Source organism: Rhodococcus mengyinensis, from assembly GCF_048381435.1.
In the GTDB taxonomy this organism is placed as follows: Bacteria; Actinomycetota; Actinomycetes; order Mycobacteriales; family Mycobacteriaceae; genus Rhodococcus_F; species Rhodococcus_F opacus_D.
In genome coordinates this window covers 93,192-149,574 of the sequence record NZ_JBLWIT010000148.1, presented here as the reverse complement: position 1 = coordinate 149,574, position 56,383 = coordinate 93,192, and the positions used below count along the sequence as shown (strand labels likewise).

Sequence of the window (56,383 nt, the reverse complement as noted above, 5' to 3'; positions counted from 1 at the left end):
AGCGTGCGGTGGTTGACGGGCGGAGCGTCGAAGATCCAGATGGGTTTCACCCTCAGGTACTCCGACCCGGCAGGCAGGGACGTGACCGAGGACCTGGTCCTCCGGATGGAGCCGCCGGAGTCCCTCAATGCCACCAGCAGGATGCGTGAATTCGAGGTGATCAACGCCCTCGCTGGAACAGTGCCGGTGCCGACGGTCCGGTGGGTCGACGAGGACGGACGGTGGTTCCCGGAGCCGGCGCTCGTCTATACCTGGGTGCACGGATCCGCGAAGCCCAGCCGCGCCCAGAGTCGGATTGCCGGCATCGGAATCAACTTCGGTCCCGAACTCCGCGAAGTCCTCGCCCCGCAGTTCGTCGATCTGTTGGTGCGCATTCACACGTTCGACGTCGCGGCGGCCCCACTGGACCACTACGAGAGGCCCGCGGTGGGCGGCACCGAGAGCGCCCTGTGGCAGTTGAACCGGGCGAGACGGGTGTGGGAGGAGGACCGAGGAGAAGACCTTCCGCTGCTCGACGTGGCGGAAGGCTGGCTCGAGGACCATCTCCCCGTCCTCGACCGTGTCAGTCTCGTCCACGGCGACTATCGCGGGGGAAACTTCCTGTTCGACGAGGACAGCGGATCCGTCACGGCCATCCTCGACTGGGAGCGCAGCTTCCTCGGCGACCGCCACCGCGACCTCGCGTGGGCGACGCTGTACCCGTTCGGCCATCCGTCCGAAGACGGTTCGGAGTTCCTCGCGACGGGTCTGCTGCCGACCGCGGAGTTCTTCGAGCAGTACGAGCGGGCATCCGGCCTGACCGTCGATCCGGACAAGCTGACGTTCTACCGGATCCTGAACGAATACCAGTCCGTCGTCACCGCGCTGGGCTCGGCCTACCGCGTCTCGAAGCTCGGGAAGACCCACCAGGACGTCCTGCTGACGGGACTCGAGGCGACCGGATATCTGATGGCGCATCAACTCGGCAAGGATCTCGAGGAGGTTCTCTGATGGTGAACAAATCCGCGAACACGTTCGACGCAGCTGCCCGCTCACTACGTACGACGGTGACACCGGCGCTGGGGGAGTCGAATTCGCTCGCCGCCGAGCAGGTGCGGGTCATCGCCGGCGTACTCGACTTCTACCGCGACCGCGCACAGCACGAGTATCCGCGGAAGCTGTACGAGTTCCGGACGTATCTCGCTCTGGCAGAACGACTCAGCGACTACCCGGATATGGATCGCGATGCCCGGTCACTGCTCGTCGACGCACTCGAGCAGGCGCGTGCCACCGACCGGCTCGCCGTTCCGGAATACGGACAACTCGACCGGGCGACGGACGAATTGACGCGAGCGATCGGCGGAATGGTCCGATCGGCGCGATCCACGGACCCGGACACGGGCGCAGAGATCAGCCGCATCGTGCTCGACCACTCACGACCACTCGTCGAGATGCAGCGGTCGTGGTTCCTGCCCCAGGGCGTCGATCCGGACCCGGCTGCCGTCCCGCCCCTCCGCTCCCTCCTCGGCACCCCTGCCGCTCCGCCCCGCGCCCACTAGCCAACGCACCGCTGCCTCATGCATCAGGAGAAGATATGTCATCCGAGGTGATCACCACCGCACCCGACGCCACGGTCTCGACCGACATGCGTCGGCGCGCGATCTCCGCCGCCAGTTTCGGAACGTTCGTCGAGTACTACGATTTCGTCATCTACGGCTACGTCGCGACGTACATCGCGCAAGCCTTCTTTCCCACTGGGAACTCGTTCGTCAGCCTATTGCTGACCTTCGGTGCCTTTGCCGCCAGCTTCGTGGCACGCCCCCTCGGCGCGGTGATCTTCGCGCCGTTGGGCGACCGATACGGCAGGAGGGTCGTCCTCTCGGTCGTCATCACCCTGATGACCCTCGCCACGGCGGGCATCGGTGTGCTGCCCACGTACTACCAGATCGGTGTCGCGGCACCGGTTCTCCTGACGGCACTGCGTCTCGTGCAGGGACTCTCCGCGGGCGGTGAGTACGGCGGAGCGACGTCGCTCATCGCGGAGTTCGCGCCGCCTGCCCGGCGGGGCTTCTTCGTCGGATTCATCTCGCTGACCGTCGGCGGGGCGATGCTGTTCGGATCGGGAACGGCGATGGCGCTGACCCGGACCCTGTCGCCGGAGGCGATGTCGTCGTGGGGATGGCGATTGCCGCTGCTGCTGTCGCTGCCGCTGGGATTGATCGGCCTGTACATCCGCTTCCGGCTCGAGGAGACGCCGGCGTTCACGGCCCTGTCCCGGGAGGGGCGGGTGCAGAAATCGCCGCTGCTGACGACGCTGCGACGGGACTATCGATCGGTGCTCATCGGGATCGGTATCGCGGCGACCAACTCGTGCATGATGGCGTTGTACTTCATCTACATGCCGTCCGCGCTGAAGGAGTTCACGGACTTCTCCGCCGGAGACGCGCAGTTGATCACGTTCGTCGGCCTGGTCGCGTATTGCACTGCGGTGCTTCCCTTTGCGCGTCTGTCCGACCGGGTGGGACGGATCCCGCAACTGCTCGTTTCGTCGGCCACGCTGATCGTACTGATCTATCCGTCGCTCATGATGCTGTCGAGCGGCGTGCTGCCACTCGCGATCGCCGCGATGGTGGTCGTCACACCCGTCGTCGCCGCCAACATCGCGGCCGTGACACCACTGCTGTCCGAGATGTTCGAGACCGACACCCGGTACACCGGATTGTCTCTCGGATGGCAGATGTCGACGACCCTTTTCGCCGGCCCCACCCCGATCATCCTGGCGGCGCTCGCCGGACTGGGCGGAGCGACCGTCCCGGCCTTCTACGCGATGGCCGTCGTCGCACTCACCGTGATCGCGGGCATCTTCGCCGCGCGCACGGCCGCACGATCCAGAACCCACTAGACCAATCCAACAGAAGTGAGGAATGAGAGAAATGGCATTCGACGCCGAGCATTTCGAGTACCAGAATCCCCCTGAGGCCGACCATCTGTGGGTCGAAACGATCCTGTTTCCGATCGTGATTCCGGAGGCGAACCTCTACACGCTGATCTACACGAACGTGCGCCCGAGTCTCGGGGTGATGTGGAACCAGGTCATGGTGTGCGGCTCGCTCACCGACACGCGAGCGGAACTGTTGCACTACAACGAGAATCCGCATCTCCCCGCGCCGGCATCCTTCACCCGGATCGACTCGCCGATCGGACTGTCGATCGATGCGGTCGACGCGCCGCGCAAGTTCCGCATCGACTACGTCGCCGACGACGGCACCGAGATCCACGTCGACTGGGTAAACCTCATGGATCCATTCGACATTCACGATCCGCAGCACAGTCCACAGGCGGGCGGCACGGCTGCCGATATCCACGCCGACCTCGAGTCGGGTAGCCGCAAGGCCATCGGGCACGGGGATGCCACCGGGCGTGCGACCGGAACGATGATCGTTCGCGGCCGCGAGTACGTCGTCGACTCCATCGAGCGGATGGATCGGAGCTGGGGACCGCGTGACCCCATGAAGGCCGGGAAGCCGAACCACATCGTCTCGGCGACCTTCGGCGAGGACCTCGCCTTCCACATGATCTGCCCCTGGAACCCCGCGGTGGCGAATCCCGGCGCCTTCCAGCTCTCGCACGGATACGTGATGGACGACGGCGAGGTCTACGGGCTCACCGACGAGCTGGAGATGACCAGCACGCACCTCGGGATGGTGTGCACCGGAATCGACATGACGGTCACCGACGTGCGTGGGAAGAAGTTCCGCCTGCAGGCCACGCCGAACGTCGGGGCGCCCTGGATCGCGGCGCCGACCGCGATGGTGCACAACGCTCTGATGCGGTGGACATGTGCGGGGCGCGACGGGTACGGGGTGGTCATGAGTACTCGGCACCTGTCCGAATTGAACAGGAACTTCGGTCGGTTCCAGGCCGACACCCGCGGGCTCGTCTCCGTCTGAGAAGCCGGGCCGCAATCGCGGGTGCGCCGTGGCGGGTACCCATTTCGGACCCCGCGAAGTCGGACTATCATCCCGGTATGAAGACGAGGCCGATCAGTAAGCCGACTTACATGATCGAGTCCGTGCACAATGCGCTGCTACTGCTGAATGCAGTCCGCGACCACGGCAGCCTCCGGTTGAAGGATGCCGCCGAGGAGATCGGCGTGGCCGAGTCGACCGCCCACCGGTTGCTGGCCATGCTGATCTACCACGGCTTCGTCGTGCAGGACGAGTCGCGGCGGTACCTCCCGGGGCCGTCGATCGGGGTCGGTCCCACTCATTCGTCCTGGACCAAGACATTCCGCGATGCCAGCCTCGGCCCGATGCGCGAACTTGCCTCTCTGACAGGGGAGACGGTGAATCTCGTCCTACGCACGGGCGTCGAGTCTCGGGTGATCGGAGCCGTGGAGTCGGAGAAGCTGCTCAGGGTCGGAAACCGCCAGGGGCATGTTCCACCTGCCCGCACGTCGGCCGGCGGCCGAGTGCTGCTCGCGCAACTCGGCGACAGTGCGCTCACCGACCTGTATCAGTCGGACCACGCACTGCCGGCCGACCGGCTGGCACCGGCAGAGTTCGCCCAGTTGTGCAGGGAATTGCGGGCTGTGGCCGAGAAGGGTTACGCGACAGCGGTAGACACAGTTGAGGTGGGGTTGTCCTCCGTCGCGCTCTGTCTTCGCAACGGTGAAGGTGTTGCTCTCGGCGCCCTCGTCGTCGCGTTGCCGACGACCCGCCTTCAGTCGAGCCTCGAATCCGGACTCGTCGCCCAGATGCGCAGAGCAGCAGTAGGAATCGAGTCCCGTATTCGTGAACTGAGGCCGTCCGGCACCATGTGAGTCGGGGCGCGGCCACGTCCGCGACGTGGCGCTGCCCGAAACATGCTTCGGAACAACGGATCTGCCGATTCGCCGAATTTCCGGTCATCACTTTTTGGTCCGATAGTTCTATAGTATGGTCGGTATTACAGGGCGATAGACCCGAAATCAGGAGCGAGATGACCATCATCGCAGCGCTCGCACGCGAGCCGCATTCGAATTTTCAATTCCAGCAGGTATCCCTCGCCGAGCTGCGGCCGGACGAGATTCTCGTCGAGATCCGCGGTGTCGGCATATGTCACACCGACATTGCGGCGCGCGACGGCATCTACGGACTTCCGTATCCCATTGTGCTCGGGCACGAGGGCAGCGGGGTCGTGACCACGGTAGGCGCCGGGGTGACGACCGTGGCGCCCGGTGACCACGTGGTGGTGTCCTTCAACAGTTGCGGACGGTGCACCTCGTGCACGTCCGGCAACCCTGCCTACTGTCGCGACTTCGCGGTCGAGAACTACATCGGGACGCGACCCGACGGGTCCCGGGCACTCGAATCGGAGGCGGGCCCGGTGTACAGCCATTTCTTCGGCCAGTCCTCTTTCGCGACTCATGCTGTGGTCAATCAGCGGAACGTCGTCGCGGTCGATGCGGACCTGAAGCTGGCGCAACTCGGTCCGCTGGGGTGCGGGCTCCAAACCGGTGCGGGTGCGGTCATGCGATCGATGCGGTGCCACGCTGGGTCCAGTCTCATAATTCTCGGTGCCGGGCCCGTGGGCCTCGCGGCGGTCATGGCGGCGCGGATCCAGGGCTGTTCGCCGATCCTCGTCGTGGAACCGCACGAGGCGCGGCGGACGATGGCCACCGACATGGGGGCAACGCACACGATCGACCCCACAGCCGACGGTGACCTGGCCGAGGGGGTCCGCCGGATCGTCCCCGGGGGCGTGGACTACGTCTTCGATACGACCGGCCGCGTCGACGTTATACGCAGCGCGATTGCGGCAGTCGGCTGTAACGCCGTTCTCGGTCTGGTCGGCGTTCCCTCGGATTTTTCCGTCGACCTTCCGCTGAACATCGTGAGCACGATGCAGACGGGGTTGACCGTGAAGGGAATCGTCGAGGGGGACAGCGATCCGTCCGAGTTCATTCCGGAACTTATCGGGCACTACCGGGCAGGTCGGTTCCCCTTCGACAAGATGATCACCACCTTTCCGCTGTCGGCCATCAACGAGGCCGTCGCCGCACAGCACCGTGGTGACGTCGTGAAAGCGGTTCTCGTCCCGGATGCAGACCTGCAGGACGTCGTGTAGCCGCCCATCAGTGAAGGGAAAAGACAAGCCAGTGAATGACATTCGATACGACAGCTTCTACATGGACGGTGCCTGGGCGGCGCCACAGGGTGACGACCTGATCGCAGTACGGTCACCGCTGTCCGAGCAGCAGATCGGGTCGGTGCCGCGAGGTACGGAAGCGGACATCGACGCCGCCGTCGCCGCAGCTCGGCGGGCCTTCGACGCCCCCGACGGGTGGAGTACCTGGTCGGCGGAGCGGCGCGGCGAGATCCTGGACGCCTTCGCGGCCGAACTCGAGAAGCGCGGCGACGAGACAGCCCGCCGGGTGACGATCCAGAACGGCATGCCGACCACCGTGGCCCGCGGGATCGAGGCCGTCTTCCCGGCGATTCTGCTGCGCTACTACGCGGATCTGATGAGGTCCGGCGTGGCCGAGGAACTACGCCCAGGCATGGCTGGAGGCAGCACCCGCGTCGTCCACGATCCCATCGGCGTCGTCGCGGCTATCGTGCCGTGGAACGTCCCGCAGGGGATCACGTTCCTCAAGCTCGCGCCCGCTCTCGCAGCCGGGTGCACGGTCGTCCTCAAGCCGGCGGAGGAGACGGTGTTCGATGCGTATTCGGTGGCCGAGGCCGCGATCGCCGCAGGTCTCCCGGCGGGTGTGCTCAACATCGTGCCGGCCGGACGTGAAGTCGGTGCCCACCTCGTCGCGCATCCGGGCGTCGACAAGGTGTCGTTCACCGGTTCCACCGCGGCCGGACGATCGATCGCCGAAACCTGCGGGCGGCTCCTGCGTCCGGTCACCCTCGAACTCGGGGGCAAGTCCGCCGCAATCGTGCTGGACGACGCAGACCTGTTTGCGCACGCCGAGGCCTTCTTCTCGGCGACCCTCCTGAACAACGGCCAGATCTGCTGGCTCAACACCCGCATCCTGGCACCCGAGTCGAAGTATGCCGCCGTCGTCGACAGCGTGACCGACATGGTCGCGTCGTTGAAGATCGGGGACCCACTCGATTCGGGCACTCACATCGGTCCACTGGTGTCAGCACGACAACGGGACAGGGTCGAGGGGTACATCGCCAAGGGGCGAGCCGACGGCTTCGAGGTGACCACCGGTGGTGGCCGCCCGAGTGATCTTGACGGTGGCTGGTTCGTCGAACCGACCGTGTTCGTCGGCGTCGACAACTCGGCGACGATCGCTCAGGAGGAGATCTTCGGTCCGGTCCTGACCGTGATCCCGTACCGCGACGAAGGCGACGCCGTCACAATCGCGAACGACTCCGTGTACGGCCTCGGCGGTTCCGTGTGGACGTCCGATCCGGCTCGCGGTGAGGAGATCGCGCGCCGAGTCCGCACGGGGACGGTCGGGATCAACGCCTACTCGAACGATCCCTGGTCTCCGTTCGGTGGGGTCAAGGCGAGTGGCCTCGGCCGCGAACTCGGTCCCGAGGGCCTCCGCAGCTTCCAGAACGTCAAGTCGATCTACCGGGGTGTGTGAGTACCCCGATAACCGAATGTCCTGACACCGAATACCTTCAACCACGAGGCAGGAAACATGATCAAGCCCGAAGACGCCGACTTCCATCCCAACGACCCGACGCTGAAGAGGTGGGCCGAGACGATCGGATTCTGGTTCGCGATCCCGGAGGAGAGGATCTACGGGAACGTCTATGTCCTGGCGCGGCCGAACGTGGGCGCCACGATCTCGTCGATCAACGTGGTTCAAGGGCACAATTCCGACCCCTTCAGTGTCGACTTCACCGATCCGCACATGCACGTCCCGTGTCCGGACTCGATGATGAAATTTTCCTTGGAGAACGGTCTCTCCGTCGAGGTCGACGCGCCGCCAACCGGGTACCACTTCACATACGAGAGCCTGGCCGGTGTGTGCTCGATGGACATGAGGATCGACGGGTGCATGCCGGCCTGGGACCCCAACGATCCAGCCGAGAATCCGTTGCTGTCGGTGGATCCCGAGCACACCGATCTCGGGCTCGGCGATGCTTGGGCGGGCGGACACCTCGACTTCCTCGGTCGTGTCACCGGAACCCTCGAACTGCGCGGGAAGAAGTACACGATCGATTCGATGGGTGGCATGGACCGTAGCTGGGGAGAGCGAACCGAACTCGGCCAGGCCGCGATCTCATACGTGCACATTCCGTTCGACGAGAACTTCGGAATCCACCTCGTGATGGCGCTGGATCACGACGACGAGGTGAGCTACGGCCCGCTGCGATTCGGATACGTCTACGAGGACGGCAAGGTGTACGGGATCACCAGTGCGGAGATGGAAGGAAGTCAGGTGGACCTGCTTCCGACGTCCAATCGTATCCGCGTCACCGACGAACGGGGTCGTACATACGAGGTGTACGGCTCGGCAGTGGCCAGTGCGCCGTGGTACACCTTCAGTCCGTCCTACGTGACCTTCCAGGCCCTGATGCGCTACGAACTCGACGGCCGCCTCGGTTACGGACTGATGGCCGACACCTGGGGGATCGAGTACTTGGCCGACCGCACCTCGCGGCACGGCCGGGCAGCGCGACGTCTGGCCGCAGGAACGACGGGCAGGTGAGCACGATGCAAACAGCAGTCGAGACCACGGGTTCGGTAGTGGGAAGCGACCATCCCACGGAAGGAATGATCGAGGCCGGGAGGCGCCGATTCCCCACGGATTCGGCCAGTCAGATCGCACTCGACCTGAAATTCCGTCGACGCGGGGGGCCGATCTGGATGCGGTCGACTCCGGAGGAGTTGAGCACCGCGCTGACCAAGTTCCTGGAGAAGCGGGTGGAGGGCGACTTCGCGGTCACCGACACCCGGTGGCTCACCGGCGGGGCATCGAAGATCCAGATGGCGTTCACGTTGAACTGGTCCGAGCCTGGCAGGGGCCCGGTCGCCGACCGCATGTTGCTCCGGATGGATCCGCCCGAGACGCTGAACGCGACGTTCAAACAGACGGAAGCGGAACTCATCTCGGCGGCACGTGGAGTGCTGCCGGTGCCGGCGGTCCGCTGGACCGACGCGTATGGTGACGAGTTCCCCGAGCCGGCGCTGGTGTGCGACTTCGTCGACGGTGTCACGAAGCCGCAGACCACAAAGACTGGCCAGGTGTCCGGCCTCGGGACGAATTTCGGTCCCGAACTGCGCGCGAAACTCGCACCGCAGTTCGTGCAACACCTCGCCGCTCTGCACTCTCGGGACGTATCCGATGTCACGTCTGACGCTCTGGTCCGTCCCGATTCCGGGACCAACCAGAGTGCGCTGTGGAGGCTGAACTTCGAGCGGCAGATCTGGGAACAGGATCGCGGCGAGGACCTTCCGTTGATGGACGTTGCCGCCGGGTGGCTCGAACGGAACCTTCCGGTGACCGAGCGTGTCAGCCTCGTTCACGGCGACTTCCGCAGTGGCAATTTCCTTTTCGACGAGAAGTCGGCGACTGTCACGGCATGGCTCGATTGGGAACTCGGGCATCTGGGAGACCGGCACGCGGATCTCGCCTACTGCACCCAACCCCTCTACGGCCACTACGCCGAGGATGGAAAGACGTTCCTGGCCAGTGGGATGTTGCCGAGAGAAGATCTCTTCGAGCAGTACGAGAAGGCGTCCGGTCTGACCGTCGACCCCGCCCGCATCGAGTGGTACTCGGTCTTCTGCAGCTATTACGCGATCGTGAAAACCCTGGCGACCTCGTACCGCGTGGCACGGCTCGGTCGCTCGCACCAGGATGTGCTACTCGCCCGGCTCGAGGGCGTGGTCCCCGTCCTCGTGCGTGAACTCGGACAACTCCTCGAGAAGGTGGTCTGACATGGATTACACGACCAATACCGCCATCGCTGCGGTCAAGGCGCTGACCGAAGTGGTCACCCCGGTCGTCGACGCCAGCGGCGACGCCCAGGCGATCGAACAGGTTCGGCTGGTCACCGACTTCGTCCGTTTCGTCGAGGGCCGTGCGCACTGGATCGGGGATCGGCAGCGTGGTCAGCTCCGCGAGCAGGTCGCACTGGGAAACGAAATCCGGACCGATATCGGTTCGCTGCCGTCGTGGTCGTCGTTCGAGCGCGCACTCGGCACCGCCGCGCGGGTGTCGGAGGACGCCGGCGCGACGGGGGAGCAGCAGCGCCGGGCGACTGAAGAACTGTCCTCGGCCATCAGCCGGGCGCTTCGGGAGACCGATGAGCTCGACGCCGCGACGCGGCGCCGGATCGAACGGGCCGTCGTCGCGGCGAGTCTGCATCGAGCCGATGTCGACCGGGCATGGCTGTTGCCGCTCGGGTTCGATCCCGAGCCGAGCTCGGTCCGCAGCCTTCAAGCGGTATTCACACCCTAGACTCGTCGCGCTCGTCTTTTCGGCTCCCGCACCCGTTCTCGGACCCTAGAACGCGTGCGGGAACCGAGAAGGTGAGCGTCTGTCCAGGACGCGTGGAGGAATCCGCTCAGGCCTGGGCGCGGATGCCCATCGCACCGCAGACGGGTGAGGGCCAGTCGACGTCGGTGCGGGCGAGTTCCCGATCGACCGCTTCGGCGACGTCGTCGGCGAAGGGCAAGACCCGGCGGCTGGTGAGGTCGACGTGGGTGGCGGTGACCTCGAGGGTGCTGGCGAGGCGCTCGGTGGTGTCGTCCACGAGGAAGGCCATCGCGTGCACCACCTTGTCGGAGCGTGCGACGATCCGCGCGTGCACCGACACCCGGTCGCCGACGTGGACCTCCGCGTAGTAGCGGATGTGGTGCTCCGCGGTGAAGAACCCCTGGCCGCGGGTGGCGCGGTAGTCGTCGGTGATGCCCATCCGGTCGAATACCTCCGCGACCGCCTGCGCCTCGAGGTCGAAGTAGTGGCGGATGTTCATGTGGCCGTTCTCGTCCTCGTAGTCGGACGGAACGAGTACCGGACCGGCTTCGCGGTGCAGCGTGATCACCTGGGGGTATGAGGGGATTCCGGCCGGGGACGTCATCGATACACTATAACGATCGTTCACGCGCGATGCTAGAATTACTCGATGGACCGCAACCGGAAGATTCTCGATACCGCAGCAGAGCTGTTCTACGAAAAAGGCTTTCACGGTACGAGTGTCGACGAACTGGGGTCCCGTGCCGGACTGAGCGGTCCCGCCATCTACCGCCATTTCTCCGGCAAGGACGAGATCCTGGCCACCCTGTTCGACGAGGCGATGGACGAGTTGATCGGCGCCACCGAACCCGTCCACGACGACGCGGATCTCGATCTCCAGCGGATGATCCGGCACCACGCCCTGTTCGCAGCCCGGCACCGGCATCTCGTGAATGTCAGCCAGCGTGAGGACCGGTCGCTGGTCGATCCGTGGCGGAAGGCGATCAATCGCCGGCGCAAGCAGTACGTCCAGAGCTGGGAGGCTGCGGTGGCGCGGTCGATCCCCGCCGCGTCACCGGCGGAAGTGTCCGTGGCCACCCAGTCCTGCCTGGGCATGATCTTCTCCATCGCATACTGGCCGGCCAAGGTGACTCGCACGGCCGGGCTGGCCGACCACATGGTGCGGATGGCGAGCGAGGGCCTGGACGCCTTCCGCGAATAGTGCACTGCCCCTGCACTGTCGGCGGGTGCAGGGGCAGTGATACGCATCGGACTACGTCGCGATGCTGGCGCGGTACGCGTAGGACGACGACCGCGACAGCGCGAACTCGAAGATCCCGTACCCGGTCTGCCCGTCCCAGTCGAACGTGCAGCACCGGTCGGTCAGGGCCGAGTCGAGAGTCTTCGGCCCCACCGTCCCGTCCAACGGGTAGACGTCGAACTCCTCGTGGTCGCGGCCGCGGACCTTGCCGTGGTGCCCGCCGTAGCCGCCGCCTGCCATGAAGCCCCCGCCGGCCGAGGCGTCCGCGTCGACGCGGTAGGTGGCTCCGGAGGCTGTCACGATCTCCACCGTGCCGGAAGCGAGGTCGTTGCCCGAGGTGAACACCAGGTCGTGCCGGACGTCGGCGATGTCGTCGAGTCGGCCGTCGTCGTGCATGACGGCGCCCTCCAACAGGATCCGTCCGCCCACGCGGTCCTCGACGAGCAGGAATCCGAACGTGCGGTCCGGGAACTGGGCCTGGTACCAGATGTGCAGGCCCTGGCCCCCGGACATCGTGCGCACGCCGCGGGAGCGGTCCCGCAGGCCGTACCACCCCCCGACGTACGTAGTGGTTCCGTCGAGGGTGAGAGTGCCTTCGTAGCGACCGGGCTGGAAGAGGTGATCGAACGCGGTGACGTTGCCGTCCGTGTTCTTCACGTCCACCGATCCGAGCCAGTACGGCGCCCGTGCGCGCCAGAGCAGATCCAGTTCGAGCCCGGTCTTGTTCTCAAGCAGCTGAATTCGCCAGGTTTTGTTGTCCTCCACGGTTTCCCACGTCAACGGTCCGACGGAGGCGCCGTCGGTGTCGGAGTGTTCGGTGGAGAAGCGGAGATTGCGCTGTTCGGACTCCGTGGTCAGGACGACGAAGCCGTCCACGACGTTCCGCGGCGGATAGACGCCGGCGCCGAGGATCACCGACGGTGCAGCGGCTCCGTCCGGGTGGAGATTGAACATGAACCGGTCGAAGAACTTCTCCGGCATGTCCTCGGCGGTGTGCGTCACCAGGGCGTCGTGAAATCCGTCGGTCATACGTGCTCCTTCTGTTCTACGGTCACATTGTCGGCGCCGATTTCGCGATGGTCCAGCGTGAAGCGGTAGGAACCCATCATCAGCAGGCACGCGATGGCGACGCCGACCAGGACGATGATCGGAAGCGCGCCGGCACTGTAGGAGCCGGTGGCGCCGTAGACCTGTCCGAGCAGGAAGATGCCGAACGCCGACCCCTGCGCGTACAGGAAGTAAATGAATCCCAGCACCCGGCCGTACGAGTGCTTGGGGAAGTACCGGCTCACCATGTAGGCGGCGAGGTCGCCTTCGGAACCCAGACCCAGACCGATCAGGGCGGCGCCGGCGAACAGTACGCCCGTCTGCGACGACGTGATCATGAGGAAGACCCCGACCCCACACAGGGCGAAGATGATCGAGCCGATGACGGGGGCATAGAACCGGTCCAGCAGGTAGCCGACCAGCAGTCGTGCTCCGATCGACGCCAGGCTCAGCACCGACAGAATGGAGACGGCGGTGCCCTGGCTGATGCCCTTGTCCGTGGTCATGGGCACGACCTGGGACATCAGGCCGAACGTCGCCGACGACACGAAGAAGATGGCGACGGACAGCAGCCAGAACTGCCGGTACTTCCTCGCGATGGTGAGCAGCGATTCCCCGGCCATCCGGCCCTGTAGACGCGCGGCCACGCGCTCGGCCTCGTGTTCGGCGGGCATGCGGGTGACGAAGGCGTAGACCGCGGCCGGGATGACCGTGCACAGGGCTCCGATGACCAGGAACGCCATCCGCCATCCGCCGATGCCGAGCATCCAGTTGGCCAGATACGGCATGAGTACTCCGCACGAGCCGAGCCCGGCCATGAGGATGCCCAGCGCCATGCCGCGACGGTCCTGGAACCACGCACTCACCACGGTCGAGTGCGCCACCGGGTTCACGGCGCCCGCTCCGGCGCCGATCACGACACAGAGCAGGTAGAAGACGAGTTGATTGTTCGGCAGCGCGGACATCAGCATCAGGCCGATGCCGAACGCCAGTGACATCGGAACCGACGGGATCTTGGGCCCGTACCGGTCGATGAGGAAACCCAGAATGACGATGCTGATGCCCACCAGCACCGTTTCGATGGACAGGCCGTTGCTGATGACGCTTCGTTCCCAGCCGAATTCTGCGGTCATGGGCTTACCCAGAATGTTGAACAACACGTTGACGGCGGTCGTGCCGAACAGCAGTGTCACAAAGCCTGTGACGACGTACCACCAGCGGTTCAGATGCCGCGTGGACGCTGTGCTCATGGGAGCTCCTGTCGATCGATGTCGAGGGTCGGACCGTGTACTTGGGGTGCGGGCGAGCCACCTGAGTGGCGCTCGTCACAGCATGAGAGCATATGGACAGGCCAAATGCAAAGGACAGACCAAACTGCCTCAAGCGGTTCCTACAGTCGCTCCCCGCCGAGACCCGAAGTCGAACATTCTGCTCGCGATGCGACGAAGTTGGAGCTCGTCCGTACCTTCCGTGATGCGGTAGCGGCGGTGGTGGCGGTAGATGTGCTCGAACTGCTTGTGGCGGGTGTATCCGACACCGCCGTGGATCTGGATCGCGCGGTCGGCGGCCCGGCACGCGAGCTGGTTGCTGCGCAGATTCACCATCGCGACCTTGTCGGTGACGGCCGTCTTCCCGAGCTCGTCCATCATCGCGGCGGTCTTGTAGATCGTGTTGCGGATCAGTTCCGCGTCGGTCTGTAATTCCACCAGCTGCCATTGGATGCCCTGGTGCTCGTGCAGGGGCTTGCCGAAGACGACCCGTTCCTGCGCGTACCGCACGCTCTCGTCTATGCAGTACTGCGCGGCGCCGAGCGAAGACGCCGCCTGCCGGATGCGGTTCTCGTGAACGAACAGTTGGGCGCAGTCGAGTCCGCGGCCGACCTCGCCGACCACGGCTCCCGCGGGCACCCGCACGTCGTCGAGATGGACCTCCGAATGGTCGCTGGGCATGTTGAACGTCCAGTGGTTGAACGGCACCGAGAAGCCGGGGGCGTCCGTCGGCACGAGGAACGCGGTGATCCCGTCGGCCTTGCCCGCCTGCCCCGACGTGCGTGCGAACACGAGGTCGACCTCGGAACAGTCGACCAGGCTGTTGAAGCGCTTCGCCCCGGTGATCACCCAGTCTTCGCCGTCGCGCCGGGCCGTCGTCTCCAGATACGTCGCGTCGCTGCCGTGCCCCGGCTCGGTGAGTCCGAACGCGATCTCGATGTCGCCGCGGATCAGCGGTTCGAGGTACTGCTCCCGCTGTTCCGCGGTGCCGTATTCGTGGAGTACGAGGGCGAGCGGCAGGTTCGCGACCACCGACGCCTCGTCGGAATGGGGGAAGTGCAGGCCCGAACCCCGGGTGAGAAGGTGTTCGCGGACGACGGCCATCGCGAGGTTGCTGCCGTCGTTCCCGCCGAGCGCCCGCGGCAGTGGAAACCGGAAGAAGCCGGCGGCATCGGATCGACGCCGTGCCTCGAGCAGCAACTCGCGCCATTCCTGCTTCGGAAACCCGTCCCGCTCCCAGTCCGTGCGCGCGTACTCGCGGCGGTGATCGAAGAACTGCGGGTGCTTGGCCTCGAGCGGCACGATCTCACGGTCGATGAACGCGTCGAGGTCGGTGACGAACTGCTGCACGTCGTCGGGAATGGTCCAGTCCATGGGGCGTCCTCCGATTCGGGATCCGATGTCTCGGACGCTAGGGAGCGACGGGATCCGCGGCCAGGAGGTCGTCGCGCCGCACTGTTGATTTCTCCAGTGCGGGTGAGGACGACTCCATTGATCGTGGGGAATTCCGTGGTTGCATGCGGGAATGCTGAAGCTGAACGGTATCGACGAGTTGACAGCGAGGGTCGGCACCGACCTCGGCACGACGGACTGGCACGACGTGACCCAGGACCGCATCACGGCGTTCGCGCACGACACCGAGGACTTCGAGCGAATCCACCTCGATCCCGAGCGGGGCCGGGAGGCCGGATTCGGCGGCACGATCGCCCACGGGATGTTCACCCTGTCGCTCGGGCCGAAGTTCCTCTACGAGATCTTCGAGATGAACGGGCACTCGCTTGGCCTCAACTACGGCTTCGATTCGGTGCGGTTCCTGAATCCTGTCCGGGTCGGCTCCCGGATCCGCATGACGGCGCGACTGCAGGATGCGCGGCCGATCGACGGCGGATACAGGTTCACGATCCGTCAGACCTTCCAAATCGAGGGCTCCGACAAGCCCGCCTGCGTCGCGGACGCGGTCGTGGCCTACTTCCACTGAACACGAGGAGAGTGACGTCCATGCGCGCAGTCGTCGTCGAGGAACTGACCGGCCCCGAGGCCGCCACCTTGGCAGAAGTGCCGGAACCTGTCGGCGCCCACCCACGCGCGGACGGACAGCGGCTGCTCGTCGACGTGCACGCCGCCGGTCTGTCGTTCATCGACCCGTTGCAGACCTGGGGCAAGTACCAGAACGGCGTGCCGACACCATACGTATGTGGCAGCGAATTTGCGGGTGTCGTAGTGGAGGCGCCGTCGGGCACCGGCTTCCGGTCCGGGGACCGGGTCGGCGGCATCGTCTGGCACGGTGCGCTCGCCGACCGCGCGCTGGCTCTGCCCGACTACACGGTGAAGATCCCGGCGACGATGTCATTCGTCGAAGGCGCTGCCCTGTACATGAATTACTCGACGGCCTGGTACGCACTCCACCGGGCGCAGGTGCAGCCAGGCGAGTATGTGCTCGTCCACGGCGCCGCGGGTGGGGTGGGCACCGCGGCCCTCGACCTCGCGGCGACCTTCGGCGCGAAGGCGATCGCTGTGGTCTCGAACGACGAGAAGGCCGCGGTGGCCCGGCGATGCGGTGCACACGCAGTGGTCCGGTCGGACGGACCCTGGCTCGACGACGTCCGCGATCTGACGGACGGGCGCGGCGTCCACGTCGTGATCGACCCGGTGGGCGGCGACCGGTTCACCGACTCGCTCCGTTCACTGCGGCAGGGCGGCCGGCTCGTCGTCGTCGGATTCACCGGAGGTTCGATCCCGACCGTGAAGGTCAACCGCCTCCTCCACCGCAACCTCACCGTCACGGGAATCACCATGGACAACATGGAAACCGAATATCCAGGGACGCTGCGGATGGTCCGGGACGCCGTCGAGGGACTCGCCGCCGAGGGCGCGATCCGGCCGTTCGTCGGGGCGACGTTCCCGCTCGAGCAGGCGGCGACCGCCCTGCGCGCGCTTGACGACCGCGCCGCGACGGGGAAGGTTGTCGTCGAGGTGGTACCTCGCAATGTCACGGCGGTGGTACCTCGCAATGTCACGGCGGTGGTACCTCCCAATGTCACGGCGGTGGTACCTCGCAATGTCACGGAGGTGGTGTCGTCGGCCTGATGCCGTCGGTCCTCAGGGCGCCACCGGTGCTCCGAGGACGGTGAGGCCGCGCTCGATCACCGCGGCGAGGCTGTCGGCGGCGACGACCAGGGCCGGGTCTGGATCGGTGCGTTTCCGGTTGCGCTTGACGAAGACCGAGAGGGTCGACGCCGTCTTGTAGTGGCAGTAGGCGAGGAACCAGTCCAGGTCGGGAACCGGGACGTCCCGCTCGGCGCGGTAGGCATCCAGGAGTTCGCGGCGGGACGGCATCCCCGTGCCGGCCTCGACATCGGCCGCGGGACGGGACCGCCGGAACCGGTGGACCGGGTCGGTGTGCATCAGCAACCATGCCAGGTCGGTGCGGGGATCGCCGACCGACCAGATCTCCCAGTCGATGATCGTGGCGAGGTCCTCGCCGGAGAAGAGCATGTTCGCAAGTCGGTAGTCGCCGTGCAGCAGCGTGGGCGCGACCGGTGCCGGGATCCGTTCGGCGAGGGCGGCATGGAGTTCGGCGTGCCGGGGTGCGATGTCGTCGTCGACGGTGTCCAGCAGGCGCTGCCAGCGCTCCAGTTCCTCCAGCACCGTGACGACCGGTTCGTCGCCGATTCCGAGTGCGACGGGATCCAGGTTCTGCATGCTCTCGAGCATCCGGGCGGCGGCTCGCGCGCGCGCCGCCACGGTGCCCGGGGCGGGCGGGTCGTCGGCGACGTCGAGCAGTGGCTCGTAGGATTGTCCGTCGACGAGGGTCATCGCGAAGAGCGGTGGGCGTTCGGCCGTTCCGTCCTCGTCGAAGAGGATCGACGGAACGCGGACGCCGGGTGCGCCGTCGAGGAGACGGATGATGCGTGCCTGGCGGAGCACGTCCCGGTTGCGGACCGGTTCCAGCCCGGGCGGAGCCATCTTGAGGACTATCTCGCTGTCGGGCAGGCCCGGTCGCGTCAGCGTGGCCCGGTACGTCAGGCTCGACACCCCACCCGGTAGCGCCGAGGGTGCGGACACCACGGCTCCCGGCCACCGGCGACCGGCCGCCTCGGTGGCCCGTGTGGTCAGAGTGTTCACGTCGAGTTCCGTCACGAGTCCACGATCGGGCCGGTATGCCGACACCGCAAACACGGAAGCGATTGCCGCTGAAGAAACCCACAGTGGCGTTCCATTCGATGCTTCGGCTGCCGCCCGACTGCGTGATAGAGGTTGCCTATGTCGAATACCGCCGATGACCGAAACATGCTGGAGCGATTCTCCTTGCGCGGGAAGGTGGCGATCGTGACGGGAGCATCCTCCGGACTCGGCGTGGCCTACGCATTCGCGCTGGCGCAGGCGGGCGCGGACGTCGTCCTCGGCGCCCGGCGCGGCGACAAACTGGCCGCGACCGCGGAGTTGGTGCGGCAATACAACCCCCGCGCGGTGGCGGTGGAGACCGATGTGACGCAGGTGGATCAGTGCAATCGGCTCGTCGATGCCGCCATCGACGCATTCGGGAAGGTGGACGTCCTCGTCAACAATGCGGGCACCGGCGGCGAGTACCACCACGTGACGCAGGATTCGCCCGACCACTTCCGGTCCGTCGTCGATGTAAACCTGCACGGCTCCTACTGGATGATCCAGGCGTGCGCGCGGGTGATGGGGGCGGGCAGTTCGATCGTGAACGTCTCCAGCGTCATGGCTCTCACGACCGCGAAGATGCCCGCCGCCGCATACAGCGCGAGCAAGGCGGCCGTCCTCGGCCTGACCCGCGACCTCGCCGCGCAACTCGGGCCGAGTGGAATACGCGTCAATGCCATTCTGCCGGGGGTCTTTCCGTCGGAGGCGACCGCGCACTACAGCGAGAACTACAAACGTAAGATCGTCGATGCCAAGATTCCCCTCGGACGCATCGGCGATCCCGAAGACATCGCCGCGGTCGTGGTGTTCCTGGCGGGCGACGCGTCCGCGTACCTGACCGGGGTGAGTCTCCCCGTCGACGGGGGCGTGCTGGTGAACTGAGTGCGCGCGGGCGCCGTCAGCGCTGTGCCACCGAGGACGTGACCGTGCGGGTGTTCAGTCCGTCGCCGGCGTCGACGGTGAGGAACTGGCCGGTGACACTGCGAGCCGTAGGGGAGGCGAAGAACGCGACGGCGTCCGCGATGTCGGCCGGGTCGACGAAGCCGTTGGGCATCGATGCGAGCCACGCGTCCTGGATGTCCTGCGGCATGGACAGGATGCCGGAACTGGCGGTCATTCCGGGTAGGACCGCGTTGGCGGTGATGCCCAGGGCGACATTCTCGGCCGCAACGGTCTTGACCAGACCGAGCAGGCCGGCCTTCGTGGTGCTGTAGGAGACCTGGGCCGGCATGCCCTGCGTGCCTGCGGTACTGGAGATGACGACGACGCGCCCGTACCGCCGTTCCCGCATTCCCGACAGGCACTGCTGGAGCACTCGAAAGGTCCCGGTGAGATTGACGTCGAGATCCTTCCGCCACTTGTCGATCGACAAGCTGTGCGCGGCACCGAACATCGTCGTCAGCCCCGCGTTCGCGACGTAGACGTCGATGTCGTCGAGTGCCGGCAGTTCGTCGGCGGACATGTCGGCCTGATACGTGCAGCCAGGTGAACGGTCGAGAGTGACGACCTCCATCCCGTCGGCCTCGAGGCGGGCGACGATGGCCTTGCCGATCCCGCCCTCGCGTGCGGCACCGGTCACCAGGGCCTTGCGGCGGCGCGGGTCGGTCATGCGGTTCTCCGTTCGTCGGTGAGCGACGCGGTGTCGTCCTTCGCATCGGCGCAACGACTTTCGGCGTGGAGTGCCGGATAGTCGCGTAGCCGAAGGACGAGTAGTGCGGTGTGGATGCTCAGTTGATGGGTCGCGTCGCCGGTGACGTCGAGACCGGTAAGGGTGTGCACCCGCGACAACCGGAGACGGACCGTGTTCTCGTGCACGCCCAGCCTGGTGGCGGTGCGGCGCATGCCGCGATTCTCCTCGAACCAGACGGCCAGTGTGCGAATCAGTTCGGCCGACGCGACATCGTCGTCGAGGAGGGGGCCGAGCATGTCGTCGATGAAGTGCCGAATCGCCGACACCTCGCCGTTCGCCAGGAACAGCCGGGCGGGTCCCAGATCGTCGACGGCGAGAACGCGGTGTCCGGTTCCGTCGGTGAAACGGTCGATGCAGCGCACGACCTCCCGGGCCTCCCGATATGCGCGGACGAACGAATCGGGTTCGTACACGGACGACACCCCGGCAATCAACCCGCCCGTCGGGCTCAGTTCGGTGACCGCGGCCTCGAGGGTCGCGGTGATGCGCCTGACGACGGTCGGCGATGCGGCATGCGCGGGCGCCTCGATGAGCAGGAGGATTCCCTCCGACCCGCGCGTCGACAGCACCTCCAGGCCGAGCGCCCGCTCGGTGTACTCGGCGAGGGTGCGGTCCAGATCGTCGGGCGCTCCCTCGGGTTCGCGGACATACACCAGGGCGCGGTGGGCGTGGACGTTCACACCGAGGTATTCGGCACCGGCCGCGAGATCGGCCCAGGCGCCGGAGCCGCGAACGAGTTGGCGGGCGAGATTCGACCGGGCGTTCCAGGCGACCCGCGTGATGCGACGCTGAGTGAGGAACTGCGCCCCGATGCGACGGGCGCAGCGGAGGGTCACGTACTCGTCCGTGGGAACGAACGGCGTGGGTTGTTCGTCGACGACGAGCCATCCGAGGTGTTCACCGCGTTCGACGATCGCGCTGAGGATCTTGCGCCGCGACAACCCGGTGCCCAGTTCGGCAGCGATGAGGACGGGGTCCGCGCCGGTCGGGGTCGGCTGCCCGCCCACGATGTCGCCGAGTGGTGGGAACGCGGTCTGCCTGGCCGCCTCGGGTCGGGTGGACGCAACGATGTGGCCCTTGCGATCGAACAGGGTCACCGCCTTTCCGGTGGCCTCGGAGCAGACCCGGACGATAGCGGACAGGCAGTCGACCGCGACGGCGGCGTCGTCGAGAAGTTCGTCGAACATGCTGAGCGGCAGATGCTTACGGCCGCTGTGCTCGTCGGAGGTGGGCATCGACGTCAGCGGTGATGGTCGAGGAGCAGCGCGCGGACCGAGGCCGTGTGCTCGATGGCCGATTCCATCGACGTGGTTGCCGGGACCAGGGTGATGTTGTCGGCGCCTGCCTCGACGAACGAGTTCAGCCACTCGGCCACCTGCTCGGGGGTGCCGGCGGGTGCGAGATGTCGGAACTTCTCGCGCGGTAACTGGTACAGCGCCTGCATTTTCTCGCCGACCAGACGATCTGCGACCGCGGCATCGGTGTCGAGGCCACACCACACGTTGACACCGAACGAATCCGGAGCGCGGTTCTCCTTCGCTGCGGCGTCGAGGATCGCGGTTCGCGTCTCGGCGAAGCGCCGCGGAGTGCAGAAGATACCGAGCCAGCCGTCGCCGTACCGGGCGGTGCGTCGGATGGCGGATTCGCCGCGGCCACCGATCAGGATCGGCACCTGCGGTTGAGGCATCGGCAGGATGCGCGCGCGGTCGAGGGTGAAGAACTCGCCGTGATGCGTTACCTCCTCGCCGGTGAGGACGGCGCGCAATACGTCGAGGGTCTCGTCGAGGCGACGGCCGCGGGTGCTGGGGTCGACCCCGCTGTTCGAGATCTCGGAGCGGTCCTCGCCGCCCACACCGGCGCCGAGGACCAACCGGCCGGGAGCGATCTGCGACAGCGTCGCTATCTGGCGCGCAGCGAGCATCGGATGCCGCAGACCGAGCAGGTAGACACCGATGATCACCGACAGCGTGTCGTGGGCCGACAGCACGGACGTCGCCGACACCATGCCGTCGAACCCGGTACCGCCGTGGAAGCTGATGTGGTCACCGACGGTGATGTGGTCGATCCCCGCCTCTGCCGCGGAATCGAGGAGAAGCCGCCGATCTGCGGGTTTCGGCACAAGGAGTGCGTCGGTGACCGACAATCCCACTCTGATCGACACGCTGATCTCCTCTCATGCGAATGGACTGACCATAAACTTTTCAACCAGCGGATGGCAAGGCCGGGGTGTGCAACGCCGTGGTCACAGCATCGAGCTGCCACCGTTCACGCTGATCACTTGACCGGTGACGTAGGACGCTTCTTCGGACGCGACGAAGGCAACTGTGGCCGCTACTTCTTCGACCGTTCCAGGGCGATCCATCGGGATGAGGGTGCGCATCTGGGCGCCGAATATCGCCATGTCGTCTTTCACTTCGGGCGGTGCGGAGGCCAACTTGGCGGCGGCCTCCGGCGTCTCGATCCATGCCGGAGCGACCGTGTTCACGGTGATTCCGGAATCCGCGAACTCCCGCGCGAGCCCGGTTCCGAATGCATGAACTCCACCCTTCGCGGCGTTGTAGATCGCGTGCCGGTACAAACCATTGCGTACGGATTCGGCTCCGATGTGGACGATCCGGCCGTATCCGGCGTCCACCATGTGGGGTAGTGCTTCGAGCGTGGTGTACAGGGTGGTCCAGAGATTGCGGTCGATGGTGGCCCGCAATGTTTCCTCGGTGTGGTCGAACGTCGGAAGGATGACGCCGCCGCCCGCGCAGTTCACCAGCACGTCTATCGCACCGCGTTCGGTGACCGTCCTCCGGATGAGGTCGGCGGCATCCTCTCGTTGCGAGAGGTCTCCGACGACCGTGGTCACCGACGCCGCGTTGCCGGGCCGAAGGTGTTCGGCGACCGCCTCCACGGCGTCCGCACTGAGGTCTCCGAGAACGAGATCGGCACCCTCATCCGCCAGCCGCACGGCGATGGCGCGGCCGATGCCGCTGCCGGCCCCGGTGACAACCACGGTCCGGCCTTTGAACCTGTTCATGTTGTGGTATTACCTTCCGCTGGAATGCGCTGCACGCGAGAGCGTTCAGTCTTCGTTCGGTGCTATGTACACCCGGCCGTCGGTCACGACAGTTCGGTACTTCTTCAGTGCGAGAACCGCGGGAAAGCACAGGGGCGCCCCGGTGCGGACGTCGAACCGGGCCATGTGGAGCGTGCAGAGCACCTCGTGCCCCTCGAGCTCGCCCTCCTCGCCCAGCGACCACTTCTCGTGACTGCAGGAGTCGGACGTGGCGAAGAACTCGCCGTCGACGCGAAAGACGGCGATCCCGCCATCCGCGTCCAACCGGAGGTTTTCACCGTCGGTCAGATCGTCCTCGTTGCACGCGAAGATCAGTGCTTCGGTGGACACTTCTGGTGCCATGGTCGGCCCTCTCGTAAAGCGCGGATGCGTTCAGATGATGAAGCTGATCTTGCCCTGGGGATCGAGCATGTCGTGAGCCAGAACGGCACGCTTTCGACGGATCAGGAACGACGAGTTCCGGGGGACGAGCTCGTACTCGTATCGGCCGACGTACGTGTCGAACTTGCCGGCCTTTGCCCGGTTGATGATGAAATTTGCGGTGACGGAGATCGATTCGTCGGTTTCGTCGAGAATCTGCACGTTGCCGACGATCCGGCTCGTCTGAGAATGCGGAAACTCGGCGTGCGCTTCGGGCTTCTTTAGGCGGATCACGCGTTGTTCGAGCATGGTGCGACCGTCGTGGATGAGCGACCAGGTGAGACCGGGGTCTGCGTCCGGACGGTCCGTGGCGGGCACCTCGTACGTGCAATCGAGAGTGAACAGATCGAGCCACTCCTCGAGCCGCCATCGATCGATCAGGCCGGCTTCGTGGAAGAGGAACTCCTCGACTGCGCTACGAGTGGTGATGGACGGTGTCTCCGATACGGAAGTCATAGGGATGTCCTTCTGAGATGACGAGCTGCGTTGTGGATGATTCGGTGTGATCCAGCGAGGTCAGGCATCGACACCCTGTTTGTCGAAGGGGACGAAGGACGTTCCCTCGGTGGGGAGCTGTTCTCCGGTGATGCGCCTGTTCCATTCTCGCCACCACGACCGCATCTGCAGTTCGTCGTTGGCCGCCGGGACGGGCTTGCCCATTCCCTTCGACACGTCGGACCAGCCGACCTCGCCGCGTGCGCCGAACCCCTTCTGGGCCTGCTCGAGCGCCTCGACATCGTCCGGGGTTGCGAGCCCCGCCGGTCCCCAGAACGTGAGCGCGTTGTTGATGCGATATTTGACGAACTCCTCGTCGACGCCCTTGGGGATGATCTGCCAGCCGGTGACGAGGGTTTCCGATGCGCTGACCGGGTAGAACGTGCGCAGCGTCAGTCCGAAGCTGAGGTCGATCAGGATGAGGCTGGGAAAGAACACCGAGTTTCGTGCGAGACCGAACATCGCGTTGGCGTAGTTCTCACCGAACGCCTGCTCGGCCTGTGATCGAAGGCCGGCGAGGGTCTGTTTCACACTGTCGGTTGCCAGCGGGAGTCCGTTGGCCGGATACATCAGTGTGGCATGCCCGTTCGGGAACTCGGTGCCCATACCGGCCGGCGCGACACCGTTGACGGTGTCCTTGCCGAGCATCGGGGGTGTGGCGCCGAGCTCCATCATCATCTCGAAGTAGGTGTGGTGGACGGACTTGGCGTGATATCCGTCGATGCTGTTCTCGACGAGGAGCTTCCAGTTGGCCTTCAGCGAATACTTGTGCGTTCCCTCCAGGATGGCGACGCCTTCGGGGGACTGATCGGCTGCCAGATCGATGAAGTGGCGGGCTTCACCGAGGAACGTCAGCAGATCCGGTGCGTCGGGATCGAAGTTCACGAAGTAGAGCCCGCGGTAGGAGTCCACCTGTGCGGGGGACTGCAGGCCCTTGTACACGGCCGCCGGCTCGCTCTTGTAGTCCTCGTTGCCGGGCACGTTGACCAACTCGCCCGAATTCCGGTACGCCCAGCCGTGGTAGAAGCAGGTGAAGATCTTGGCGTTGCCGGAGCTGTGCCGGCAGACGGAGGACCCGCGGTGCAGGCAGGTGTTGAGCAGCACCCGGACGTCACCGTGGCGGTCGCGGTTGAAGATCACCGGTCGGCCGCCGACGTCCCGGGTCTGGAAGTCGTTCTTGCCGGGAATTTCGGACTCGTGTCCGACGTAGAGCCACGTCTTGCCGAAGATCTCTTTTCGCTCGCGCTGCAACACGTCTTCAGAGGTGAAGGCTTCACGGTTGACCCGGAAGAGGTTGTTCTCGCGGTCGTCGATGATGAATTGCTCTGCGGTCATGAGGATGATCCGTTCTGATGAGTGCGGGCTGCGGCGGCGGGAGTCAGTGCTGGTCGGTGACGGCGGGATTGGCTGCGGCGAGGTCTCGGAAGAGCCAACTGTCGGGATCGGAGCCCGTGGCCGGAACGACCAGCACGGCGGTGGGGCCGATTGCCATCCAGTTTCTTCCGTCGTCGTCCGGTTCGGCGGGCAGAATTTCGACGGTCGTGAAGACCTCGTTGCTCAGGTCGTGCGTCCCGATGATCACGTTGACCTTGCAGCCCTCGGTCTCGATGTGCAGGATCTTGTCCGGGCCGCCTTTGAAATGCTGGATCTGACGCATGATTACCTTCCTTATCGGGCGGGGGTCTGTTGGCCGACGAGGTCCCCGAGACTCCCGCCGCGACGGTGGTTCTTGCGAAACGCCGCGACGACTCGGGCGTCGTTGACGCTGACCTGGGCGATCGGCCTGTCGTCGGCGTCGGTGTAGACGGCACGGAACCGGCCCTCCGACATCGACCCCTCACGGTGGGCGAGTTCGCCGAGCGACGGCATCCCGACGATCTGGATCCGGGAGCCGTACTGGTCGGACCACACGTACGGAAGCTGCGGTGCAGGAGGCTCGCCGCCGGTGACGATCGCGGCGACGGCGTCGGCCTGCTCGCCGGCACTGGTCCAGTGCTCGATCCGAGCAGTCACACCCAACAGCGGATGCCGACGCAGAGCGAGGTCGCCTATGGCGAAGATCGACGGGAAGCCTTCGACCTCGAAGCGGTCGGTGCACTGCACCCCGCCGTCGATGGGAAGCCCACTTCCCCCGAGCCACTGCGTATTCGGTACTGCGCCGACGCCGACGACGACGAGGTCGGCGGGTACTTCAGTTCCGTCGGCGAGGGCGACCCCTTCGGCCCGCTCGCTGCCGAGGAAACGCTCGACCCGCGCTCCGGTGACGAGCTTTGCCCCGCCCAGTGTGTGGATCGAGGAGATCTCATGACCGACCTCGTCGCCGAAGATGTGGCTCATCGGGACGTCGAGTGCCTCGATCAGGGTGACGTCGAGTCCCCGGCCTCTCGCCGCGGAGGCGAATTCGGCGCCGATGAATCCGGCCCCCACCACGGCGACGCGTGGCCCGGCGGCGAGTGCTTCTCGGAGGGCCGTCGCGTCGTCGAGCGTGCGCAGCGTGTGAACCCCGGCCGGAGCGTCGGGAATCGGCAGCGTGCGCGCGTGGGCGCCGGTCGCGATCATCAATTGCACGTAGGAGAACTGCTCGCCGGTGTGGGTGAGCACCACCCGCCGTGCCGGGTCCAGGCGGGTGGCGCGCACGCCCAACCGGACGTCGAGGTCGAACTCTGCTGCGAGGTCGGGGGTGAGGAGGCGCGGCACGTCCGGAACATCTCCCTCGGCCAGAAGATCCTTGGACAGCGGGGGCTTGTCGTACGGCCAGTGCTCCTCGCTCTCGAGGAGCACGATGCGCCCGGCGAAACCGCGCTGCCGCAGAGCGATTGCTGTTCTGGTGCCTGCAACCGAGGCGCCGACGATCAGGAAGGACATAGTCGAAACGTAGCGACGTCGCGCGCCCGCGTGGTGCGTAGTTCCGGCCGCTGGAACACCTCAGAGTGCAGATCAGCCTGGATGCACTCGTCGCACGATGCGCAGTACGGCCGCTCCTCCAGCGTTGGTTACGACAGCCGCCGCGGCCACACACAACAATGTCGCCGCCGTGCCGATCGCGAACGAACTGTGCAGCCAAGCGATCGCGGTCGGTAATCCGAACCCCAGGTAGCCGAGGCAGTAGACCCGCCCGGTCATGGTCCCCAACCTGCCGGGCGGAGCCAATCGCTCACAGTCGCGCAGGCAACCGACCAACGTCAACCCGTAGCCGATCCCCAGCACTGATGCGGCGACCACGGCCAGCCAGAGCGCCTCGGTTGCGGCGGCGCCGGCGGCCGCGAGCGTGCCGGTTACAACGAGTGCCACTCCTGTCGTCCGCGCCGGACCCGTTCGCCGTTCGGCGGTCCCGACCAGCCGCTGCGCGAGGAAGCCCAAACCCAGACTGAGGAGACATAGCAGTCCGGAGAAAGCAGTGGCGAAGCCGTTCAGTTGGGGCGCGACGATGGACGGGAGGACCGCGTAGGCGATACCCAGCGCGCCGAAGATCCACGGAGCCGCGGGGATCACCAGGAGATGAAATGCGCCGGGGAGTGGTGTTCGCGCCGGCGCCCTGCCCGGCGGTACCGCCGGTGTGCGTGCTGTCTTCGGTGTGAATCGCACGACCAGCACCGCACCGGCAGCGCAGAGGATCACGTGCAGGGCATAAGGCGCAGTGGTCGGCGCGGGTGCCCACTGGGCGAGGGCGCCCGCGGCGCCGGCGCCCACGGCGAATCCGCTGGTCAGACTCATCGCCGACGCTCGTGGAGCGCGGCCGGGTGTGTTCGTCAGCGAGTCGAGCGCCAGCCCGCCGACCACCATCCCGATGCCCAGTGCCACGCCGGTCGACATTCGCCCGGCGAACATCAGAACGGGGTTGTGCGACCCAGCCGCGACCAGGATCGAACCCAGTGCGCTCGCGGGCACGGCGAGAACGAGGGGACCGCGGGGGCCCCACCGCTCGGCGAGTCGATGGGCGAGCAGAAGCGAAGGTATCAAGCCGATCACATACGCGAACAGCAGCGTGTTTACGGCGAGTTCGCTGTACCCGCGCTCCGCCCGGTACATGGTCAGCAACGGCGTGAACTGATTACCGCCCCACGCCACCACGAACATCGCGGCACACACTGAAAGCCAGTCCCGGTCACGACGACCGGGTTCCCGCGCCTCCGTCGTGGGGGTTGGTGACTTTCCGGTCGAAGCAGTGTGCGGCACAGACATCGAACACGTCCTAGGTTTCGCGAGGGGGTGAAACGGCCGAAAGGCCGACACCGAATCCTGAGATTCGGAGCCGGCCGTCGGTGGAGAAGTCAGGCAGGGACCAGGGAGCGATCGATCAACGGCAGTTCGGGGCGACGGTCGGAGACGCCGGCGGCATCGGCGAGATCTCCGGAGACCTTGCCGTCCCGGAAGAACTCCAGGAAGACCGGGTTGAACAGATCGGGCCGGTCGGTCTGACCCTGGTGGCCGCACTCGTCGGGGTAGAAGAACTGGACATTGGGCAGGTGGTCTTCCTGGACGTATCCCCACTCGACCGGAGTCAGGATGTCCTGGCGGCCGTACAGGTAGAGCCCCGGAGTGCTCAACCGGTCCAGACGCCCCTTGGTGGCCAGACGGGCGGCGCGATTCTCGTCTGTCCAGTCGGTGATCCGGCGGTACTGCAACAGAGTGGGCCAGAACTTCGCGTGCGCGTCCATCCGGTCCCTCGCCGAGAGGTAACGCATGTCGATCAGATCCTCACTGATCGCCTCGCCGCGGTGGATGATCGCCTCCATCATCGTGCGCATTCCCTCGCGTGTGCCGTCGTAGGCGGTGAGACGGAACTCGCCCGCCGGCGGTGTCAAATGTTCCGGGACCACGTCGCCGACGTCTCCCGCGATCAGGATGAAGCTCTTGACCTTGTCCGGGTGTGCGACGGTGTAGTTGACCGTGTTCATGCAACCCATGGAATTGCCCGCGAGGTGGAACTCGTCGAGGCACAGCGCGGTGGCGAACTGGTCGATGAAGTCGACGAAGGACTCCATGCCGCCCGGCCAGTACTCCTCCCGCGTGTCCGACAGGCCGAAGCCCGGCATGTCGGGGCAGTAGACGCGAAAACCGTTCTCGCCGAGGTAAGGAGCCATGAAGCGCCATCCCGCGAGACCCGACGACCCGGGTAGGCCGCCGTGGAGCAGGATCACGGCGGGGCCGGACGTGCCGGCAGTCATGTAATGCGCGCGAGCGCCGTTCGCCAGTCGGACCCACCGGCTGGCGAGCCCGGGAACGTCGACGAGATTTTCATCAGTGAGTGCCATAGTGATCTTCCTTTATCGGTGAGAAGTGATCGGTGACGAGCGCGCCCGAGGACAGTCCGAGGAATTCGAGTGCGTTGTCGCGCAGGATTCTCGGTACCGTTCCGGGCGGCAGGTACTGTGCCGCAGAGTCCAAGTCCGCCAGTCCACCTTCGGGTTCACCCGGGATGAACGGGTGATCGCTACCGAGCAGCACCCTGTTCGAGCCGAAGCGGTGCACCAATGCCGGCAGGTGGGCCGCATCGAACACCAAGGTGTCTGCATACAGCCGCGATACGAGGTGGTCCAGCTCCTCGGGGAGGTGGGTGGCGGCAATCTGCGCGCCGAGGCGCAGTCGCGGGTACGCCCAGGGGAAGGTGCCGCACCCGTGGACCATCGCGATGCGCAGTCCTCGATGGCGGTCCAGAACCCCGCCGAAGACGAGCGCGGTGGCCGCCAACGCGGTGTCCGACGGCATCCCCAGTCCGAAGTCGTAGGTGAATCCGGAACGGCGCACCGCGCCGCCGCCGCCGTCGACGGGATGGACGAGCACCGCGAGCCTGAGGCTGTCGGCGGCGTCGAAGAAGTACGCCAGCGCCGGGTCGTCCAACTCCATTCCATTGATTCGCGTGCCGATCTCGACGCCGCGAAGACCCAAAACCTCGGAAAGGTAACGTAGTTCGGCCAGGCAGCCGGGAGGTGACCCGAGGGGGACGGTTCCGATGCCGATGAGTCTGCCGTTACTTTCTGCCACCGCGCCGGCGACGGACTCGTTGATCCACCGGCAGTACGCGGCGAACGGTGCGGCCGGGGCACCGTACGCCAGTGTGACCGGAACGGGAGAGATCGCCTGCACCCCGATACCGGCACGATCCATGTCCTCCAGACGCGCCCGTACGTCCCAGAGTGGGCGCCGGACGACGCGGAAGTTGTCGGACCCGCGAACCAGCCTTCCCTCTGCCGGAGAGTCGACCACCAATCGAGGTGCTCGCGAAAAACCTGCGATGACCTCGGCAGGAGGAGCGCCCGGGGGGAAGTAGTGCGCATGCACATCGATGGTGCCGGGTGGAACCACGAGGTCTCCTTTCGTGCGCAACCTGTTGTTCGAGGGAACGTTAGGTGGTCACCCGAGACGGCGGCGGCCGCTGTTCCGGGGGCTGGAACCGGGCGGTGAAACCCGTACCCTGAATGCCGGCACGTTGTGACCGCCGTTACAGTGGGTTTCCCCGTGGGTCGGCGGAGCGGAGAGTGCGGAGGCCCGGATGGTGCACATGGCAGAAGACAAGCAAGACGTCGGTGGCGCGGAGAGTACGCCTCCCTCCATCCTGGCGAAAGCGTTCTTGGTCATCGGAGCGTTCAACGAGCGTGATCGGGTGCTGACACTGACTCAGATCAGCAGGAAGACGGGTCTGCCCAAGTCGACGGTCCACCGTTTGCTGCAGCGTTTGGGTGAGCTGGATGTGATCGAGGAACACGGTGCGGGGTACAGGCTCGGCATTCGGCTGCTGCAGTTGGTTTCTTCTATGCCGGTGGACGGAATGCGTGAGGTGGCGTTGCCGCATCTTGCGCAGTTGCAGGCGTGGTCGAAGGAATCCGTGCACTTCGGGGTGCTCCGGGGCAACGAGGTCGTCGTGCTGCAGGCGCTCTTCGCCGTGGATCACGCGCGGCCCATCGGGGAGGTGGGCACCCGGATCCCCGCGCACCTGTCCGCGATGGGCCGGGCGATGATGGCGTACCTGCGTGAAGACGAGCTCACCGAACTGCTGTCCGGCCCCCTCGTCGGAATCACGCCGAAGTCCATCACGGACCCGGCCCGGATTCGCGAAGAACTGAAGCAGGTGCGGGTATCGGGAGTTGCCGTCCAGAAGGATGGTGTGGTTCTCGGCCTGGGCAACATCGCTGCGCCCGTCCTGATCAAAGGCCGGCCGATGGGTGCTGTCGCCGTTCAATTCGACTCGTCGAAGCAGGTTTCGGAGTCGGTGATCAACGCCGTGAAGCTGACTGCGCACCGCATTTGTAGTGACACCACCCAGATGCTCGCCCAGGGTAGGGGAGATCTGTTTCCGTTCGACGACTGATCACCGCGTTCCGGGCACTGGAACTTGCTGTGCGTGGAGCACGCGCACGTCACACGATGGGGAGCGATACGCCCGGCGCGTGTGACGGTGCCGAGGCGCCACCTCAGAAAGGACGGCCAATGGGAGACTTCCTCGCTCTCGGCATGACGCACTACCCGCTGTTGGCGGGAACCGACGAGCACATGGCAGGTCTGCTTCGATGGACCCTCACCGATCCGGATATCCCGGCGGATGAGAAGGACCCGGCACATTGGCCGGACCGGATGCGCCGCGAATGGTCGGACGACGGCGGAACGGCCGCCGCAACCGCACATCGCGCGGAACTGGTGTCGAATCTGACTCGGGTGCGTGAAGCCGTCGACGAGTTCGCTCCCGACGTCGTCGTGGTCTGGGGCGATGACCAGTACGAGAACTTCCGCGAGGAGGTGGTGCCCCCGTTCTGCGTGCTCGCCTACGGCGACCTCGAGGTGCCCGCGTTCGAGGTGATGAACGAGAGGGGCAGTCCGAACTACTGGGGTAAGCCTGACGACTTCGAGATCGTGATGCACGGCGACGTGTCCGGAGCCAGGCAACTCACGGACGGCCTGATCGAGCGCGGATTCGACATGGCGTACTCGTACAAGAAACGCGCCGGCGCGCATTTTCCGCACGCCATCCTCAACACGCAGTTATTCCTCGACTACGAGAACGCCGGTGCGGAGATGGCGTACCCCTTCATCCCGATGACCGTCAATTGCTATGGGCAGCACGCCATCGCACGAAAGGGCGGACTGGCCAGATTCGCCGATATCGAGTCGGAGGTGCTCGACCCGGCGGGCCCGACACCGGCGCGGTGTTTCCAAGTGGGTCGCGCGGTCGCGCAGCACTTCCGCAACCGCGACCTCAGGGTGGCATTCGTCGCCTCCTCCAGTTGGTCCCACGCCTTCCTCGCGGACAAACTGTGGCACATGCGTCCTGACACCGAGGCCGACATGCGCATCTACAAGGCCCTGCTCGAAGACGACTTCGCGCTGATGCGCAACTACGCCAGCGCAGAAGTCGTCGACGCCGGCCAGCACGAGATCCTGAACTGGTTCTGCATGCTCGGTGCGGTCGAGGAACTCCGTCTACGCCGGGAATGGTCGGACCTCGTGGTGACCGACGTCTTCAACTCCAACAAGGCATTTGCGGTCTACGCATAGCCGGGTGCGACGGTCATGGCCGGTGGTTCGAGAACCACCGGCCACTGTCATGTTCCGTGCAGGGAGTGGAGGGTCACGCCGCCGAAATTCCCCCGTTCACGCTGATCGCCTGTCCGGTCAGGCGGCGCGCCGCCGGCGATGCGAGGAAGACGGCCAGTGCGGCAATGTCGTCGGATTCGGGAACGCCGAGATGCGCCTGCTGAGCGGCCTTGGCGAACAGCTTTGCGCTGAATCCGTCGGAGGTGATCCGTTCGGTCGACGCGGTCCCGTTGACGAGTGAGGGCGTCAGGACGTTGGCGCGAATCCCGCTTCGCTTGGCTTCGATGGCGAGGGTGCGAGTGAACATGATGATCGCCGCCTTCGCCGCCCCGATCACCGATTCGCCCGGCGTCGCGGTCTTGCCCGCATCCGAGGCGACGTTGATGATCACGCCACCCCTCCTCGCCGTCATGTGAGGGACGATCTCGCTCGCGAGATACATGGATGGCAACGCCAGTTGGTTGAATGTCCTTGCGATGTCGTCGGTGGGAATGTTCGCGAAGAGTTCCGGCCGAACGTCGGCGGCCGTCGTGGAGACGAGAATGTCCACGCCGTCGAGGATCCGCTCGGCCTCGGACGCGATGTGAGCGGCGCCGTCGACGGTTGACGCGTCAGCGGACAGGAAGATCACGTCGCATGCCGAGTTGACGGATGAGATGTGCTCCCGAGCAGCCTCTCCGCGTTCCGCTCCACGTCCGACGATCAGGATGCGCGGTGCCCCGGCCTGCGCCAGTCCCACAGCCGTCGCGAGGCCGATGCCGGCCGTGCCGCCCACGATCAGTCCACTGCTGTCCTTCAGTTCCTTCGGGGGCGAGATTTCGTGCGTACCCATTCGTGTACTCCGTTCGGGGGTGATGTTGTCAGAGGGATACTGTGCCGCGCGCGAAAATGTCCTTCGCGATGATCCGCTTCTGGATCTCTGCAGTGCCGTCCGCGACGAGGTAGGCGGTGACGTCGCGGTAGCGTTGCTGCAGGGGAGATTCCGTGGAGTAGCCGAGGTTGCCGTGGACTCGCATCGCGAACTCGATCGCGTTCTTGGCCACGACGGGCGGCCACCACTTGCTCATCGACGCCAGCGCAGTGTGCGGCTGGGCCGTTTCCCGGAGCCACAGCGCACGGTAGCAGATCCAGCGCGCACCCTCCAGATATGTTGCGTGTTCGGAGAATTGGAATGCCAGACCCTGGTGTTCGGAGAGTGGCTGCCCGAACGTCTCCCGCTGCTTGGCGTATGCGGCGGCTTCCTCCAGGCTTTGCTTTGCCGCCCCGAGGCACATCAGACCGAGGGCGGCACGGCTGAAGTCGAAGTGGTCCATGACCGAGTGGAAGCCCCTGCCGAGTTCACCGACGAGGTGGGATTCGGGAATCAAGACATCCGACAGATGAATGCTTCCCCAGCCCAGCGGCAGACAGCCCATGCCGGGCATGTGGCTGACGGTGACGCCTTCCGCGTCGAGTGGCACGACGAAGCAACTGACGCCCCGAGCGCGACTCGATCCGGGCTCGCGCGCATAGACGAGGGCCGCGGTGGCATTCATCGCCCAGGAGATCGCTGTCTTCTCACCGCTCAGGCGCCACCCGCCGTCGACCGCCGTTGCGGTGGTGGTCAGTGCACCTGCGTCGGACCCCGACCCGGGTTCGGTCAGGGCGATGGCGATGGTCTGCTCACCGCGGATGAGGGGAGGAAGATAACGCTCCTGAATCTCGTCCCGGCACAGCGCCAGTTGGGAGGCGACGAGGCCGATCTGGACGGGGGCCGACGCCATGTTCACGTCGCCGTAGGCCAGGGTTTCGGTGGCGAGTCCGAGCAGAACGGGATCCTCGGTGCCGGTTCCGCCGTACTGCTCGGGCAGGCCGATGCCCAGCAGACCGAGGTCGCCGATTTTCTTCATGATGTCGAAGGGGAATTCGGTCGACGCCGCGCGGTCGCGGTAACCCGGGAGGAGGACACGATCACTGAACGCTGCCAGCGTCTTCCGGAACTCTTCCTGTTCGTCGGTGAATGCAAATGAAACCATCGGAGGCGCTCCTGTGCGTTGCTTGGCTCGGGACGGGGAAGACGAAGCGCGGCGCGCAGTGAGTAGCCGGACGGTCCGTTCCGTGCCCTGAAGAAGTATTCTAGGTTTGAATAGTAGGTCGACAAAGCATCTGGGGCAAGGGGTGTCCACCAGGTAGTTGCACTTCGTCGCGGAACGGTGGTCGGACTCGACCGGTCAGCAGGGAAGAGGGGCTGGGCTCAGTTCCCGGTCTCGACGTCGCCGACGGCGCGACGGACCTGTTGAAGCTGTCCGATCACCGCTTCCAGCGTCTCGGTATCGACCGACGCCAGGCCGAAACGAACCCCGGCGAGAAGATCATTCGCTTCCTCGACCACGGTCATGCCTGCCGGGGTCAGCGTGGCGAGAACGGTTCGGCGGTCCGTGGTGTGCGCGCGGCGTTCGACGAGGCCGGCCTTCACGAGTTGATCGACCGCCATCGAGACCGTGGTGGGGTGGACCATGAGGTATTTGCTCAACTTGCCGAGCGTCCGAGTGTGTTCGTCGGACAGTTGTAGCGAAGTGAGAATGAGGTATGCGTTGCGCGACAAGCGAAGTGAGCGAAGCTCCCGGTCCATGGCGCGGACGACCCATTGATGGGTGCGCAGCAACGCCATCGTCGTGGCGAACTCCAGCTCGGCCGAATCCCGCGACTCCGCCCATTCGGTGCGCATCCAGTCGACCACATCACCGCGATCGTCGTCGGCGGGCGCCGGCGGTTCACTCGCCACTGAGCGTCCTCTCCTCGTCACCGAACCACGTTGCGGTCGATGATAGACACCGCTCTCAGCCGTGGGACAGAACGACCTTGCCGAATCCGCTTCCCTGCTCGAGATGCTTGTGCGCGGCCGCCGCCTCCGCGAGCGGGAACACGGCACTGATGGGGACCGGAGGAACGTCCTTCGCGTCGAGCAGCGTCAGAAGTCCGGCGAAATCCTGTGGGCTGCCCATCGTGGTTCCGATCAGTTCGTACTGGCCGAAGTAGAACGGCCGGACGTCGAGGCTGGCGAGATCGCTGCGCGACGCCCCCAGCACGACCAGCCGGCCACCCGGTCGCAGCGCTGCGATGGACTGCTCCCACGTCCCGACGGAGTCGAGGACGAGATCGAACCCCTGCCCCTCCGGGGACAGCGCTCGCGCGGCGTCCGGCCACTCGGGGTCGGTGTAAAGGACGCCGTTGGCGGCGCCGAGCTCCTGGGCCTGCGTGATCTTGGAGGCAGAAGAGGACGTGACGGTGACGTTGGCGCCGATCGCGGAAGTGAGCATTACTGCCATCGTCGCGACGCCACCGCCGGCGCCCAGGACGAGGAGATTCTCACCGGCGCGGAGGCGTCCGCGGGTGAAGAGGGCGCGGTAGGTCGTGAGTCCGACCAGGGGCAGGGCAGCCGACTGTTCCCAATTGAGGCCACGAGGCTTCGGGGCGACGCAGTTTTCCGGGACGCGGACCAGCTCGGCGTAAGTGCCGCGCTGGTGGTCGCCGAGGATCTCCCACTGCGCACCGGGGGCCGCCTCGCGGTCGCCCCACCACAGCGACGGGAGGACGAGGACCTCCTCGCCCGTGTCCGTGCGGATACCCGCGCCGTCGGCGCCGAGGACATGGGGCAGTGGGGACGAGTACTTGCCCTGGCGAACGAGAACGTCGTGCCAATTGAGCGCGGCGGCCTTCAGTCGGACAGTGACCCAGCCCGGGCTCGCAACCGGATCGGGAATCGATTCCAACCTCAAGACGTCCGGCTCCCCGAACTCTCGTAAAACCACGGCGTCCACAGAATTCCTTTCGGTCGTACCTTTTTAATGGTAACATTGTTGCAGCAAAGAGCGCTGCTCGGCCGGGCAGGCGCACGGTGTCTGGTGCCAACTCTGGAACGCGCACCCTCCCAACGCTATTGGTCACTCCATTCTGTGTGCGGCACGTCTTGCCCTCAGTGCGCGAATCGTGTTTAGTGATGGCAGTCACATATACTGGGTTGTCGGATGAGGAACGTCTGCCTTGCGACGCAATCCGCGTCGTGAGGCAACTGAACTACGGAGCGTGATGAGTCGGACAGCGCAGTCGGTCGCAGTGCGGGACGAGGGCCTCGTTCAGCACGCGCACGAGTATGTAGAACTGGCAGCGAAGATCCTCGGGCCGGGTTTCCGTGCTTGCAGCTTCAATGATGCCTATGTCGCACTCGCCGCTGCCCGACACCAACTCGGGGACGCGCTGACCGAAGGACGCCTGCCCGAGGCTGACATCGAGGAGGCGTGCTTCCTCCTGGTCCGGATCGAAGAACACCAGGAGCGGTGCGCCGAGAGCGCGGCCATCAGCCGTGCCGCCGAGTTGCGTGCCGTCCACGACGCCGCGGCCGGGCTACGGGATCTCGCATCCGATGACATCGTTCAGGCGGCACCATTGGCGATCTGTTCTGCGCTCCCGTTCGCGCGCGCCATGATCTCGGCGATCAGTGGATCGCTGTGGCGACCGCAGAGACTCCACGTGCAGCCCGAATTCGACGGGTCACCGATGGATTTCTCGTACTTCGTTGATTCCGCGGAATTTTCGTTGTCGGAGGCGCGGCTGGAGACGGAACTCGTCCGCAGGCGAGTGCCCGCCCTCGTTCCAGCGCCGGCAGACGACGACCGGACGTTCAAAGAGATCGTGGCTGTGTCACGCTGCTCCAGCTATGTTGCCGCGCCCATAGTTTCCAAGGGCAGAGTGATAGGCCTCGTACATGCTGATCGTCCTGGCGTGCGGGACTCGCTCGACCCGGACGACCGCGACCGATTGGACGCGTTCGCAACGTTCTTCGCTCTCGTGTACGAGCAAGCGGTACTGCGGGAACGAATCTGCGCGCAGCGGACGCGACTCGCAGCCTCCTTCGACGCCACCGATTCGATGCTCGAACGCATGCAGAAGACGGAACTGGGCCTGCGTCCCCCGCCGGACGTGCGGTCCTCCGTCCCTCGACGCATCGTCGACGAGACCAGCGCGGTGGAGGTGAACGCGGTCTTGACGTTCCGCGAGCGCGAGATCCTCTCCCATATCGCGACCGGAGCCACCAACAATCAGATTGCGCAGACACTCGTGATTTCCGAGGGAACTGTGAAGTCACACGTCAAGCACATCCTCAAGAAGCTGCGGGTGCCTACGCGGGCCGCGGCGGCGGTGCTCTATTCCCACCAGAACCGACGATGACGGGCACGCCATCGTGAACAATGGCCAATCACCGGCACAGAACTCGGCACGGTCGCGAGCCGAGGCCGAAGGTCTGAAGACGGCCACATCGCTTCTCGGCCGCTTGCGTAAGGAATTCGGTTTCGGGCCAGAGTCCCCGACTGAGACGCGGAAGGCGTCACCGGGCCTCGTGCTCGCCATGCTGGACGAGGCGACCGAAGCAGGACTCCGTGGACTGTCGTCGATCCCAGCGGACAAGAAGGTGTCCTTCGGGCGGCTCCTCGTCGAGATCCGAGAGGTCCGCCTCCGTCTGCACGCAACGCCGTCCTCGTCTGGTGTTGTCGGTGCCGCCGACTTCGCAGGCGCCGTTCGACGTCTTCGCGGTGCCGAAACGGTGGCCGGGTTGTCCAAGAGTGTGTGCTCCGAGGCCGCCGCGATGACCGGCCTCGGCCGGGTGTTGCTGTCCGAGGTTCACGATAACGCGTGGACCATCGTGGAGACGCAGTTCGAGAAGGGCTCTGCGCCGGACGTGACTGCACTGGCGTCGACAGCGATAGCGCCGGGGTCGCCGGAGGAAGAGGCAGTCCAGAAACGCGCTGCAGTCCTCGTACTGCCGAATCCGCAGCTTTCGACGGGGAACTCCACGGCCGTCCCAGGTGTCCCGTTATTTGGTGCCGGCGGGTACGTCCTGGCCCCGATTGCGGTCTCCACGGGGGTAATCGGCCTGATTCACGCGTGTCGCGCCGACGAGCGAAAGCCGAGCGTCGCCGAGCGAGACCTTCTCGATGCTTTCGCGGGTAGCTTCGGGACGCTCTTCGAACGGGCCCTCGTCTCCGAACGGCTCAGCGAGCAGAAACGGTTGATCCTCGAACGCCTGCAAGAGGAAAGTCGTGAGGCGGAGGGACTGTCGAACGCCGAAGTCGCTTTCGGAAAGCCGAGTGGCGCCGGTGCGGCGGCGTGGTCGCCGGTGCCACTGCCTTCTGATCGTCGCGCACCGGGCCTCGAGGAACTCACCAGGCGCGAGCGCGAAGTCTTCCAGCTCTTGGCGGCGGGAAAATCCAACACGGAAATTGCGGATGAACTCGTGATCAGCGTGTTCACCGTGAAATCGCATGTCAAGAAGATCCTGCGGAAGCTGGGGGCGATGAACCGGTCGGAGGCGATCTACCGGTACCTCGAGATGACCGACTCCGACGCCTCGTCCCGCCGCACCACCTGAGTCAGCCGTTGGTGTCCGGTACGACGACTCGGACACCGTCACACTGCCCGTTGACGATCAACTGGCACGACAGGCGTGAATGTGACTGCACCCCTTCGAGGTATTCGAGCAGATCACGCTCCTCGTCGGTGGCCTCGTCGAACAGGCCCGTGGAGTCTTCGTCGAGAATGACGTGACACGTTGCACACGAGCAACTTCCCCCGCATTCGGCGATGATCCCCGGAAGGTTGTTGCGGACCGAGCCGTCCATGATGCTCTGGCCGGTCGGGACGTCGATCGTCGACTCACTTCCGTCGGGCAGCACGTAGGTGATCTTGCTCATTTCGATTCCTTTCGAGGTCTCTCGTGTGATCCAAGTCTCTCCTGCGCCGCCCGATGACACGTCACCTCGACGAGAGATCTTCCTACGCCCTTGGGGTGAGATTGCTTCGTCGGGAATCGGGGTAACGAAACGGGGCTGGCGCAACCTCGTTGCGACAGCCCCTGCTCGTGGTATCCGGCAGTGCCGGAAGGTGTTACGCGTTGCCGGTCAGTTCGGCCGCCTGCTTGCGAAGCAAGAACTTCTGAATCTTTCCGGTGGCGGTGGTGGGAAGCTGATCGACGACGACCACCTTCTCTGGAATCTTCTGCATCATGGCCTTCCGCTCGTTTCGGAGGAAATCGGCCAGCTCGTCCAAGGTCGGCGCCGGACCGTTCACCTCGATGAAGGCGCACACCTTTTCTCCGAGGCGGGGATCCGGCATGGACACCGCGGCCGCGCCCGTGATGCGCGGATGTGCCAGCAGGTGTTCTTCCACCTCACGCGCGGAGATATTCATACCGCCGCGGATGATCAGGTCCTTGATCCGCCCCGTGACCCGCAGATAGCCCTCTGCGTCGACGCGCCCCAGATCACCCGAGGCGAGGAAGCCTCGACTGTCGACCGATGCCGCCGTCCGTTCGGAGTCGCGCCAGTAGCCGAGGAAGACCCCCGGACCCCCATAGAACATCTGGCCTTCCTCGCCGGCGGGTACGACGGCACCCTCCTCGTCGCGGATCTCGAGATCGACCCCGTCGAAGGCCCGTCCGTCGGAGGAAAGCACCTTCTCGATGGGGTCGTCCGCGCGTACAGCGGTCACCAGAAGTCCCTCACTGCTGCCGTACACGGGGAGGAGGAGGCATTCGGGAAGTGCCTTTTTCCATGCCCGCAGCAGCGTTTCCGGAATCGGAGCGCCGGCACTGACCCACATGCGCATAGAACTGACATCGTGATCGGCACCCGCCTCGATGGCTCCGAGAGCCATTTGAAGGAACGGTGTCGCCGCCATGCTGATCGTCGTCTTGAACTCCGCGATACGCCGGAGGCCCTCGTTGGGCTCCCACACATCGAGGAGGTGGATCCCGCTACCGAGGATCAGCGGTGCCGCAACACCCACGGCAAGTCCGGTCGCATGCGTGACGGGGGAGGGCATGAACATCACGTCAGCGGGGTTCAGGCCCATCACGTCTCCACCCAATCCGTGGACGGTGAACGAGAGCGTGTTGAAAGTGTGCTGGCAGCCCTTCGGCCGCGACTCGGTTCCCGAGGTGTAGATGATGGCGTGGGCCGCATCGGCGGACGGCGGCGGCCCGAGTTCGTCGTCACCGGGGACGCGGTCGCCGACGGTGAGTGACTCGAACGCGATCTCGCCTGCCCGCGCTGTTCCGCGCACGACGACGACATGCTCGAGTCCGGGCACTTCCGGGCGGACCTCGGCCAGCATGTCGGTGTACCGGAATTTGCGGAATTCCTCTGTGACGAAGGAGATCTTGGCGCCGGAGTGCTCGAGTACGTACCGGACCTCGTCGTGCCGGTACACCGGCATCGTCGGAACGAGTACCGCGCCGATCCTGGCGAGCGCCACGTAGATGACGACGAATTCGTTCCAGTTCGGCAACTGGACCTGGACGCGGTCGCCGCTGTCGACGCCGAGCTTCTTCAGTGCCGCCGCGAGGCGGTACGCCTGCGCCCGCAGCTCGCCTCGGGTGAGTGACCCGTAGCCGTCGGTGACAGCCACGAAGTCCGGATCGATAGTCGCCCAGCGATCCACGTGCTCGGCCAGGCTCTCGTCGCGCCAATAGCCGTTCGATCGGAACGCCTCGAGGGTGCTCGCACTGTAGCGGTCCTCGGGGAGAATGGCTCCCGCGTGTTCCATGACATCCATGCGCGGATCCTTGCTTTCAGGTGCCTCTCCTCGACAGGAGACAGGCCGGAGTGATTGGTCTAACCATAATGTCGACCGGGGTGGGAAAAAGGTATGAAACGGACGTCTTCTCCTCCTCTGGGATGAGGGAAATACCCCGTCGGGATGAGTGCTCCGTGGAGGGTGCGGGTACGGCGCGTGTGCCGCACCCGCACCCGGGTGTCACAGGTAGATCGACTTCTGCACGAGGTAGGCGGGGAGTGCTTCCGGGCCCAATTCACGGCCGAGGCCGCTGGCTTTGACACCACCGAAGGGTGCCGTGGGATCGGGAAGGTAGCCGTTGATCCCGATCGTTCCCGTCTGGACGCGCCGGGCGACGGCGACCCCGTGGTCGTGATCGGCCGTGAAGACGGTGCCACCGAGCCCGAAGTCGCTGTCGTTCGCGATGCGGACCGCCTCCTCGTCGTCGCGGTACGAGATGATCGAGAGCACCGGGCCGAAGATCTCCTCCTGGGCGATGGTGTAGTTGTTGTCCACGTCAGCGAAGATGGTCGGCTCGACGAACCATCCCTTTTCGAGGCCCTCGGGGCGTCCGCCGCCGACTGTGATGCGGGCGCCGTCGCCCTTGCCCTTCGCGATGTAGGACTCCACGCGGTCGCGTTGCCGGGCGCTCGCCATGGGGCCGATCATCGTGGCGGGGTCGAGGGAACTTCCCACGGTCAGCGACCCGGCCAGAGCGCTGAACGTGTCGACCACTTCCTGGTAACGCGACTGCGGTGCGAGCACGCGGGTGCCGAGGTAGCAGACCTGCCCGTTGTTCAACATGGTCGCGCCGAACAACTGCTCCCCGACGGTGGCGAGATCCAGGTTCGCGTCGTCGAGGATGATGGCCGCCGACTTGCCACCCAGTTCCAGTGTGACCGGCCGGAGCAGGCGACCGCAGGCCTCGGCGATGTTGCGGCCGGCAGCAGACGACCCGGTGAACGCCACCTTGTCGATGCCGGGGTGCGAGACCAGGTACGCGCCCAGTTCGCGGCCGCCGGGAACGATGTTGATCACGCCGGCCGGAAGGTCCGCCTCTTCGATCGCCTCGGCGAGGACGTAGCTGTCGAGCACTGTTTCGGGGGACGGCTTGATGACGATCGTGCACCCGGCAGCGAGGGCCGGCGCATACTTGAATGCGGCGAGCGCCTGCGGGAAGTTCCACGGAACGATAGCGCCGACCACACCGATCGGGGCCTTGGTCACGAGGGTCGACCCGCCCAGCAGGCCCGGACGCGTTTCCTCGAATCCGTCGTTCTCGATCAGGCCCGCGTAATAGCGGAGCAGGATCTGCGGGAAGACCGCTTCCAGCTTCTCCGCGACGGCGACGGGCATGCCGTTCTGCGAGCTCACAGCCTGGACCATCTGGGGTGCGCGCTTGTCGAGCGCATCCGCGAGGCGCTTCAGTGCCGCCGCTCGCCGCGACGGCTCCCACTGCGACCAGCCGGTGGGATCGTCGAAGGCCTGGCGCGCCGCATCGACAGCGGCGTCCATATCGGCCTCGGCGCCGTCGGGGGCGTGACCGACCACCTGCTCGTCGTTGGGTGACACGACCGTGATCACGTCACTCGAAGTGGGCGCGTGCCATTCGCCTCCGATGAAGAAGGCGTTGTTGTTCGTCGTCATGACGGGTTCCTCTCGTTGATCTGAGTTGTGTTGCTCTTCTTGCCGAGTCGTTTGCTCGGACGACGGATTACACGGATTCGAGGGGTTCCTCGTACAGCGGGAATTCCTCGGTGTCGTACGTCCCGAAGCCCTCCTCGAAGCTTTCCTGGATGGCGATCTGGGCGCTCTCGGGCAGAGTGTGCATGATCTCGCGGACGCGTTCCTGGCGGCGGGCGACCGCCTGGCGGAACGGCATGCCCGGGGTGGCCTTCATCTGCGGGACGATGCCCTCGACGTCGTCGACACCGCCGGCGTGGTGGCCGGCGTCGACCATGGCCTGTTCGGCGGCCATGGTGGCTTCGTCCTTCTCCTCGGACATGCCGATCGGGCCGATCATGGTGCCGTTGAGGAACTGCTTGACCACCGGTTCGTCCGAGGTGAGTAGCACCTCGCGGGGTCCGAACATCACCAGTTTCCGGCGGAAGAGCATGCCGATGTTGTCGGGAACGGTGCGGGCGAGGTTGATGTTGTGCGAGACGATCAGGATGGTCGCGTCGATCTCGGCGTTGATGTCGATCAGCGTCTGGGAGATGTAGGTGGTGCGCACCGGGTCGAGTCCGGAGTCGGGTTCGTCGACGAGGATGATCTGTGGGTCGAGGACCAGGGCGCGGGCGAGGCCGGCGCGTTTGCGCATACCTCCGGAGATCTCGCCAGGCAGCTTGTCCTCTGCCCCCAGTAGACCGACGAGTTCCATCTTCTCCATCACGATCGTGCGGATCTCGGATTCGGATTTCTTGGTGTGCTCCCGCAGCGGGAACGCGACGTTGTCGTACAGGTTCATCGACCCGAACAGGGCGCCGTCCTGGAACAGCACCCCGAACAGCTTGCGGATCTCGTACAGCTCCTTCGAGGAGCACTCGAGAATGTTGGTGCCGTCGATCACGATCGACCCCTGCTCCGGACGGAGCAGACCGATCAGCGATTTCAGGAACACCGACTTACCCGTGCCCGACGGCCCGAGCAACGCACTGACCTCACCGGCCGGAAGAGTCAACGAGACGTCCTGCCAGATCTTCTGCGAGCCGAACGACTTGGTCAGTCCTTCGACGGATACCTCGACACCCACCACTACCTCCTACTATTGCGAAAACATCGGCTGATCCCCATATTTCGGGGAACCGGTCAGACCGGGGTCATTTCCGTCATGACCCACGCACCCTCCTGTTCGGTCATGCCGACGCGGACGCGGCTTCCGTCCAATTTCGGGGCGGCACTGTCGGTGCTGGTGGTCGACTGGTTGACGAAGAACAGCAGCGTCACTGCGTGTTCCGACGCGGAGACGACGGAGGATTCGACGACGGTCGCCGAGGTCACGACCTGGCGTTGTTTCGCCGACGGGATGATGACCTCCTTGCCGACGCTGTCGAACTGGCCGCGCAGGTCTCCGCCGAGACTGGGAAGGATGTCGGCGAAGTGGGCGTCGATGGTGTTGAAGTCGTAGGAGAGTACGTCGGCGACCAGTTGGGTGGCGCGGTCGCGCGCCTGCCCCTCCGCGGTGTCGATCTGGCGGCGATCGTGTACCTGGAGAGCGATGGCGACGGTCGCCGCGACGAGCCCACCGGCGAGGAGCACGGCGAGGTATCGGGTGGCCCGCCGCCGCGCGAAGGACCAGGATGCGACTGCTTCGGGTATCCGGGCGAGTGTGTTTCTCATGCTACGAACTCCACATCTGAGACGAGCCAGTTGCCGTCCACCGAATCGAGAGAGACCTTCATGCGATAGACGCGGATCTCGCCGTTGGGCGCCTCGGTGTTCTTCACTGTGGACGTCACGGCGGCGAGGACGACGGCATGCTCGTCGTCGGACGTGACCAGGCCGGCTTCCTTGACTTCGCCGGTCGACTCCACCTGGCCCTGGTTCAGCACGTCACCGAAGCTGCCGGACGCACTGGTGAACTGCTCCCGGAACGGCCCGGTGGTGCCGTCGGCGACGCGCTGAATGTCCTCGTCCACACTCTGATGCCTCAGCGTGACCAGATTGACGACCACTTGGCGGGCCGTCTCCAGTATCTGCTCGTCTCGTGACTGTGCTGCTTGCTCCGCTCGCAGGTTCGTCCACGAGACGCCGCCGACGACAAGGGCGGCGAGGGCGACGAGTGCGATTGCCGCCATCGTCGCGATGAACCCTCGGGTACTTTGACGCACCTCGGAGTCGGCTGTCGCGGCCGTGGCATCTTTTCCGGTGTGATCGAGGTCCGGTTCGACCTCTACCGGAGCAGTAGTGCCTGCCATGTCAATTCCTCCTCTAGCTTTGGTGCAGAAACGCTGGCGATCGAATACAGATCGCCGTTCGGTGCCCGGAAGTTCCCGGTGATCGGGTCATACGGGACGCTGGTGGTGCCGTCGGGAACAATCGCCTGCGGGGGCGTCCACGAAGCCGGTGCGACGGTCAGGGGTTCGGGAACTTCGGGAGCCGGCCGGTTCGCGATCGGTCCCGTGTCCGGTGCTCCGGTGTCGGTCGACGGGGGAGAATACGGTTGTCCGGGCCGTGCCAGCATTTCCGGCCAGGTGGACGGCAGGCCGCCGGGGCAGTTCGCGATCTCGGCGGTGCGCACCGCGGGATTCGTGGCGCACGGGATATTCCGTGCGCCACGTGCGACCCGCGGATCTGCCTGCGGGAGCTTGCAGTAGGAATTTTCCGGCGCCGGAGCCGAGCTGACGTCGCTGGGGTCGCGGCGCTGCGTTTCCTGGTAACCCTCGGTGCAGGGGAGCGGGTTCGCGGAGTTGCCGAGTTTGACGTCCAGGGCGCCCTGACCGTACACCCGGTCGTCAGTTTGGACTCCGCGGTGCATGTAGTTGATCGACGCGGACACCGCCGGATAGATCACCAGGATCTGCTGTATCCCGGGGATGTTGACCCGTGCCACCTCACCCACGGTCTGGAGATTCGCCAGCAGCAGCGGAACGGTGGGGCGGACGTCGTCCAGGGTGCCGCTGACCGTGTCGAAGAACTGGGAACCGTTGTCGAGGACACCGCGAACCTGCGCGTCGCTCATCACCAACTGCTCGGAGAACGAGGACAGATCACGGGAGAAGCTCGCGATGTCGGCGCGGGAGTCGGCACCGGCCTCGAGGACGGGTTCGGCGTCATCGAGCAGTGTTCTGGTGGAACCGATCTTGGCCTGCGCGAGTTCGATCAGCGGGCGCGAGGAGTCGATGAGCCGCGACAGGGCCGGTCCCGCCCCGTTGAAGGCGGTGTAGGCCTCGTCGACCGTGACCCGGAGATCATCCTTGGGCAGCTCCGACAGGAGCACGTTCACCTTGTCGACGACCTCGGAGGCGGGCACCGGGATCTCGGTGTTCTGCTCGGTGATCACGTCGCCGTCCTCGAGGAAGGGGCCCTCCGAGGACGCAGGAACGATGTCCAGATACTGCTCGCCGATGGCCGAGACGCTGCGGACGAATGCCTGGCTGTTCGCCGGAACAGCGAAGTCCGAATCGAGCTGCAGTTCCGCGGACGCCCGATCAGGGCGGACGTCGATCGACTTCACGACGCCGACGTCGACGCCGCGATACGTCACCAGGGAGTTCACATAGAGTCCTCCGGCGCGGTCGAACTCCGCCGTGATCGTGTACATGCCGATCCCGGTGACCCTCTTCAGCCCGAGATAGTTGACCGCAGCGTTGCCGACCGCGAGAACTGCCACCACGCTGAAGACGATGAGCTGGAAGCGAACGAGTTTCGATCTCATCAGCGCGGTGCTCCGTTCTTCGGTGCGGACGTTGCGGGTCCGCCGGATGTCGTTGCACCGGTGGGTGCCAACAGCGGATTCACCGCTTGGCGAGCCGGGTTCAGTCCCGCCAACTCGTCGAGGGGAATGCTGCCGAGAACCTTGCCGCCTACCGTCTCGGCGCTGACGTCGAGCGTGAGGAAGAGATTCATGTAGTCACCCTTGATGGCGCGCTGAGTGGTGGTCACCGGGAACGGGACCGTCGCCGCGATCTTCAGTGCTTCCGGAAGGTGATCGCCGGCCGCGGCGAGCTGCGAGAGCACCGGCTGCAGCGACCGCAGATTCGCGTCGAGATCCTTGCGGCTGCTCTCGAGCACCTTCGTGGCGATCTCGCCGAACCGTCCCACGTCGTTCAGCATGGTCGTGAGTTGCTTCTGCTGCTCGTCCAGGATCTGCATCGCCGGCTGGATCGAGGTGATGCCTCGGTCGATCGTCTGATTCTGGCTGGCGAGTTCCGCGCCCAGGCGGTCGAGCCCGTCGATCGCGCGGACGATGTCGTCGCGCTGCTGGTCGACTCCGCCGACGAACTCTTCGAGGTTGCCGAAGAGGCTGCGCAACGATTCCTCGCGGCCACCCAGAACACGATTGAGTTCGGAGGTCACGGTGCGGATCTGTTGCAAACCACTGCCGTTGAGTACGAGGGCCAGCGCAGAGAGCACCTCCTCCGTGGACGGGTACTGACTGGTGCGGTCGAGGGGGATCACGTCGCCGTCGGCGAGTGCGCCGACCGCGTCGACACCGGGCGGCACCGTCAGCTCGAGGTACTGGGAGCCGAGCACGCTGGTTTGCGCGAGCTTGGCGCTGACGTTCGCCGGGATCTCGGCCTCGGGATCGATTTCGAGTGTCAGTTTGGCGCCCCAGTTGTCACCCGTGATGTGGCTGATGTTCCCCACGATGACGTTGTTGGCCTTCACCGGCGAGTTTCCCACCAGATTTTGGATGTCCGCCAGTTCGACCGTCACCTCGTGTGCGTCACCTCCGACCACGTTGCCGGGCAGTCCGATCGAATTGATTCCGTCGAATCGGCACCCGGCCGCCGCGGCCACAACGCCGACGAGCATGGTCGCGGTGAGCGCCGACCTCCGAATTGAGTTCGTCATCGTGGTCCCTCCGGAAGAATGAGGTTCTGGAGACTCGTGGTGATGGAGGAAACGGGATCACTCGGGCCGGGGGATCCCGGAACGCCCGCCGGCGGAGTCGGATTGGCGACCGGTGCCGACGTTGCCTGTTGCACGGCCGCATTGGCCAGGGGTGCGGCGAAAGCTCCTGCAGCAGTCGCGCATTCATTCGCCGGTGCGTTGACCGTGGTCAAGAGCGCGCAGATGAGCGAGCGCGGGTCCGGCATCTCGGGCACGGCGAGGGCACCCGTGAGTGAGTTGGCGTCGGGATCGTAGATGTTGTAGAAGTCCGACAGCGCCGTCGGTCCGGCGTGCAGGATCGACATCAGGGTGTCCTGCCGGTCGACGAGCAACCGGGTGATGGTTTCGAGCTGCCCGGTATTCTCGACCAGTGCCCCACGGTTGTCTTCGACGAACTTCGTGACTTCCTGGAACGTGGTCAGCATGCTGCTGAGCAGTGCGTCGAGTTCGGTCCGGTTCGCGTTGAGCAGTCCCGACACGTTGGCCAGTTCACCGCTGAACGCCCGGATCTGCTGGTCGCTCGCGGCGAGGGCGGTGGTGAACTTCTGCAGGTTCTCGACGGTGCCGAACAGATCCTCGCCGCTCGCGTTCAGTGTGGTGGCGGCGTCCGAGAGGTGGGTGAGGGAATCGTGCAGCGCGCTGCCCGTTCCGTCCAGCGTGTGGGCGGTGCTGCTCACGAAGCGATTGAGGGAACCGTCCGGGTGCTCCGGGGTGCGGCCCGCATCCTCGCTGAGCTTGACCACCTGCTTCTTGATCTCGTCGAACTCGACCGGCACGGCGGTCCGGTCGAGGGGGATCTCGTCACCGTCCGACAGGGTCGGTCCACCCGAGTACGCCGGTGCGAGCTGAATGTAGCGGCCGGTCACCAGGGTCGGGGCGACGACCGCAGCCTTCGCGTCGGCGGGGACGTCGTACTCGTTGTCGTAGTCGAACTCCACCCGGACGCGTTCGCCGTCCGGTTCGATCGTCGTGATGCGGCCGACCTCGACGCCGAGAATCATCACCCGGTCTCCGACGTACATGCCGGTGGTGTTCCGGAAGTAGGCCGTGACGTGGTTGACGGAGTGGTTTTCGATCCAGGCGGCCGTCAGCAACCCGACGAGGGCCACGGCGATCATCACGGCGAACAGCCTTGCCGGCAGTTCCCGTGCCATTTCGCGTACCGATGCCATCAGCGCGGCCCCCCGAAACTTCCCGGAAGCTGCCCGGACAGATTGGCCGGGACGATGTTGTGCAGCAGCACCCCGAAGAACGGTCCGCTGCCCACCGCCTCACCGACCTGCCTCGCGAACCGTTCGAGGCCGGTGAGCGATGCGTTGATGTTGTCGTAATTGCTGTTCAATGTGGCCACCAGAGTCTTCATCTGATCGAGAGTGGGTCCGAGTGTTGCCGCGTTGTCGCGGGACAGCCCGGTGAGCGCGTCGGCCACCTGACGGGACTGCACGAGGACGCGATGGATGGTGTCCGCCCGGTTGTTCAGCGCGGCGAAGAGCGACTGGCCTTGGCCGAACAGCGCGGAAACCTGGCCGTCCCGATCCGCGAGGATCTTGGACACATCGGCCGCACCCGCGAGCAACCGACGCAGTTCCTCGTCCCGGCTCGATACCGTCGCGGACAGGCGGGACAGGCCGTCGAGAGAGGACCGCAGGTCCGGCGGAAGCTCGTCTTCAACCGAAGAGACCTGCTCGAGTGCGCCGGACAGGTTGACGGTGTCGGTCTCGGACACCTTGTCGGTGACTTCCTCGAGCGCCCGCGTGATGTCGTATCCCGAGCTGGTCTGTGCGAGGGGGATGGTCGCGTTGTCGGCGAGTTCGCCGTGACGCCCGGGAGTGATCTCCACGTACCGCCGACCGAGAGCAGTTTCAACCTTGATCGCTGCCGTGGTGTCGTCACCGAGCCCGACCGCGCCACTGTCGACGTCGAACTCGACGTCGACCTTTCCGTCGCTGATCGAAAGCTTCTTCACCTCACCGACTTTCACTCCGGCAATTTGTGTCGTGTCACCGACGGCGAGGCCGCTGGCATCAGCGAACTCGGCATGGTAGGTGGTGGCCCCGCTGATACCGGGGATGGACTTGAAATTGAGCGCGAGGAACAGGACCCCGATCAGGACCGCTGTTCCGATCAGGCCCATGCGGAACGCATCCCGCTCGAGGAAGGATTTCTGAGCCATTACTGGCACCTTTCTGCGGGAGCCTTGAACATCGGTGTGACTCCGCCGGGACCGGGCCCGGACGCGTACTTGATCGCGAGACCACAGACGAAGAAGTTCACGAAACTGCCGTAGCCCGCGACGCGGCTGATGAGGCGGTAGTTCTCGGGCAATGTGGAGAGCACCATGTTCAGGGTGTCGGTGTTGGCGTTGAGGTTGCCCGCGAGATCACCCAATGCGACGACGTCCTGCGCGATCGCCGGCCGGTTCTGGTCGAGCACACTCGAGAGACTGTCGGTGACGTGGTCGATGTTCACCAGGGAGTTGGTGATCAGATCACGGTCACCGTCGAGGCCCGCGACCAGCCGCTGAAGCTGATCGATGAGCGTCGAAAACTGGTCACCGCGATCGTTCACGGTCCCGACGACGGTGTTGAAGTTGCTCACCACTTGACCGATCGCCTGATCCCGGTCCGCCAGCGTGTTGCTCAAGGACCCGATCTGACTCACCAGACGCCCGATGCTCGCCTCCTGGCCGTTGAGTACCTCGATCAGGGAGGCGGACAGTTGATTGGTCTGATCCGGGTCGAGCCCCTGCAGGAGGGGCCGGAACCCGTTGACCACCTGGTCGAGGTCGAGTGCCGGGGTGGTCTGCTGGAGTGGAATCGGGCCGTCGAGCGCACCGATGGCACCCGGTCCGTTCGACAACTCCACGTAACGGTCACCGATCAGGTTCTTGTACTTGATCCGTGCCGTGGTCCCCTCCGTCAGAGGGCGCTCGGTGGACAGGGAGAACGACACCACCGCGGTGCCGTCCGCTGCCAACTCCACCCCTTTCACCTTGCCCATCGGCACACCGCCGACCTTGACGTCCTCGCCGTTGCCCAGTCCGGACGCGTTGGCGAAGACGGCCTGATACGTGTTGGTGCTGCCGAAGCGCATGTTGCCCACCACCGTCGCCACACCGAATCCGGTCAACGAGGTGACCAGGACGAAGATCAGCAACTTGATTCCGGGTGCCTTGGTCATCAGCGCCCACCTCCGAACATGAACTGCGCGAACGGATTGCCGATCAGGTCTTCGACACCACGCGCGGGCTGATATGCCTTGCTGCCGTCGTCGAAATCGGTGTGCCCGGGTGCCTGCGCGAGGTCGTAACACCGCGGTGCGCCGTCCGCACCGTTCTTCGGCGCGTTCTCCGGGTACGTGTACGGCGGATCGCCCATCAACAGGGTGCCGAGGATGTTCAGCCCGGCCTGATCACTACCACCGACGGTGCGTTCGAGATATTTGTTGGTCTGGTCCATGCTCGCCAGGAAGCACGGATACATCGGCGCATTCTGCGCGAGCAGTGCCGTAGTCGGTTCCAGCGCATCCAGCGACTTCTCCAACGGGTCACCGGAGGCCTCGAAGAAACTTCGTCCGCTGTTGCCGAAGCTGCTGAAACTGAGCAGGAACGCGCTGAACTGGTCCTCCTTCTCGGTCACCGTGTCACCGGTGGTGCTGACATGGTCGACGGTCCGAAGGAGGTCCGGAGCGGCGTCGGCGAGGACCTCGGAGACCTCGGCACCCTTGACCAGATCGCGCTGCAACGTGGGAAGACTGCCGTTGAACTCGGACAGGTACGTGTCGAGCTCGACCATCATGTCACCGAGTTGGTCGCCGCGGCCCTGCAGCGACGTGGACAACGCACTCAACGTCGCGTTGACCTTCTGTGGTTCCACAGTGCGCAGCACCGTCACCAGCGAGTCGAGGAGGTCGTTCACCTCGGTGGCCACGCCGGTGCCCCGGACTACCGAGCCCGCCGACACAGTGGTCGCCGAGGGATGTTCCGGCTGCACGAGTGTGACGAACTTGCGGCCGAACAATGTGGTCGGATCGATCACGGCAGTGATGTTCTCCGGTATCGCCGACGTCCGGCTCTCGTCGATGTCCATGGTGATCTGGGCCTGGTCGTCCACCAGCTGCACCTTCGAGACCCGGCCGACGACGACGTCTCTCATCTTGATATCGGATCCGGGTTCGAGCATGAGACCCGACCGCGCCGAATACAACGTCACCGGGACGGTCGAGGCGAACGATCCGCGATAGACGCCGACGGATACCGCCGTCGCGATCGCGAACAGCGTCACCAGACACACACCCAGGAGCACATACACCAGGCGGCTTCGCTCTTCGATATGGCCACCCATGTCAGCCCGCCACTTTCACGGCGCCGGCGGAGCCACCGTAGACGGCGATTCCGATGAGCAGGTCGATGACCATGATCGCGATCAAGGAGGTGCGCACGGCCCGCCCGACCGCGACGCCGACTCCCGCCGGCCCGCCCTTCGCGTTGTAACCGTGGTAGCAGTGCACACACATCACCACCACCGACATCGCGAGGACCTTCACCATCGACCACGCGACGTCGCTGGGCACGAGGAATACGTTGAAGTAGTGCTGGTACGTTCCGCTCGCCTCGCCGAGGTATTCGGTGACGAGCTGGGTGGCGACGTATCCGACGAACAACGCCACCGCATACAGCGGAATCACCGCGATGATCCCGGCCATCACCCGGGTCGTCACCAGGTAGGGGAGCGACGGAATGGACATGGTCTCCATGGCATCGATCTCCTCGCTCACGCGCATCGCGCCGAGTTGTGCGGTGAAACCCGCACCGACCGTCGCCGTCAGCGCAATACCTGCGATGACCGGAATGGCCTCCCGGGTATTGAAGAACGCCGAGATGAATCCGGACAGCGCGCCGATCCCGATGCGCCCCATCGAGGTAGCACCCTGCTGGCCCACTTCGTATCCGACGGCGGTGGTGAGCAGGGAGATGACGACGAGAGTTCCTCCGATGACCGCGAGGGCGCCGGTGCCCATGCTGACCTCGGCGAGTAGCCGGAGCGTTTCCTTCCGGTACCGCCGGAAAGTGCGTGGAATCGCGGTGACGGCATGGCTGTAGAAGTGGAGCTGTCGCCCCATCTCCTCCATGTGGCCGATCGGTGCGTCGACCACGCTGAGCGCGACCTTGGCAACCCTGGGTCTCGCGCCGGTGGCCCGAGTAGCTTTCGACACAGAATTCTCCCGTTGACAGCCGTCTTCGCGGCTTGAGGTGGAGCGCTGTCAGTGCAGCGCGAGAGTCGTGATAACCGAGTTGGCGAGGAAAAGCAGCAGAAAGCTGAACACGACGGTCTGGTTCACTGCGTCTCCGACGCCCTTGGGTCCGCCCTTCGCGTTGAGTCCCAAATGGCACGCGACGAGGCCAGCTAGCAGGCCGAACACCGCCGCTTTCACCTCGCTGACGAGGAAGTCGGGCAGTTTGGTCAGGATCGAGATCGCCGTGACGTACTGGCCCGGCGACGCACCCTGCATGTAGACGGTCGCGATATATCCGCCCACCAGGCCGACCGCCGAAACGAGGCCGTTCAGGAACATCCCGATCAAAGTCGACGCCAGCACCCTCGGCACAACCAGGCGTTGAATCGGATCGATCCCCAGCACCTTCATCGCGTCGATCTCTTCACGAATCGTCCGTGAACCCAGGTCGGCGCAGATCGCGGTCGAGCCGGCACCTGCCACGACGAGAACCGTGACAACCGGGCCGATTTCCCGAATGATCGCGACGCCGGCGCCGGCGCCACTGAGGTCGACCGCACCGATCTCGGCCAGCAGGATGTTGATCTGATAGACGAACATCATGCAGAAGGGAATCGCCATCAGCAGCGCCGGCATGATCGACACACCGGCGATGAACCACGCCTGCTGAACGAACTCGCGAGCGTGGAAGGGGCGCTTGAACATGCATCGGAACGTCTCCATCGACGTCGCGTAGAACGCGCCGACCGCCGTCGGCGCGACCTGGACGGCCTTCCGGACAGCACTCGCCTTCGGCGGGCGTGCTTTCAGATCTACAGACATCGACCAGCCTTTCTCACTGTTTCCGGAGCATCCGACGGGCAAACAGGGTTGGTCATCACTCGTGGACGAGGACGACCTTCACCGCCTCACCTCGATGTTGCACGGCCACAGCCTCGTTGATCTGGGAGAAAGGCATCGTCGTGATCAACTTGTCGAACGGGAACTTGCCCTGACGGTGGAGATCGAGAAGGTGAGGAATGAACGTGTCGGGGTCGGCATCTCCCTCGACGATCCCGCGAATCGTGTGACCGAACAGCTGCGTCGGCATCATGCCGATCGGGAGTGTGGCGGTCGGGTCGGCGGGGACCCCGATGAGGCCGAGGGAGCCCCGGACACCCAGTGCCTGCAAGATCTGGTCCAGCACGGGAAGTAGGGCGGTCGTATCGATGGCATAGTCGGCGCCGTCGGGAACGATTGCCCGGATCTGCTCGGAGAGTGCACCGTTGGCCGGATCGACCACGTGGGTAGCGCCGAGGGAGAGCGCGAGCTCGCGCCGCGACTCGTGAGGCTCGACGACGATGATCGTGCCGACCTCGCGGACCACGGCAGCGAGCACTGCCGCCAGGCCGACCGAACCGGCTCCGACGACGACCAGTGACGACCCCGGAGCGACGTCGAGCGAGTTCAACACCGCGCCCGCGCCGGTCTGGATTCCACAGCCGAGCGGACCGACGAGTTCGAGAGGGGCGTCGTCCGCGACCTTCACGACATTGCGCTCGTGAGCGATGGCATGTGTCGCGAGGGAGGACTGGCCGAAGAAGTTGCCGCCGAGCGTGGTGTCTCCCGAGGTGAGTGCCGAACTGCCGTCCGGGCGCCCGCCCCCGAAGTTGAATGCCATGAAATTGTGGCAGTAGGCAGGCTCGCCCTTGCCACAGTGGGCGCACTGGCCACAACTGTTGAAGCTGATGGCGACCCTGTCGCCCTCAGCAACCTTGGTGACCCCCGATCCGACTCCCACGACCGTGCCGCTGCCTTCGTGGCCGACGACGCCCGGGAGGGGGAACGGGAGATGCCCCTCTTTGACGGCCAGGTCGGTGTGGCAGAGACCGACGCCGGCGATCTCGACGAGGACTTCGTGTTCCGTGGGTTCGCTCAGAGACACGGTCTCGATGGCGAAGTCTCCCGAGACTTCGTTGATTACGGCGGCGCTGATCTGCACGATTGCTCCTAGATTCAGGTTGTTTCGGCGTTCACCCGTAGGCGGGCATCACTTCCGTACGGGTGATGTTAGGTAGGTCACAAGGGTGAAAAACAGGGGTGAAGGGCAAGTTCGCTCCAATCTCCCCCTTCACCCCCCCGGTGGGGGGAGGTGGGAACTCGGGGCCACATCGTGGGATGACCGACCGTCGCTCCGATGAAGTACCCGAACCACCCTCTGGTGCGACGCGGTGACGAAGGCGGGCGCGAGAGACTCGAGTCACATCTCAGGGTTTCTTTGGCCTGGCTCACACTTCAGGAGGAAACGAATGTCTGTTGATCCTTCGGCGATCATCGTCGGGGTAGCCGCGGCAATCGGGGGCATCGTGCATGGAACGGATCTGCCAGAGCCCGCGCAAGGCATTGCGACGCAACAGGTTCAGTCGATCGTAGAGGCCGCACCGGGGTTCGACGCGCAGATCGACCAGGCCATTGCGAATCTGCCCCCAGAAGTTCAGGACCCGGCTCGTCGAGCTGTCGACGCCGCGGCCGTTGCCGTTGCGGACGCGGTAGCACCATATCTACCTCCCGCGCCGGTGCCGGCACCCCCGCAGGATCCGTTGCCTCCCAGAGATCCCCGACCTGAGGGCAACGTGAGTCCACAGTCCTCCGGGCCGGTCGCTACGGAGCCGTATTCCCCGTCATGGTGGCCGTCACCGACGGCGAACGATGCACTTGCGCAGGGAGAGAGTGATGGTGTGCTGTCGCAATGGGTGCCGTCGGTGCTCGATCCCTCCGCAGCGACGTCGTCGGCTATCGGTTCGATCGCCGTGTTCGTTCCGTGGTTCCAGAAGGCGGGCGCCATCTGCGACGGCGTGAAGGCGCCCGTTCTTGCCGCGCTGTACTCCGCGGAGAACGGCTTTCGCTATGGTGTCACTGCTCCGGTGTCGCCGTCCGGCGCTCGCGGTCCGGGCCAGTTCATGCCGGCCACCTGGGCAAGGTACGGCAAGGACGCCGACGGCGACGGGAAGGCCGACATCCTCGACGTCGCAGACTCGGTGATGGCCTCGGGCCACCTTCTCTGCGACATGTACGAGCAGATCGAGCAGTGGAAATCGCAGGGAGAGGTGGTCGGCGACACGCTCGACCTCACGATCGCGGGGTACAACGCGGGCGTCGGCGCCGTTCGACTGCATCGCGGTATGCCCTCGGGTGAAGCAGATTACGAGAATCAGACGAAGCCCTACGTTGCGAAGATCCGCGCTTCCGAGTCGCGATATGCCTCGCTTCTCGGGATCTTCGGAGGCGGGGCGGACGGCATCGGCGGCAAGATCGTCGAAGCCGCCGTCCGGTATCTCGGTCTCCCGTACGTGTGGGGCGGCGGTAACGTGAATGGCCCTTCGGCAGGCGGGTTCGACTGCTCCGGTCTGACGTCCTATGCCGTCCACGCGGCCACGTCCGGGTTTTCCCTTCCCCGCACCTCCGAGACGCAGTGGAATGTCGGTGTGGAGGTTCCGCTCGCGGATGCGATGCCGGGAGATCTGCTGTTTGGGAACTGGGGCCCGGCGGGCCCCGGGCATGTCGCGATCTACGTCGGGAACGGGCAGATGGTCCACGCCCCGACGACCGGCGACGTGGTTCGCGTCGCACCGGTCTTCGAGGGGATGAAGGCTCGTCGGGTGGTGTGAACGGCACCTCGGAACGCGAAGTG

55 protein-coding genes (1 of these 55 running past the window's edge) are annotated in these 56,383 nt (G+C 65.3%); 19 read left to right on the top strand and 36 right to left on the bottom strand.

What is annotated here, in order from left to right:
• From ACNJ7E_RS38895 to ACNJ7E_RS38850, 10 genes are all read left to right on the top strand, one after another.
• Nucleotides 1-990, top strand: the 3' portion of a protein-coding gene (locus ACNJ7E_RS38895) for a phosphotransferase family protein (protein ID WP_418342323.1). It extends 252 nt beyond the left edge of the window; only the last 990 of its 1,242 coding nucleotides appear in the window; its start codon lies off the left edge, out of view; its stop codon occupies nt 988-990.
• Complete coding sequence (locus ACNJ7E_RS38890) at nt 990-1,538, top strand: hypothetical protein (RefSeq protein ID WP_128641217.1); 549 nt, start codon at nt 990-992, stop codon at nt 1,536-1,538. The genes ACNJ7E_RS38895 and ACNJ7E_RS38890 overlap by 1 nt, the downstream gene beginning before the upstream one ends.
• A gap of 35 nt (nt 1,539-1,573) precedes the next feature.
• The gene (locus ACNJ7E_RS38885) at nt 1,574-2,881 is read left to right on the top strand and encodes an MFS transporter (RefSeq protein ID WP_128641218.1); all 1,308 of its coding nucleotides are present in this window, start codon (nt 1,574-1,576) and stop codon (nt 2,879-2,881) included.
• A gap of 31 nt (nt 2,882-2,912) precedes the next feature.
• Nucleotides 2,913-3,929: a DUF7064 domain-containing protein gene (locus ACNJ7E_RS38880; protein WP_418342322.1), complete on the top strand. Its 1,017-nt coding sequence runs from the start codon at nt 2,913-2,915 to the stop codon at nt 3,927-3,929.
• Nucleotides 3,930-4,006: 77 nt separating this feature from the next.
• Nucleotides 4,007-4,801, top strand: a complete 795-nt coding sequence (locus tag ACNJ7E_RS38875) for an IclR family transcriptional regulator (RefSeq protein ID WP_418342321.1) — start codon at nt 4,007-4,009, stop codon at nt 4,799-4,801.
• Between the two features lie 158 nt (nt 4,802-4,959).
• Nucleotides 4,960-6,087 carry an NAD(P)-dependent alcohol dehydrogenase gene (locus ACNJ7E_RS38870; RefSeq protein WP_128641220.1) on the top strand — a complete coding sequence of 376 codons (1,128 nt, stop codon included), beginning with the start codon at nt 4,960-4,962 and terminating at the stop codon, nt 6,085-6,087.
• 31 nt (nt 6,088-6,118) lie between these two features.
• Complete coding sequence (locus tag ACNJ7E_RS38865) at nt 6,119-7,567, top strand: aldehyde dehydrogenase (RefSeq protein WP_128970085.1); 1,449 nt, start codon at nt 6,119-6,121, stop codon at nt 7,565-7,567.
• A 57-nt stretch (nt 7,568-7,624) separates the two neighbouring features.
• Entirely contained in the window at nt 7,625-8,641 is a 1,017-nt protein-coding gene (locus tag ACNJ7E_RS38860; protein WP_418342320.1) for a DUF7064 domain-containing protein, read from the top strand.
• A gap of 5 nt (nt 8,642-8,646) precedes the next feature.
• Complete coding sequence (locus tag ACNJ7E_RS38855; protein WP_418342319.1) at nt 8,647-9,873, top strand: phosphotransferase family protein; 1,227 nt, start codon at nt 8,647-8,649, stop codon at nt 9,871-9,873.
• A 1-nt stretch (nt 9,874) separates the two neighbouring features.
• The gene (locus ACNJ7E_RS38850) at nt 9,875-10,396 is read left to right on the top strand and encodes a hypothetical protein (RefSeq protein WP_009475520.1); all 522 of its coding nucleotides are present in this window, start codon (nt 9,875-9,877) and stop codon (nt 10,394-10,396) included.
• A 106-nt stretch (nt 10,397-10,502) separates the two neighbouring features.
• On the opposite strand, the gene ACNJ7E_RS38845 is transcribed toward ACNJ7E_RS38850, so the two are convergent.
• Nucleotides 10,503-11,018: a thioesterase family protein gene (locus ACNJ7E_RS38845; RefSeq protein ID WP_418342318.1), complete on the bottom strand. Its 516-nt coding sequence runs from the start codon at nt 11,016-11,018 to the stop codon at nt 10,503-10,505.
• A gap of 45 nt (nt 11,019-11,063) precedes the next feature.
• Here ACNJ7E_RS38845 and ACNJ7E_RS38840 point away from each other — a divergent pair, with 45 nt between their 5' ends.
• Nucleotides 11,064-11,615, top strand: coding sequence for a TetR/AcrR family transcriptional regulator (locus tag ACNJ7E_RS38840; protein ID WP_037231263.1), 552 nt, complete (start codon nt 11,064-11,066; stop codon nt 11,613-11,615).
• Nucleotides 11,616-11,666: 51 nt separating this feature from the next.
• On the opposite strand, the gene ACNJ7E_RS38835 is transcribed toward ACNJ7E_RS38840, so the two are convergent.
• The 3 genes from ACNJ7E_RS38835 to ACNJ7E_RS38825 all read right to left on the bottom strand — a co-directional run bounded on the left by ACNJ7E_RS38835 (nt 11,667) and on the right by ACNJ7E_RS38825 (nt 15,343).
• A complete protein-coding gene (locus tag ACNJ7E_RS38835; RefSeq protein WP_418342317.1) occupies nt 11,667-12,683 on the bottom strand; it encodes an Rv3169 family protein in 1,017 nt (338 codons plus the stop codon).
• On the bottom strand, nt 12,680-13,951 hold the full coding sequence (locus ACNJ7E_RS38830) for an MFS transporter (RefSeq protein WP_009475516.1): 1,272 nt from the start codon (nt 13,949-13,951) through the stop codon (nt 12,680-12,682). The genes ACNJ7E_RS38835 and ACNJ7E_RS38830 overlap by 4 nt, the downstream gene beginning before the upstream one ends.
• A 129-nt stretch (nt 13,952-14,080) precedes the next feature.
• On the bottom strand, nt 14,081-15,343 hold the full coding sequence (locus ACNJ7E_RS38825; protein ID WP_009475515.1) for an acyl-CoA dehydrogenase family protein: 1,263 nt from the start codon (nt 15,341-15,343) through the stop codon (nt 14,081-14,083).
• A gap of 151 nt (nt 15,344-15,494) precedes the next feature.
• Between ACNJ7E_RS38825 and ACNJ7E_RS38820 the strand changes: the two genes are divergently transcribed.
• Together ACNJ7E_RS38820 and ACNJ7E_RS38815 are read left to right on the top strand one after the other, a co-directional pair.
• The gene (locus ACNJ7E_RS38820; protein WP_009475514.1) at nt 15,495-15,947 is read left to right on the top strand and encodes a MaoC family dehydratase; all 453 of its coding nucleotides are present in this window, start codon (nt 15,495-15,497) and stop codon (nt 15,945-15,947) included.
• 20 nt (nt 15,948-15,967) lie between these two features.
• The gene (locus tag ACNJ7E_RS38815) at nt 15,968-17,056 is read left to right on the top strand and encodes an NADPH:quinone oxidoreductase family protein (protein ID WP_418342316.1); all 1,089 of its coding nucleotides are present in this window, start codon (nt 15,968-15,970) and stop codon (nt 17,054-17,056) included.
• 12 nt (nt 17,057-17,068) lie between these two features.
• Here ACNJ7E_RS38815 and ACNJ7E_RS38810 read toward each other — a convergent pair whose 3' ends face one another.
• Nucleotides 17,069-18,109 (bottom strand): phosphotransferase family protein, encoded by a 1,041-nt coding sequence (locus ACNJ7E_RS38810; protein ID WP_418342315.1) that lies wholly within the window; start codon nt 18,107-18,109, stop codon nt 17,069-17,071.
• Nucleotides 18,110-18,232: 123 nt separating this feature from the next.
• On the opposite strand from ACNJ7E_RS38810, the gene ACNJ7E_RS38805 reads away from it, so the two are divergent.
• Complete coding sequence (locus ACNJ7E_RS38805) at nt 18,233-19,018, top strand: SDR family NAD(P)-dependent oxidoreductase (protein WP_418342314.1); 786 nt, start codon at nt 18,233-18,235, stop codon at nt 19,016-19,018.
• 16 nt (nt 19,019-19,034) lie between these two features.
• Here ACNJ7E_RS38805 and ACNJ7E_RS38800 read toward each other — a convergent pair whose 3' ends face one another.
• The 12 genes from ACNJ7E_RS38800 to ACNJ7E_RS38745 form a co-directional block, all read right to left on the bottom strand.
• Complete coding sequence (locus tag ACNJ7E_RS38800; protein WP_037231281.1) at nt 19,035-19,745, bottom strand: SDR family oxidoreductase; 711 nt, start codon at nt 19,743-19,745, stop codon at nt 19,035-19,037.
• Nucleotides 19,742-21,061, bottom strand: coding sequence for a PucR family transcriptional regulator (locus ACNJ7E_RS38795; RefSeq protein WP_009475508.1), 1,320 nt, complete (start codon nt 21,059-21,061; stop codon nt 19,742-19,744). Before ACNJ7E_RS38795 ends, ACNJ7E_RS38800 begins: the two co-directional genes overlap by 4 nt.
• Before the next feature lie 5 nt (nt 21,062-21,066).
• Nucleotides 21,067-21,987: an LLM class flavin-dependent oxidoreductase gene (locus ACNJ7E_RS38790; protein ID WP_009475507.1), complete on the bottom strand. Its 921-nt coding sequence runs from the start codon at nt 21,985-21,987 to the stop codon at nt 21,067-21,069.
• 81 nt (nt 21,988-22,068) lie between these two features.
• Entirely contained in the window at nt 22,069-22,851 is a 783-nt protein-coding gene (locus tag ACNJ7E_RS38785) for an SDR family NAD(P)-dependent oxidoreductase (protein ID WP_037231285.1), read from the bottom strand.
• Between the two features lie 45 nt (nt 22,852-22,896).
• Entirely contained in the window at nt 22,897-23,232 is a 336-nt protein-coding gene (locus ACNJ7E_RS38780) for a non-heme iron oxygenase ferredoxin subunit (protein WP_037231287.1), read from the bottom strand.
• 30 nt (nt 23,233-23,262) lie between these two features.
• On the bottom strand, nt 23,263-23,766 hold the full coding sequence (locus tag ACNJ7E_RS38775) for an aromatic-ring-hydroxylating dioxygenase subunit beta (RefSeq protein ID WP_009475503.1): 504 nt from the start codon (nt 23,764-23,766) through the stop codon (nt 23,263-23,265).
• A gap of 60 nt (nt 23,767-23,826) precedes the next feature.
• On the bottom strand, nt 23,827-25,140 hold the full coding sequence (locus tag ACNJ7E_RS38770; protein ID WP_418342313.1) for an aromatic ring-hydroxylating oxygenase subunit alpha: 1,314 nt from the start codon (nt 25,138-25,140) through the stop codon (nt 23,827-23,829).
• 43 nt (nt 25,141-25,183) lie between these two features.
• On the bottom strand, nt 25,184-25,462 hold the full coding sequence (locus tag ACNJ7E_RS38765) for a hypothetical protein (protein WP_418342312.1): 279 nt from the start codon (nt 25,460-25,462) through the stop codon (nt 25,184-25,186).
• Nucleotides 25,463-25,473: 11 nt separating this feature from the next.
• Nucleotides 25,474-26,670 carry an NAD(P)/FAD-dependent oxidoreductase gene (locus ACNJ7E_RS38760; RefSeq protein ID WP_418342311.1) on the bottom strand — a complete coding sequence of 399 codons (1,197 nt, stop codon included), beginning with the start codon at nt 26,668-26,670 and terminating at the stop codon, nt 25,474-25,476.
• Between the two features lie 72 nt (nt 26,671-26,742).
• Nucleotides 26,743-27,987 carry an MFS transporter gene (locus ACNJ7E_RS38755; RefSeq protein ID WP_418342310.1) on the bottom strand — a complete coding sequence of 415 codons (1,245 nt, stop codon included), beginning with the start codon at nt 27,985-27,987 and terminating at the stop codon, nt 26,743-26,745.
• Between the two features lie 89 nt (nt 27,988-28,076).
• A complete protein-coding gene (locus ACNJ7E_RS38750; RefSeq protein WP_418342309.1) occupies nt 28,077-29,060 on the bottom strand; it encodes an alpha/beta fold hydrolase in 984 nt (327 codons plus the stop codon).
• On the bottom strand, nt 29,047-30,087 hold the full coding sequence (locus tag ACNJ7E_RS38745; RefSeq protein WP_418342395.1) for an amidohydrolase family protein: 1,041 nt from the start codon (nt 30,085-30,087) through the stop codon (nt 29,047-29,049). The genes ACNJ7E_RS38750 and ACNJ7E_RS38745 overlap by 14 nt, the downstream gene beginning before the upstream one ends.
• 220 nt (nt 30,088-30,307) lie before the next feature.
• Between ACNJ7E_RS38745 and ACNJ7E_RS38740 the strand changes: the two genes are divergently transcribed.
• Together ACNJ7E_RS38740 and ACNJ7E_RS38735 are read left to right on the top strand one after the other, a co-directional pair.
• Nucleotides 30,308-31,114, top strand: a complete 807-nt coding sequence (locus ACNJ7E_RS38740; protein ID WP_235214660.1) for an IclR family transcriptional regulator — start codon at nt 30,308-30,310, stop codon at nt 31,112-31,114.
• Between the two features lie 119 nt (nt 31,115-31,233).
• Nucleotides 31,234-32,295: a DODA-type extradiol aromatic ring-opening family dioxygenase gene (locus tag ACNJ7E_RS38735; protein ID WP_368680133.1), complete on the top strand. Its 1,062-nt coding sequence runs from the start codon at nt 31,234-31,236 to the stop codon at nt 32,293-32,295.
• 73 nt (nt 32,296-32,368) lie between these two features.
• Here the strand turns inward: ACNJ7E_RS38735 and ACNJ7E_RS38730 are convergent, their stop codons facing one another.
• From ACNJ7E_RS38730 to ACNJ7E_RS38715, 4 genes are all read right to left on the bottom strand, one after another.
• Nucleotides 32,369-33,166, bottom strand: a complete 798-nt coding sequence (locus ACNJ7E_RS38730; RefSeq protein WP_037231309.1) for an SDR family NAD(P)-dependent oxidoreductase — start codon at nt 33,164-33,166, stop codon at nt 32,369-32,371.
• Nucleotides 33,167-33,194: 28 nt separating this feature from the next.
• Nucleotides 33,195-34,349, bottom strand: coding sequence for an acyl-CoA dehydrogenase family protein (locus ACNJ7E_RS38725; protein ID WP_418342308.1), 1,155 nt, complete (start codon nt 34,347-34,349; stop codon nt 33,195-33,197).
• Between the two features lie 218 nt (nt 34,350-34,567).
• On the bottom strand, nt 34,568-35,098 hold the full coding sequence (locus ACNJ7E_RS38720) for a MarR family winged helix-turn-helix transcriptional regulator (RefSeq protein WP_009475490.1): 531 nt from the start codon (nt 35,096-35,098) through the stop codon (nt 34,568-34,570).
• A gap of 55 nt (nt 35,099-35,153) precedes the next feature.
• The gene (locus ACNJ7E_RS38715; RefSeq protein ID WP_418342307.1) at nt 35,154-36,134 is read right to left on the bottom strand and encodes a quinone oxidoreductase family protein; all 981 of its coding nucleotides are present in this window, start codon (nt 36,132-36,134) and stop codon (nt 35,154-35,156) included.
• A gap of 268 nt (nt 36,135-36,402) precedes the next feature.
• Here ACNJ7E_RS38715 and ACNJ7E_RS38710 point away from each other — a divergent pair, with 268 nt between their 5' ends.
• Nucleotides 36,403-37,542: a LuxR C-terminal-related transcriptional regulator gene (locus ACNJ7E_RS38710; protein WP_037231319.1), complete on the top strand. Its 1,140-nt coding sequence runs from the start codon at nt 36,403-36,405 to the stop codon at nt 37,540-37,542.
• A gap of 178 nt (nt 37,543-37,720) precedes the next feature.
• Nucleotides 37,721-38,740, top strand: coding sequence for a LuxR C-terminal-related transcriptional regulator (locus ACNJ7E_RS38705; RefSeq protein WP_418342394.1), 1,020 nt, complete (start codon nt 37,721-37,723; stop codon nt 38,738-38,740).
• 1 nt (nt 38,741) lies between these two features.
• Here the strand turns inward: ACNJ7E_RS38705 and ACNJ7E_RS38700 are convergent, their stop codons facing one another.
• The 15 genes from ACNJ7E_RS38700 to ACNJ7E_RS38630 form a co-directional block, all read right to left on the bottom strand.
• Nucleotides 38,742-39,062, bottom strand: a complete 321-nt coding sequence (locus tag ACNJ7E_RS38700) for a 2Fe-2S iron-sulfur cluster-binding protein (protein WP_037231323.1) — start codon at nt 39,060-39,062, stop codon at nt 38,742-38,744.
• Between the two features lie 193 nt (nt 39,063-39,255).
• Nucleotides 39,256-40,923 carry an AMP-binding protein gene (locus tag ACNJ7E_RS38695; RefSeq protein WP_418342306.1) on the bottom strand — a complete coding sequence of 556 codons (1,668 nt, stop codon included), beginning with the start codon at nt 40,921-40,923 and terminating at the stop codon, nt 39,256-39,258.
• Between the two features lie 201 nt (nt 40,924-41,124).
• Nucleotides 41,125-42,570, bottom strand: coding sequence for an aldehyde dehydrogenase (locus tag ACNJ7E_RS38690; protein ID WP_418342305.1), 1,446 nt, complete (start codon nt 42,568-42,570; stop codon nt 41,125-41,127).
• A 67-nt stretch (nt 42,571-42,637) separates the two neighbouring features.
• Nucleotides 42,638-43,675: an ABC transporter ATP-binding protein gene (locus ACNJ7E_RS38685; protein WP_418342304.1), complete on the bottom strand. Its 1,038-nt coding sequence runs from the start codon at nt 43,673-43,675 to the stop codon at nt 42,638-42,640.
• Between the two features lie 56 nt (nt 43,676-43,731).
• Nucleotides 43,732-44,262: a hypothetical protein gene (locus ACNJ7E_RS38680; protein ID WP_280781269.1), complete on the bottom strand. Its 531-nt coding sequence runs from the start codon at nt 44,260-44,262 to the stop codon at nt 43,732-43,734.
• On the bottom strand, nt 44,259-44,840 hold the full coding sequence (locus ACNJ7E_RS38675; protein ID WP_280781270.1) for a hypothetical protein: 582 nt from the start codon (nt 44,838-44,840) through the stop codon (nt 44,259-44,261). The genes ACNJ7E_RS38680 and ACNJ7E_RS38675 overlap by 4 nt, the downstream gene beginning before the upstream one ends.
• The gene (locus ACNJ7E_RS38670) at nt 44,816-46,300 is read right to left on the bottom strand and encodes an MCE family protein (protein ID WP_043779320.1); all 1,485 of its coding nucleotides are present in this window, start codon (nt 46,298-46,300) and stop codon (nt 44,816-44,818) included. Before ACNJ7E_RS38670 ends, ACNJ7E_RS38675 begins: the two co-directional genes overlap by 25 nt.
• Nucleotides 46,300-47,439, bottom strand: coding sequence for an MCE family protein (locus ACNJ7E_RS38665; protein WP_418342303.1), 1,140 nt, complete (start codon nt 47,437-47,439; stop codon nt 46,300-46,302). Before ACNJ7E_RS38665 ends, ACNJ7E_RS38670 begins: the two co-directional genes overlap by 1 nt.
• Nucleotides 47,436-48,650 (bottom strand): MCE family protein, encoded by a 1,215-nt coding sequence (locus ACNJ7E_RS38660; RefSeq protein WP_418342302.1) that lies wholly within the window; start codon nt 48,648-48,650, stop codon nt 47,436-47,438. The genes ACNJ7E_RS38665 and ACNJ7E_RS38660 overlap by 4 nt, the downstream gene beginning before the upstream one ends.
• Nucleotides 48,650-49,651: an MCE family protein gene (locus ACNJ7E_RS38655; RefSeq protein WP_037231341.1), complete on the bottom strand. Its 1,002-nt coding sequence runs from the start codon at nt 49,649-49,651 to the stop codon at nt 48,650-48,652. The genes ACNJ7E_RS38660 and ACNJ7E_RS38655 overlap by 1 nt, the downstream gene beginning before the upstream one ends.
• Complete coding sequence (locus ACNJ7E_RS38650) at nt 49,651-50,658, bottom strand: MCE family protein (RefSeq protein WP_112300197.1); 1,008 nt, start codon at nt 50,656-50,658, stop codon at nt 49,651-49,653. Before ACNJ7E_RS38650 ends, ACNJ7E_RS38655 begins: the two co-directional genes overlap by 1 nt.
• On the bottom strand, nt 50,658-51,821 hold the full coding sequence (locus tag ACNJ7E_RS38645) for an MCE family protein (protein ID WP_370182385.1): 1,164 nt from the start codon (nt 51,819-51,821) through the stop codon (nt 50,658-50,660). Before ACNJ7E_RS38645 ends, ACNJ7E_RS38650 begins: the two co-directional genes overlap by 1 nt.
• 1 nt (nt 51,822) lies before the next feature.
• Nucleotides 51,823-52,599, bottom strand: coding sequence for an MlaE family ABC transporter permease (locus ACNJ7E_RS38640; RefSeq protein WP_037231384.1), 777 nt, complete (start codon nt 52,597-52,599; stop codon nt 51,823-51,825).
• Between the two features lie 141 nt (nt 52,600-52,740).
• Nucleotides 52,741-53,535, bottom strand: coding sequence for an MlaE family ABC transporter permease (locus ACNJ7E_RS38635; protein ID WP_009475479.1), 795 nt, complete (start codon nt 53,533-53,535; stop codon nt 52,741-52,743).
• 55 nt (nt 53,536-53,590) lie between these two features.
• A complete protein-coding gene (locus ACNJ7E_RS38630) occupies nt 53,591-54,694 on the bottom strand; it encodes an NAD(P)-dependent alcohol dehydrogenase (RefSeq protein ID WP_280781277.1) in 1,104 nt (367 codons plus the stop codon).
• Between the two features lie 307 nt (nt 54,695-55,001).
• Between ACNJ7E_RS38630 and ACNJ7E_RS38625 the strand changes: the two genes are divergently transcribed.
• The gene (locus ACNJ7E_RS38625) at nt 55,002-56,360 is read left to right on the top strand and encodes a C40 family peptidase (protein ID WP_128641250.1); all 1,359 of its coding nucleotides are present in this window, start codon (nt 55,002-55,004) and stop codon (nt 56,358-56,360) included.
• Nucleotides 56,361-56,383 lie beyond the last annotated feature (23 nt).

Bases quoted from the DNA above. Each gene is read 5' to 3' on its own strand.
- ACNJ7E_RS38875 (WP_418342321.1), top strand. From the start codon at position 4,007: ATGAAGACGAGGCCGATCAGTAAGCCGACTTACATGATCGAGTCCGTG.
- ACNJ7E_RS38640 (WP_037231384.1), bottom strand. From the start codon at position 52,599: ATGGGGCGACAGCTCCACTTCTACAGCCATGCCGTCACCGCGATTCCA.
- ACNJ7E_RS38830 (WP_009475516.1), bottom strand. From the start codon at position 13,951: ATGAGCACAGCGTCCACGCGGCATCTGAACCGCTGGTGGTACGTCGTC.
- ACNJ7E_RS38860 (WP_418342320.1), top strand. From the start codon at position 7,625: ATGATCAAGCCCGAAGACGCCGACTTCCATCCCAACGACCCGACGCTG.
- ACNJ7E_RS38705 (WP_418342394.1), top strand. From the start codon at position 37,721: ATGCTGGACGAGGCGACCGAAGCAGGACTCCGTGGACTGTCGTCGATC.
- ACNJ7E_RS38780 (WP_037231287.1), bottom strand. From the start codon at position 23,232: ATGGCACCAGAAGTGTCCACCGAAGCACTGATCTTCGCGTGCAACGAG.
- ACNJ7E_RS38635 (WP_009475479.1), bottom strand. From the start codon at position 53,535: ATGTCTGTAGATCTGAAAGCACGCCCGCCGAAGGCGAGTGCTGTCCGG.
- ACNJ7E_RS38645 (WP_370182385.1), bottom strand. From the start codon at position 51,821: ATGGGTGGCCATATCGAAGAGCGAAGCCGCCTGGTGTATGTGCTCCTG.
- ACNJ7E_RS38785 (WP_037231285.1), bottom strand. From the start codon at position 22,851: ATGAACAGGTTCAAAGGCCGGACCGTGGTTGTCACCGGGGCCGGCAGC.
- ACNJ7E_RS38735 (WP_368680133.1), top strand. From the start codon at position 31,234: ATGGGAGACTTCCTCGCTCTCGGCATGACGCACTACCCGCTGTTGGCG.
- ACNJ7E_RS38890 (WP_128641217.1), top strand. From the start codon at position 990: ATGGTGAACAAATCCGCGAACACGTTCGACGCAGCTGCCCGCTCACTA.
- ACNJ7E_RS38850 (WP_009475520.1), top strand. From the start codon at position 9,875: ATGGATTACACGACCAATACCGCCATCGCTGCGGTCAAGGCGCTGACC.
- ACNJ7E_RS38750 (WP_418342309.1), bottom strand. From the start codon at position 29,060: ATGGCACTCACTGATGAAAATCTCGTCGACGTTCCCGGGCTCGCCAGC.
- ACNJ7E_RS38825 (WP_009475515.1), bottom strand. From the start codon at position 15,343: ATGGACTGGACCATTCCCGACGACGTGCAGCAGTTCGTCACCGACCTC.
- ACNJ7E_RS38700 (WP_037231323.1), bottom strand. From the start codon at position 39,062: ATGAGCAAGATCACCTACGTGCTGCCCGACGGAAGTGAGTCGACGATC.
- ACNJ7E_RS38800 (WP_037231281.1), bottom strand. From the start codon at position 19,745: ATGACCGACCCGCGCCGCCGCAAGGCCCTGGTGACCGGTGCCGCACGC.
- ACNJ7E_RS38880 (WP_418342322.1), top strand. From the start codon at position 2,913: ATGGCATTCGACGCCGAGCATTTCGAGTACCAGAATCCCCCTGAGGCC.
- ACNJ7E_RS38695 (WP_418342306.1), bottom strand. From the start codon at position 40,923: ATGGATGTCATGGAACACGCGGGAGCCATTCTCCCCGAGGACCGCTAC.
- ACNJ7E_RS38840 (WP_037231263.1), top strand. From the start codon at position 11,064: ATGGACCGCAACCGGAAGATTCTCGATACCGCAGCAGAGCTGTTCTAC.
- ACNJ7E_RS38675 (WP_280781270.1), bottom strand. From the start codon at position 44,840: ATGGCAGGCACTACTGCTCCGGTAGAGGTCGAACCGGACCTCGATCAC.
- ACNJ7E_RS38815 (WP_418342316.1), top strand. From the start codon at position 15,968: ATGCGCGCAGTCGTCGTCGAGGAACTGACCGGCCCCGAGGCCGCCACC.
- ACNJ7E_RS38740 (WP_235214660.1), top strand. From the start codon at position 30,308: ATGGCAGAAGACAAGCAAGACGTCGGTGGCGCGGAGAGTACGCCTCCC.
- ACNJ7E_RS38795 (WP_009475508.1), bottom strand. From the start codon at position 21,061: ATGCCCACCTCCGACGAGCACAGCGGCCGTAAGCATCTGCCGCTCAGC.
- ACNJ7E_RS38725 (WP_418342308.1), bottom strand. From the start codon at position 34,349: ATGGTTTCATTTGCATTCACCGACGAACAGGAAGAGTTCCGGAAGACG.
- ACNJ7E_RS38885 (WP_128641218.1), top strand. From the start codon at position 1,574: ATGTCATCCGAGGTGATCACCACCGCACCCGACGCCACGGTCTCGACC.
- ACNJ7E_RS38820 (WP_009475514.1), top strand. From the start codon at position 15,495: ATGCTGAAGCTGAACGGTATCGACGAGTTGACAGCGAGGGTCGGCACC.
- ACNJ7E_RS38625 (WP_128641250.1), top strand. From the start codon at position 55,002: ATGTCTGTTGATCCTTCGGCGATCATCGTCGGGGTAGCCGCGGCAATC.
- ACNJ7E_RS38855 (WP_418342319.1), top strand. From the start codon at position 8,647: ATGCAAACAGCAGTCGAGACCACGGGTTCGGTAGTGGGAAGCGACCAT.
- ACNJ7E_RS38730 (WP_037231309.1), bottom strand. From the start codon at position 33,166: ATGGGTACGCACGAAATCTCGCCCCCGAAGGAACTGAAGGACAGCAGT.
- ACNJ7E_RS38690 (WP_418342305.1), bottom strand. From the start codon at position 42,570: ATGACGACGAACAACAACGCCTTCTTCATCGGAGGCGAATGGCACGCG.
- ACNJ7E_RS38710 (WP_037231319.1), top strand. From the start codon at position 36,403: ATGAGTCGGACAGCGCAGTCGGTCGCAGTGCGGGACGAGGGCCTCGTT.
- ACNJ7E_RS38775 (WP_009475503.1), bottom strand. From the start codon at position 23,766: ATGACTTCCGTATCGGAGACACCGTCCATCACCACTCGTAGCGCAGTC.
- ACNJ7E_RS38650 (WP_112300197.1), bottom strand. From the start codon at position 50,658: ATGACCAAGGCACCCGGAATCAAGTTGCTGATCTTCGTCCTGGTCACC.
- ACNJ7E_RS38805 (WP_418342314.1), top strand. From the start codon at position 18,233: ATGTCGAATACCGCCGATGACCGAAACATGCTGGAGCGATTCTCCTTG.
- ACNJ7E_RS38660 (WP_418342302.1), bottom strand. From the start codon at position 48,650: ATGGCATCGGTACGCGAAATGGCACGGGAACTGCCGGCAAGGCTGTTC.
- ACNJ7E_RS38765 (WP_418342312.1), bottom strand. From the start codon at position 25,462: ATGCGTCAGATCCAGCATTTCAAAGGCGGCCCGGACAAGATCCTGCAC.
- ACNJ7E_RS38680 (WP_280781269.1), bottom strand. From the start codon at position 44,262: ATGAGAAACACACTCGCCCGGATACCCGAAGCAGTCGCATCCTGGTCC.
- ACNJ7E_RS38670 (WP_043779320.1), bottom strand. From the start codon at position 46,300: ATGAGATCGAAACTCGTTCGCTTCCAGCTCATCGTCTTCAGCGTGGTG.
- ACNJ7E_RS38655 (WP_037231341.1), bottom strand. From the start codon at position 49,651: ATGGCTCAGAAATCCTTCCTCGAGCGGGATGCGTTCCGCATGGGCCTG.
- ACNJ7E_RS38845 (WP_418342318.1), bottom strand. From the start codon at position 11,018: ATGACGTCCCCGGCCGGAATCCCCTCATACCCCCAGGTGATCACGCTG.
- ACNJ7E_RS38870 (WP_128641220.1), top strand. From the start codon at position 4,960: ATGACCATCATCGCAGCGCTCGCACGCGAGCCGCATTCGAATTTTCAA.
- ACNJ7E_RS38755 (WP_418342310.1), bottom strand. From the start codon at position 27,987: ATGTCTGTGCCGCACACTGCTTCGACCGGAAAGTCACCAACCCCCACG.
- ACNJ7E_RS38760 (WP_418342311.1), bottom strand. From the start codon at position 26,670: ATGTCCTTCCTGATCGTCGGCGCCTCGGTTGCAGGCACCAGAACAGCA.
- ACNJ7E_RS38770 (WP_418342313.1), bottom strand. From the start codon at position 25,140: ATGACCGCAGAGCAATTCATCATCGACGACCGCGAGAACAACCTCTTC.
- ACNJ7E_RS38835 (WP_418342317.1), bottom strand. From the start codon at position 12,683: ATGACCGACGGATTTCACGACGCCCTGGTGACGCACACCGCCGAGGAC.
- ACNJ7E_RS38665 (WP_418342303.1), bottom strand. From the start codon at position 47,439: ATGACGAACTCAATTCGGAGGTCGGCGCTCACCGCGACCATGCTCGTC.